Raw genomic sequence first — 48,483 nt, 5'->3', positions numbered from 1 at the left:
GGGGGTTTCCCCCTGTGAGAGTAGGACGTTGCCAGGCACTAACGAAAAGAACAGCTCAGGCTGTTCTTTTTTTGTATAAATAACGTGCAGTATTGATTCAGAAAATCTTCGCATAAAAATTGATGCGCTACATAGTAAATAGATTCGCATATTTTCAGAGAAAGTGGGAGATACTAAGAACTAGGAGGTGGAGAGGATGAAAGAAAAAAGAGAAGAGCATATTTGTATGATATGTGAACAAAGCAAGCAGAAAGGAATTTATATTTATAAAGCTTTTATATGTAAAGAATGTGAAAGAAAAGTGCTTCAGACAGCACCAGAAGAAGAAGCCTATGTTCATTTTGTTAGGAAGATGCGAAAAATTAGAATTCCTTCTGTTTTTTCTTGAGAATTCTATGATAGGCTAGTAGAAAAGTATAGAAAAGGACAGGATTGGTAGTGACTAAAGAACGTATTCCACTTATTGAAGCACTGCAGCAACATATTCATCAAAAACCGTTATCCCTTCATGTTCCTGGACATAAAAGCGGGCAAGTGTGGGTAGGACAACTTATGGAGGGATGGGGAAAATTTCTAGCTTATGATCAGACTGAAATTTCAGGGTTAGATGATTTTCATTCTCCAGAAGGCTGCATTCAAGAGGCTCAACAGTTATTAATAGATTTGTATCAAACAAGGAAAAGCTATTTTCTAGTTAACGGAAGCACAGTTGGGAATTTGGCTATGATCTTATCAGTGTGTGAAGAGGGAGACATCGTTTTTGTTCAGCGCAATTGCCATAAATCGGTTTTAAATGCATGTAAGCTTGCCAAAGTGACACCTGTGTTTTTAGAACCAGAATATGATGCTTCATTTAAAGTAGCTAGTGGAGTCAGTTTAGATACTGTTGAACAGGCATATAGACAATATGATTCCGTGAAGGCGATTATTTTAACCTATCCTAATTATTATGGGATGATTACAGATGTGAAGAAAGTGATTGAGGTTGCACAGAGAAACGGCTCTTTCGTTTTAGTTGATGAAGCGCATGGACCTCATTTTGTTTTGGGAGAGCCTTTTCCTGCTAGTTCATTATATTTAGGAGCGGATCTTGTTGTGCATTCGGCTCATAAAATGTTGCCCGCGATGACAATGGGCTCTTTTTTGCATGTGAATTCCTCTAAAGTCTCCTCAGAGAAGCTTGAATTTTATTTACAGGCACTTCAGTCTAGCAGTCCATCTTATCCTATTATGGCTTCTTTAGATGTAGCACGGGCTTTTCTGCAAGGTTTTTCGCAGGAGGATAAAGCTTTTACTTTTCAAATGAAATCTGTTTTAATGAAACAATTACAGGGGAAAGGGCTAGAGCTTTTACTTATGGACGATCCTTTGAAGTTCTTGCTGAGAAAAAAAGGGTATAAAGGATATGAGTTGCAGCATCAGCTGGAAGCGGCGGGAATTTATACCGAGCTTTCAGATGCTTCACAAGTGTTGTGCACGTTCCCTTTGCTGAAAGCGGGAAACAGTGATTATATTAAGTTAGCTGAACAGAAAGTATCAGAGCTCATTTTACACGAAAAACAAGCCGTTTCTAAAGAGATTCCTTATGTATCTCCTGCAAAAAAGACATCTCTGTTAATGATTTCTTATAAGGATCAGGAAAAGCTTGCTAAAAAGTGGGTCTCTTTAATTGAGGCAGTTGGTGAAATTGCGGCAGAGACGGTTGTTCCTTATCCGCCAGGGATTCCTCTTTTAATGATGGGAGAACGAATCACGGCAGAGCAGATCACCACTTTGGCTCAGTTGCTTGAGCAGCAAATACATATTCAAGGAGGACAGCAATTAAGTGAAAAAAAGATTGCTGTGTATCAAACATCCTGACATGAAGCGTATCTTTATTTTGGAGGTTAAAGGATGAGAAAAGGGTTATTTATCACAATCGAAGGGCCTGAAGGGGCAGGTAAGTCGAGCGTGATGCAGTTGTTAATCAATCAGCTTGAAAAAGAAGGATTTTGTGTAACAGGGACACGCGAACCAGGCGGGATCTCCATTTCTGAACAAATTCGCGAGGTTATTTTAAATAAAGACAATACAGAAATGGATGGACGCACCGAGGCGCTTTTATATGCGGCAGCAAGAAGGCAGCATCTGGTTGAGAAAGTCATACCTGCTTTAGTGAGAGGCGATATTGTTCTTTGCGATCGCTTTATCGATAGCTCGCTGGCGTATCAAGGATATGCCAGAGGACTTGGAATAGACGAGGTATTTGACATTAATCGATTTGCTGTAGATGATGTGATGCCGGATTTAACGTTATTGTTTGATGTTCGACCAGAAGTAGGATTAGCGAGAATTAATGCCCATGAAGAAAGGGAAGTGAACCGTCTAGATTTAGAATCACTTCATTTTCATAAAAAGGTGAGAGAAGCATATTTGTTGTTAAGTGAAAGGTTTCCAGAGAGAATCGTCAAAATCAATGCAGAAGCATCTGTCGAAGAAGTGTTCCATCAAGGTATGAGTTGTATTTTGGAGCGAATTAGAGCGACTGAACAATAGCTAAGATCATTTAAATTTTGTTTCTTCTCTGCGGTGGTCTCATTTTCTTGGTATAATGAGAGAATAAGAATCGGAAAGATGAGGGAGAAATGATGAAATTAATTTTAGCGGTTGTGCAAGATCAAGATAGTCATCGTTTATCACAAGCTTTAATTGATCATAATTTCAGAGCAACGAAACTCGCTTCGACCGGTGGTTTTTTAAAAGCAGGGAATACGACATTTATTATTGGAACGGATGATATTCGCCTTGATAAAGCTTTAGAGATTATTAAAGAGAACTGTCAATCAAGAGATCAAATGGTAGCGCCTGTATCACCGATGGGAGGAAATGCGGATTCTTACGTTCCCTACCCTATTGAAGTGCCTGTCGGCGGGGCCACCGTATTTGTCTTGCCGGTGGAACAATTTCATCAATTTTGATAGGGGATAGCTCATATGAAGATTGAAAAAGACATACATTTTAGTATGGACAAAGTGCGAAAAGACCAAAGGTTGCCTTCAAACGGACAATCTAAATTCTCGGCCATTGTTCAGCAACAAGGGGAACAAATGAAAGCCGATCAGATTCAGCGATTATTAACGGATATTGAAGGGGCAGGGGAACGGCTTGCTCGTTCCCGCACGTTCCAAGATTTAGCGAAATATAAAACACTGGTCCGCCGTTTTATTCGAGAAACAGTTGAATTTGGTATGAACTTGAAAAATTCTCATACGTGGAATCAATTTGGAGAAGGCCGAAAGTTAAAGATCGTTGAGACGATTGACGAGAAGTTAATTGAATTAACGGAAGATGTGATGAATAAAGAAAAGAAATCCGTTGATCTGCTTGGACAAATCGGCGAAATTAAAGGGTTAATTATTAATTTATATACGTAGGCAGGGATGTACATGTCTGAGGTATGGAAAGAATTAAAAGAATTACAGCCGGTTGTGCTCAGAATGTTAACAAATAGCCTAGAAAAAGAGCGGGTGGCTCATGCTTATATTTTTGAAGGAGATCAAGGAACAGGGAAGAAAAATGCGGCGCTGTTTTTTGCGAAAAGTTTGCTTTGTGAAGGACAAGGAACACTGGCTTGTGAGACATGCAGCAACTGTCGGCGGATTGAAAGCGGAAACCACCCAGATGTTCATTACATTGAACCAGATGGCTTATCTATTAAAAAACAGCAAATTACTTTTTTACAGCAAGAATTTAGTAAAACGGCTGTCGAGGCAAAGAGAAAGATCTATATCATTCAACATGCTGATCGAATGACAGCCAGTGCAGCTAACAGTTTGTTAAAGTTTCTCGAGGAACCAAATTCTGATACCGTTGCTTTATTATTAACAGAGCAAGTTCAACGCATGCTGCCAACGATTATTTCGCGTTGTCAGCTACTTGCGTTTAAACTGTTGCGGCCAGAGCTTCTCCAAAATAGGCTGATAGAAGAAGGGATTTCTCTGCCTTTGGCTTCATTAGTGGCCAAGCTGACAAATAACGTTCAAGAAGCACTCGAATTAAGTCGTGAAGAGTGGTTTGCACAGTCGCGTGTAATAGTGTTAAAATTATACGAAGTCCTTCAAAAAAATCCATTGGAAGCGATGGTGAAATTACAAGAGGACTTTAATGGGCATTTCAAAGATAAACAGCAAGTTAATCAAGCGCTTGATCTGTTGCTGCTTCTTTTTAAGGATTTGTTGTCGTTGCAGACAGGAAAAGAAACGGGTCTTGCTTTCCCGGATCAGCTTGCTTTACTTAAACAAAACGCTCTACAATCTTCTGCCAAAAGAGTGACAGAGCAAATGACAGCCATTTTAGAAGCGAAGCGCAAGCTTGATGCCAATATGAATCCACAATTGTTGATGGAACAGCTTGTGTTGAATTTACAGGGGGGAGCATCCTTTGTATGATGTAGTAGGAGTCCGCTTTAAGAAAGCGGGAAAAATATATTATTTTGATCCAGTCGAGCTAAAGATTGAGAAAGACGACCATGTGATCGTTGAAACAGTTAGAGGCGTCGAACATGGACAAGTGGTTGTCGGAGTGAAAAAAGTGGAGGAAGAGGATATCGTTCTTCCTTTAAAGAAAGTGATTCGTGTCGCCGATCAGAAAGATCGCCTCATAGTTGAGGAAAATAAATTAGCGGCGCAAGAAGCTTTTGAAGTATGTTGCGAAAAAATTATCGAACATAAGCTAGATATGAAGCTGGTAGATGTAGAATATACATTTGATCGCAATAAAGTGATTTTTTACTTCACAGCTGACGGACGAGTGGATTTTCGAGAGTTAGTGAAAGACTTAGCTGCTATTTTTCGGACGAGAATTGAGCTTCGCCAAATCGGTGTTCGCGACGAAGCGAAAATGCTCGGAGGAATCGGTCCGTGCGGTAGAATGCTTTGTTGCTCAACATTTTTGGGCGATTTTGAACCAGTTTCTATTAAAATGGCGAAAGATCAAAATTTATCATTAAACCCCACGAAAATTTCAGGTTTATGCGGCAGGCTCATGTGTTGCTTGAAATATGAGAATGATGAATATGAAGCGGCGAAAGAAATCCTTCCAGATGTCGGTGAAAAAGTAAATACTCCTCATGGCTTTGGAAAAGTAGTGGGGTTAAATATTTTAGAACGAGTTCTTCAAGTAGAAGTATTCGAACAAGAGCGGGTGCTTGAATTTACGATGGAAGAAATTACGACAGAAGGCGCCATTTCAGCACAAGCCACAGAGTAATGGGGTGGAATGAGTGGATAAAAAAGAGTTCTTCGACTCAGTCAGCGATATGGAACTACAAATTGGCCAATTGTATAAACAGCTCGGTGATTTGAAAAAGAGTTTGGCAGAAATACTAGAAGAGAACAACTCATTAAAGTTTGAAAATGAAAACTTGCGACGCAGGTTAGAAGAGCTGGAATTTTCTCGAAGTCAAACCGCTCAAGAAAAAAATGGAGAGAATAACAACACAAGTCCTTCAAAATTGATGGATATTGGAGAAGGTTATGATAATCTCGCTAGGCTTTACCAAGAAGGGTTTCATATTTGCAATGTTCATTTTGGCAGTCCACGTAAAGACGAAGATTGCTTGTTTTGTTTATCATTTTTAAATAAAAAATAATGTACGAGGCTGTCCAACAGGCCAGTGCCAAGACTTCCAACCGAAGATAAGGCCTGTCAGGGCAGCCTTTATTTTTTAATCAAAAATTAGCATAGTAGATTTTTTATGTAATTAGCATAATGGAGGAAAGAGAGAATGGTCACATTGAAAGGTGATGAAAGGCTTGATTATTTATTAGCAGAGGGGTTAAGAATTATTCAAAGTCCGACTGTGTTTGCCTTTTCATTAGATGCGGTACTTCTTGCTCGGTTTGCTTCAGTTCCATTAAAAAGAGGCTCCATTATTGATTTATGCTCGGGAAATGGAATCATTCCTTTGTTGATGAGTGCGAAGACGAAGGTGCCCATTACCGGAGTAGAAATACAAGAGCGGCTGTATGATATGGCTATTCGGAGTATAGAGTATAATGAATTGCAGGAACAGATTACAATGGTGCACGGTGATTTAAAAGAGGCTCCAAGCATGTTAGGCCGTGAAAAACATAGTCTTGTGACGTGTAACCCCCCTTATTTCTTATCGTCAGCCCGTGAAATTATCAATGAGAATGAGCATTTGGCCATTGCGCGTCATGAAATATGCTGTACGCTTGAGGACTGCATTCGTGCAAGCAGCCAGTTATTAAAGCAAGGAGGAAAGGCAGCCTTTGTTCATCGGCCTGGGAGACTTCTTGACTTGGTGACATTAATGCGAAAGCATCGTCTTGAACCGAAGCGGCTTCGTTTTGTGTATCCGAGACAGGGAAAAGAAGCGAATACCGTATTGATTGAAGGATTGAAAGATGGGGCACCGGATATCAAAATCTTGCCTCCTTTGTATGTATATAATCAACAGGGCGAATATACAGAAGAAGTAAGAGAGATGTTATATGGAAACGAGCAATAATCATTATTTTTATGTGCTTGAGTGTCGAGATGGTTCTTTCTATGGCGGATATACAACGAATATAGAAAAGCGTGTCACAACGCATAATGCTGGTAAAGGAGCTAAATATACACGTGGAAGAGGACCAGTGCGTCTCATTCATGTGGAAACTTATCCGACTGTTACTGAAGCGATGCGAGCAGAATATGCTTTTAAACAATTAACGAGAAAACAGAAAATGAATTACTTACAAAAAGGGGGGACATTGATATGATTCAGAAACAGAAAAGCTTTGCAAATGGTGAAGAAGGTGTGCTGTATTTAGTGCCGACTCCTATTGGCAATTTAGAGGATATGACTTTTCGCGCCATTCGAATAATGAAGGAAGCAGCTGTGATCGCAGCGGAAGATACAAGAAATACGAAAAAGTTGTGCCATTACTTCGAGATCTCCACACCGATCACGAGCTATCATGAACATAATAAAGAAACAAGCGGGAAAGCATTATTAGAGAGGATTCTCAATGGGGAGAAGGTGGCTCTTGTCAGTGATGCCGGCATGCCTTCTATTTCTGATCCTGGATTTGAGCTTGTTGCGGCGGCAATTGAAAATGGCATCGCCGTCGTGCCATTACCTGGAGCCAATGCTGCATTGACGGCATTGATTGCTTCTGGGTTAGCGCCGCAGCCTTTTTACTTTTATGGCTTTTTAAGCCGAAATAAAAAAGAAAAGAAAGCCGAGCTCACTCAATTGAATAAGAGCGGGGATACATTTATTCTTTATGAATCTCCCCATCGGTTGAAAGATACGTTGCAGGCTATGGCAGAAATACTTGGTGAACAGCGTAAAATTGTATTATGTCGAGAACTGACAAAGAAGTTTGAAGAGTTTTTGCGCGGAACGATGGCAGAAGCTATTCAATGGTCAAAAGAGGAAGAGATTTTAGGAGAGTTTTGTTTAATCATTGAAGGTAATGCAGAAGTGGAACAAGAAGAAAGTGAACAGTGGTGGATGAGTTTATCGGTTGTTGAACATGTAAATTATTACATAAAGGAACAATCTTTGCACTCGAAAGAAGCGATTAAACAAACGGCAAAAGATCGCAACTTGCCCAAAAGGGAAGTGTACCAGTCGTATCATGTCGAATAATAAAGATACCATTGGATTGATACACTTTAACAAAGCCCACATATAAAAGAAACGAGCCTTATAAGGGCTCGTTTTTATCATAAATGAATTATTTTGCAGTTTCAAATGAAGCAGCGATTTCTTGCATTAATTGCTCTGCACCTTCGCGGCTAAGAATCAATTTTCCGCCAGCAAGTTTTACGTTGTCGTCAGATACTTCACCAGTGATTTGGCAAGTCATGCTTGGTTTGTATTTCTTTAAGATGATTTTTTCGTCATCTACGTAAATTTCTAACGCATCTTTCTCCGCAATTCCTAATGTACGGCGAAGTTCAATTGGAATAACTACACGTCCTAACTCGTCAACTTTACGAACAATACCTGTTGATTTCATAATAAAATCATTTCTCCCCTCAAAATATAAGTTTTTAATAAACTAGCTATTTGGTTTTTGTCGTCATAATTCGACATATTTTTTATTTATGAATATATCATACCAACCTTTCCCATGATCGTCAACAAGAAAATGTAATTTTTCTATTAAATGTAATGTTGTTAAACCGTTGATACATAAGGACTTTTAAGTAAAGGATAAAAAAGGATGAAAATTTTTGAGGAATTTGTCGAATAAGTAGTAAAAAGGCACCTTTTGTCGACAAAAGTGAAGAGGTTCTCTTTTCATTTGTTCATTGTTTCTTTTTTGGAAGTTTAACATAATCCGAGAGAATTCCTCTTCTCTAAGGAGCGTGCGGAGATATATATGTTCAACTTGTTAAATCGACATAAGAATGTTTATTTAGATACGCTGTTGATTTTCTAACTAGATAGGATGCGATGATGTCGGAAAATCAATTTAGATTTATATAGGTGGGAGAGGTTCCTATAGAGAATCATAGATTAAATATTTACAATTACTCTTGAATAAGAGAAAATGAAGAGAGTGGGTACTTTACCAAACATGTATATTCATTTCATCAAAGAGGCAAAATGTTAGTGAAAAAATTGGTAGTTAATGCCCTTATGGCAGTGTGTGTAAATGGAAGCTCTCGACCGCTGGTGAGGGCTTTTCTATATAAAGTGAAACTTCAATCAGTGGGGGTCTTACAGCCCGTTAATGCGGGATAAATATTTATATGTCTATAGGAGGTTCAGAAAGTGAAGGATCAGTCTAATACATTTTATATTACAACACCTATTTATTATCCAAGCGGCAATCTTCATATTGGTCATGCTTATACAACAGTAGCAGGTGATGCGATGGCTCGCTACAAGCGGCTGCGCGGTTTTGATGTCATGTACTTAACAGGAACAGATGAGCACGGCCAAAAAATTCAGCGCAAAGCGGAAGAAACGAATGTCACACCGCAGCAATATGTTGATCATATTGTCGAAGGTGTTCAAGAGTTATGGAAAAAACTAGATATTTCTTATGATGATTTTATTCGCACGACGGAAGAACGTCATAAGAACATTGTCGAAAAGATTTTCAAACAGTTATTGGACCAAGGAGACATTTATTTAGACGAATATGAAGGCTGGTATTGTACGCCATGTGAATCATTTTTCACCGAACGCCAGCTTGAAAATGGCAACTGCCCTGACTGTGGCCGGTCGGTTGAGAAGGTAAAAGAAAAATCTTATTTCTTTAAAATGAGCAAATATGCGGATCGATTATTAGCATTTTATGAAGAAAATCCTGAATTCATTCAGCCGGAATCCCGCAAAAATGAAATGATCAATAACTTTATTAAACCAGGCTTAGAAGATTTGGCTGTTTCGCGGACAACATTTGACTGGGGAATTAAAGTGCCTGGCGATCCAGAGCATGTCATTTATGTATGGATTGATGCTTTATCGAACTATATTACAGCTCTTGGTTATGGAACAGAGGATGAGGAGAAATACAAAAAGTATTGGCCGGCTAATGTTCATCTTGTCGGAAAAGAAATTGTTCGTTTCCATACGATTTACTGGCCAATTATGTTAATGGCATTAGACCTGCCGTTGCCGAAAAAAGTGTTTGCGCATGGCTGGCTATTAATGAAAGATGGGAAGATGTCGAAGTCAAAAGGAAATGTTGTCGATCCGGTGACATTAATTGATCGTTATGGTTTAGATGCGCTTCGTTATTATTTATTGCGTGAAGTGCCATTCGGATCAGATGGTGTATTTACGCCAGAAGGCTTTGTAGAACGCATCAACTTTGACTTAGCTAATGATTTAGGTAACTTATTAAATAGAACGGTAGCGATGATCAATAAATATTTCGATGGCGTTATTCCAACGTATAAAGGATCTGAAGCTGAATTTGATCAGCAGTTGCTACAAGCAAATAAAGACACAGTAGAAAAATACGAAGAAGCAATGGAGAAAATGGAATTCTCTGTGGCGCTATCCGCTGTTTGGCAATTGATTAGCCGAACGAATAAATATATTGACGAAACACAGCCATGGGTGTTGGTAAAAGAAGGCGAAACAGAAAAATTAAGTCAGGTTATGGTTCATTTAGCGGAATCCTTACGGCGAGTAGCTGTTTTATTACAGCCATTCTTGACACAAACACCGAAAAAGATATTTGAACAGCTTTCCATTGCGGAAGGAGAATTAACAGCATGGGAAAGTCTATCTCAATTTGGCATCATTCCTGAAGGAACAGCTGTTGTGAAAAAAGGTCAGCCAATTTTTCCACGTCTGGATTTAGAAGAAGAAACAAACTTTATTAAAGAAAAGATGCAAGGAACGCCAGTGAAGGAAGAGAAAAAGGAAGAAGAGCCTTATATCGAGCTTGCTGATGAAATTGCGATTGATGACTTTATGAATATTGATTTGCGCGCAGCAACGGTACTCGAAGCAGAGCCGGTGAAAAAAGCAGATAAATTATTAAAGCTTCAATTGGATTTAGGATTTGAAAAACGACAAGTTGTTTCAGGAATTGCGGAGTTTTATAAACCAGAAGAGTTAGTTGGCCGAAAAGTGATCGTCGTTGCGAACTTAAAGCCCGTCAAACTTCGTGGTGAGCTTTCTCAAGGAATGATTTTAGCTGGTAAAAAAGATGGCGTCTTGTCGTTAGCCAGTGTCGATCCATTCTTGCCAAACGGCGCTCGGATTAAATAATTTTGTTTGTTGAAAAACATAGAATGTTTCACGTGGAACAAAAATTCGACGAGAACTTCTATGTTTTTCTTTTCAGAAAGGATGACAAAAATGCTTTTTGACACGCATGTACATTTAAATGCAGAGCAATACAATGAAGATATAGATGAAGTAATTCAGCGCGCCAAAGAGGCGGGAGTGACGAATATGGTGGTTGTTGGTTTTGATCGCCCGACGATTGAAAAAGCGATGGAACTTGTCGAACAACATGATTTTTTATACGCTAGTGTCGGTTGGCATCCAGTAGATGCAATTGATATGACAGCTGATGATCTGAGCTGGTTAGAGGAACTGGCGAAACATCCGAAAGTGGTCGCCCTTGGAGAAATGGGGTTAGATTATCATTGGGATAAATCACCGAAAGACGTGCAAAAAGAAGTGTTCCGCCAACAAATTCGCCTAGCTAAAAAAGTGAAGTTGCCGATTATTATTCATAATCGAGAGGCGACACAAGATATCGTTGCGATTTTAAAAGAAGAAGGTGCCGATGAAGTCGGTGGAATTATGCACTGTTTCAGCGGCAGTGTCGAAACAGCAAGGGAATGTGTCGAGATGAATTTCTATATTTCTCTTGGCGGACCGGTGACATTCAAAAATGCGAAAAAGCCAAAAGAAGTCGCCGCAGAGATTCCGCTTGATAAACTGCTGATCGAAACAGATTGCCCGTACTTAGCCCCTCATCCTTATCGCGGTAAACGAAATGAACCAGCATTCGTGAAGTTAGTGGCAGAACAAATTGCTGAATTAAAAGGACTTTCCTATGAAGAAGTAGCGAAGGCAACCAATGAAAATGCGTTAACATTGTTTCACATTGAAGCATAGGAGAAATGAAATGAAAATTAAAGAAATTATTGTCGTAGAAGGCAAGGATGATACGGTCACAATTAAACGAGCCGTTGATGCGGATACGATTGAAACGAATGGTTCAGCCGTGAACATGGCGACGATTGAAAGAATCAAACTAGCGCAGGAATCTAGAGGCGTGATTGTTTTTACGGACCCTGACTTTCCAGGGGAGAAAATTAGGAAATTTATTTCTGAACATGTGCCTAATTGCAAGCACGCTTTTTTACCAAAGCATCAAGCGTTGCATAAGCGTGGAAAAGGGGTTGGTGTCGAGCATGCATCGATCGATTCGATTCGCAAAGCGCTCAAGGACGCACAGCTGATGGAGCAAGAAGCGATCGAACAAATTACAAAAGAAGATTTAGTCGATGCTGGATTAATCGGCGGCGCACAAGCGAAAGAGAGAAGAGAAAAGCTTGGCGAAAAGCTCCGAATTGGCTATACTAACGGCAAACAGTTGCACAAGCGTCTGTTAATGTTTCAAATTACGAAAGAGCAATTTGCCCAAGCATTAACAGAGGTGCTACAGGAGGAAAATGAATGAAAGACATTGCAACTCCTACGCGGACGAAAGAAATTCTACAGAAGTATGGGTTTTCTTTCAAAAAAAGCTTAGGACAAAATTTTTTAATTGACCCAAATATTTTACATCGAATTACAGAAACAGCGGAATTGACGAAAGAAAATGGAGCGATTGAAATTGGTCCAGGGATTGGCGCCTTAACCGAGCATTTGGCGAGAAAATCAAAAAAAGTCGTGGCTTTTGAAATTGATCAGCGGCTATTGCCGATTTTGGCAGATACACTTTCTCCGTATGACAATGTGAAAATTGTTCATGAAGACGTGTTAAAAGCGGACGTAGTGAATATTTTTCAAAGTGAATTTAGCAGCATACAGGATGTTATGGTTGTTGCGAATTTGCCCTACTATGTAACAACGCCAATCATTATGAAGATGCTTGAAGAAAAGTTACCGATTAAAGGCATGGTGATTATGTTGCAAAAAGAGGTAGCTGATCGCATATCCGCTCGTCCAGGCACAAAAGCATATGGCTCTTTATCAATTGCTATTCAATATTACATGGAAGCCGAAACGGCATTTATTGTGCCTAAAACCGTATTTATGCCACAACCTAATGTTGATTCAGCCGTTATTAAGCTAATTAAAAGAGAGAAGCCTGCGGTAGATGTTGATAATGAAGCGTTCTTTTTTACAGTAACACGCGCTTCATTTGCTCAGCGCCGAAAGACTATTTTAAACAATTTAACGAATCAATTGCCACAAGGAAAAGAGCATAAAGAACAAATTATTGAAGCGTTACAACAAGCAGGTATCGACCCTACAAGGCGGGGAGAATCGTTGTCGCTTGCTGAATTTGCTAGCTTGTCCAATCAACTATACCCTATCTTTCAATAAAGTGAACCTTCAATCAGCGGGGGATTCATTTCTCATTTATTAAAAGAGGAACTAAGGCTAACGTTGCAATGCTTAGTTGTAGCGCCTTTGTCACTTTCATCGTGCAGCCGAAAAATAAAGATGATCTCAATAAGGGGTCTGACGCTTATAAGAATGTCTAAACTTTAGATGTTTCTGATTTTGGCGTCAGGCCTCTTTTATTTTTCATCAAGAGACAAAATTCCTGCTGTTGCATAGGATAGGAGGAAGAGTAAAAAAGCAACGGGGATGATGAATGTGACGATTCAAATTAACTCTATTGTCAGCCGTCCATCATATGGAAATGATATGTTGTTTAGAGTGACAGCGATTCAAGAAACAAATAAAGGAAAGCAAGCCATTTTGTTTGGTGAGGATTATCGGTTGATTGCAGATGCTCCGTTATCTGATTTAGTTGAGGTGGATTCTGACGAATGCAAGCGAATGAGAGATGATACGAGGCGACTAGAAGAGCAATCATTGCATTTATTTCGACAAGAGTTGGAGTTAATTAAAGAAAGACAGGAGTATCGGGCGACGAGCTGTTATCGTGAGGAAAATGATGTGTTTCAAATACCTGGGAGAGTGCTGCACTTAGATGGGGACCCCAACTATTTAAAAAAATGCCTCGCTGCTTACGAAACGATCGGACTCCCTGTGTATGGTATACATTGTTTAGAGAGGGAAATGCCAGACAAAGTATCTGATTTAATGGACCAATACCGGCCGGATATATTAGTGATTACAGGACATGACTCTTACTCCAAAGTAAAAGGAAGTAAAGCGGATCTTCAAGCGTATCGGCACTCCAAATATTTTGTGCAAACAGTGAGAAACGCTCGGAAGAAAGTCCCTCATCTCGATCAATTAGTGATTTTTGCTGGAGCTTGTCAATCTCATTTTGAATCAATGATTCGGGCGGGAGCTAATTTTGCTAGTTCGCCTTTTCGTGTCAACATTCATGCCTTAGATCCCGTCTATATCTCTGCAAAAATTGGATTTACCCCTTTTAATGAGCTTATTAATGTTCGAGAAGTATTACGAAATACATTAACAGGCGATAAAGGGCTTGGTGGAATTGAAACGAAAGGATTGCTGCGATTAGGCATGCCTTTTCATCAGGAAAGTGAAGAATAGTGTAGAAGTAAATTTATTTGTCATGAATCGATGAAAGTTGGGTACGCTAAATGTATGATGAAAAAAGCAGAGTTTTGTAAAACAAAAAACGTTGACAAGAAGGGGGATTCGTTGATAAAATTATCTATTTGCTTGACTTGAACTTTCACTTGTGTTATAATTTAATTAGTGAGGTGGAAGCGGATGCCAAAAACATTAGCCGACATTAAAAAATCTCTTGATTCTAATTTAGGCAAAAGACTGTTGCTAAAAGCAAATGGGGGACGACGCAAGACGATTGAGCGTTCCGGTGTATTAGCTGAAACCTATCAGGCAGTTTTTGTTGTTGAATTAGATCAGGAAGAAAATGCCTTTGAAAGAGTTTCATACAGCTACGCAGATATTCTTACAGAGACAGTAGAATTAACATTTGAAGATGCAGCAGGAAGTGCAGTTTAAGTTAGCAGTGGACACCTTGTTTACTGCTTTTTATTTTTGTTTATTTTATCTTTTCCATGCTTTCCCGCTTATTTTCTGTTAACAGCAGGAGAAACTATAAACAGGCGGTAAAAGGAGGAGAACAATGGGCAGAAGACGAGGTGTTATGTCTGACCAATTGAAAGAAGAGCTTGCGAAAGAGTTAGGGTTTTATGATACTGTTCAACGAGAAGGCTGGGGAGGAATTACTACTCGAGATGCCGGAAACATGGTAAGACGTGCGATTGAACTTGCAGAAAACCAACTGGCTAATAAACGCTAATGCTTTTCACCACTTCTAAATAAAAAACCGCCTGAGAACCGGAACGTTCCGGTTCTCTTTTTATGTGACCACTTTTCATCGTAAAAAAGAAATGTTAAAATACCATAATCTAAAAATCTATACGGACTTTATGATAAAATAAGACAAACTGTAATGTGCACAAAAGTAGGTGGCCCATAGTGAAAATAATGATGAAAGCACCAGCAAAAATTAATTTGACACTTGATGTACTACATAAGCGAGACGATGGATACCATGAAGTAGAAATGATTATGACGACGGTCGATTTAGCTGATCGCATAGAGCTAGAAGCTTTGTCTACAAATGAGATTCGCATTATTTCTCATAACCGTTTTGTTCCTGATGATAGTCGAAATCTGGCTTATCAGGCCGCTCAGCTTTTAAAGGACCGTTTTCATATTGATTCCGGTGTAGTGATTGGCATTGAAAAAGTGATTCCTGTGGCAGCCGGATTGGCCGGTGGAAGCAGCGATGCAGCTGCCACCCTCAAAGGGCTCAATCAATTATGGAATCTAGGACTTAGCTTAGACGAATTAGCTGAGATTGGCGCGGAAATTGGTTCGGACGTGTCTTTTTGCGTATATGGAGGAACAGCCTTAGCAAAAGGCAGAGGAGAGAAAATTCAGCACTTGCCGGCTCCGCCGAATTGTTGGGTCGTGCTAGCTAAACCAACTATTGGTGTATCGACAGCAGAAGTGTATAAAAATTTAAAGCTAGAAGGATTGCGGCACCCAGATACAAAAGCGATGCTACACGCCATTCATACACAGGATTATGCGAGCGTATGTAAGAATGTGGGGAATGTGTTAGAGTCGGTTACATTAAAGCTTTATCCAGAAGTTGCTCTTATTAAAGAACAGATGGAGCGATTTGGCGCAGATGCCGTATTAATGAGTGGCAGTGGACCGACTGTATTTGGGTTGATTCAGCATGATTCCAGAATGCATCGAGTGTACAATGGCTTAAGAGGATTTTGCGATCAAGTATATGCTGTGAGGCTGTTAGGCGATGGGAATCCTGTTGATTAAAGCCGTATATTAAGATATATTTAATATTAAATATTCGGTTTTACTCCTTAGGAGGGCAGAAGTAAACATGAAGTTCCGTCGAAGTGAACGTTTAATTGATATGACGCATTATTTATTAGAACATCCGCAGCAGCTTGTTCCGTTAACGTTTTTCGCTGAGAGGTATGGTTCAGCAAAGTCATCGATTAGTGAAGATTTAGCTATCGTGAAGGAAACGTTTGAACAACGAGGGATCGGTACACTACAAACGATTCCTGGAGCCGCTGGTGGGGTGAAATATTACTCTAAGATAAGTGAGGCGGAGGCCCGAGAGTTTATTGCTCGCATATGCGAACAAATAGAAAAGCCAGAGCGTCTGCTTCCTGGAGGCTATTTATACATGATGGATTTGCTTGGTCATCCTCAAGTGATTCATAAAGTAGGAAAGTTATTGGCCTCTGCTTACGCAGGGATGGAAATCGATGCGATCATGACTGTTGCAACGAAAGGAATCCCGATTGCTCATGCGATTGCTTCGCATTTAAATGTTCCAGTTGTTGTTGTAAGAAGAGACAGCAAAGTAACAGAAGGGCCTACTGTCAGTATTAACTATGTATCAGGGTCAACAAAGAGAATTCAAACGATGGTGTTAGCGAAACGCAGCTTGAAAGAAGGAGCCAAAGTGCTTCTTGTAGATGACTTCATGAAAGCTGGCGGTACCATTAATGGGATGATAAGTTTGCTTGAGGAATTTAACGCAACTGTAGCGGGGATTGCTGTATTAGTAGAAGCAGAGCACGATGAGGAGCGGCTTGTTGACGATTATATCTCGCTTGTTAAATTGCAGGATGTTAATATAAAAGAACAAGCGATTTCAGTAATTGAAGGTAATTATTTTTCAAGGAATATTGATTTTTCATAAGGGGAGATTAGGATGAGAACTGTATCGACTGAAAAAGCGCCTGCCGCCATTGGCCCATATTCACAAGGAGTATTGGTAAATAATTTATTTTTCAGCTCTGGCCAAATTCCATTAACGGCTGAAGGTCAAATGGTAGAGGGGGATGTTGCTGCTCAAACTCACCAAGTGTTCGCCAATTTAAAAGCGGTATTAGCAGAAGCGGGTGCCTCTTTAGAAACGGTCATTAAAGCGACTGTTTTTTTAGCGGATATGGAGGATTTCGCTGCTGTTAATGACGTGTATGGTCAATATTTTTCTGAGCATAAGCCAGCCCGATCTTGTGTGGAAGTCGCTCGACTGCCCAAAGATGCGAAAGTGGAAATCGAAGTTATTGCACTCGTGAAATAATCACGGGTGTATTTTTTTGGGAAATAACAAAAATTTTTCAAACTTTTCTATAAAAAAAGAAGGAATATTAAAAAAATTATTGAATTACTAGTTTAAGCTTTTTATATAGGGGAAAGGGTGGTGAAACAGAGTGGAAGTAACTGATGTGAGATTAAGACGTGTTAATACGGATGGTCGAATGAGAGCGATCGCTTCAATTACATTAGATAATGAATTTGTTATTCACGATATTCGTGTCATTGATGGCAATAATGGGCTATTTGTCGCCATGCCAAGTAAGCGCACACCAGATGGTGAATTTCGTGACATTGCTCATCCAATCAACTCCAACACACGCGGTAAAATCCAAGATGCTGTTTTAGCGGAATATCACCGATTAGGAGAGTTGGAGGAAGTAGAATTAGAAGAAGCAGGAGCATCCTAAAAAAATAGCGCAACAAGAGCCGACTTCTAAGGTACGGCTCTTTTTTTATTTGGGCCATTTTATTGGAGACAAAAAATTGTCACTTTTTCAGTACCTTGAAATGAAGGCTTTTTTAAGATATATTCAATATGGACAAAAAGGTTATAGGGGGACCCCAAATGACGAATATTTATGCTGTCATTCTTGCTGCAGGTAAAGGTACACGAATGAAGTCTAAGCTTTACAAAGTGTTGCATCCAGTTTGTGGTAAACCAATGGTAGAACATGTAATAGATCAAATTTCAAACTTACATACACAAAAGATTGTCACAATTGTAGGCCATGGAGCAGAAGAAGTGAAAGGCTATCTTGGCAACAAAAGTGAGTTTGCTTTACAAGCAGAACAGCTTGGCACTGCCCATGCTGTGAGGCAAGCAGAAGACATTCTTGCAAAAGAAGATGGCTGTACTCTTGTAGTATGTGGGGATACTCCATTGATTAAATCAGAAACAATGGAAGCGCTTGTGAAATATCATCAGGAACAAGGAGCAAAAGTAACAATCTTAACGGGCTATACTGATCATCCTGATGGCTACGGAAGAATTATTCGCAGCCAAGAAGGAACAGTAGAGCGGATCGTTGAGCATAAGGATGCATCCGCTGATGAAAGAAAAGTGAAAGAAATTAATACAGGTACGTACTGTTTCGATAATAAAGCTTTATTTGAAACATTAAAGAAAGTATCCAATGATAATGCGCAAGGTGAATATTACTTGCCAGATGTCATTGAAATTCTAAAAAATGCTGGTGAAACAGTAGCCGCTTATCAAACGGAAGACTTTGAAGAAACGCTTGGTGTTAATGATCGAGTAGCATTAAGTCAAGCGGAGAAAATTATGCGTCAGCGCATTAACGATAAGCATATGCGTAATGGAGTGACGTTGATCAGTCCTGAAAATACGTATATCGGTTCGGATGTTGTAATCGGGTCAGATACGGTGATTCATCCAGGGACGGTTCTTTCAGGTCACACAGTGATTGGCGAAGACTGTCAGATCGGTCCAAACAGCGAAATCAGCAACTGTCGCATCGGTGATCGTACAGTGATTCGTCAATCAGTTGCATCAGATAGTGAAATTGGTTGCGACGTAGCCATTGGCCCATTTGCCCATATCCGCCCGGCGTCAGAGATTCATGATGAAGTCAAGATAGGAAACTTTGTGGAAATTAAGAAATCTGTATTTGGTAAAGGCAGCAAAGCTTCTCACTTGAGCTACATTGGTGATGCCGAAGTAGGAAGCGATGTTAATATCGGATGCGGCTCAATTACAGTGAACTACGATGGGAAGAATAAGTTTTTAACAAAAATAGAAGACGGTGTATTTATCGGATGTAATTCTAACTTGGTTGCTCCAGTGACGGTAGGCAAAGGTGCTTATGTAGCTGCAGGTTCAACCATTACAGAGAATGTTCCTGGGGAATCTTTATCGATTGCCCGTGCACGTCAAGTCAATAAAGAAAACTATGTTCAAAAATTAAATCTAAACAAGTAAAGCGGAGGCCCATTATGGATAACCAGTATTTAGACCCAAATTTAAAATTATTTGCTCTTAATTCCAATCCAGCTCTAGCGAGAGAAATTGCCGATTCTATTGGCGTTGAGTTAGGAAAATGTTCTGTTAAACGTTTCAGTGACGGAGAAATTCAAATCAATATTGAAGAAAGTATTCGTGGTTGCGACGTTTATGTGATTCAATCCACAAGCGGCCCTGTAAATGATAATTTAATGGAAACATTGATTATGATCGATGCATTAAAACGGGCATCAGCTAAAACGATTAATGTTGTTCTTCCATACTATGGATATGCGCGTCAAGATCGTAAAGCGCGCGCGCGTGAACCAATTACAGCAAAGCTAGTTGCTAACTTGCTAGAAACAGCTGGAGCAACGCGTGTCATTACTTTAGATTTACATGCACCGCAAATTCAAGGATTCTTCGATATTCCAATCGATCACTTAATGGGTGTGCCAATTTTAGCGGAATACTTTAAAGGAAAAAATATTAGCAGAGAAGATATCGTGATCGTATCTCCTGACCATGGAGGCGTAACTCGTGCGAGAAAAATGGCGGATCGCTTAAAAGCGCCGATTGCGATTATTGATAAGCGTCGTCCTCGTCCAAATGTAGCGGAAGTCATGAACATCGTCGGTAACATTGAAGGGAAAATTGCCATTCTAATTGATGATATCATCGATACAGCTGGAACAATCACTCTAGCTGCTAACGCCTTAGTAGAGAATGGAGCGAAGGAAGTATATGCTTGCTGTACGCATCCTGTTCTTTCAGGTCCGGCGATTGAGCGTATTCAAAATTCTAATATTAAAGAGCTTGTAGTGACAAACTCTATTGCCCTACCAGAAGAGAAAAAGATCGATAAAGTAGTGGAATTGTCTGTTGCTTCTTTAATCGGTGAAGCGATCATCCGCGTTCATGAAGAACAATCAGTAAGTACGCTATTTGATTAATATGAACACAAAAAAGAGCCGGTCGGCTCTTTTTTTGTGTTCATATGAAAAGAAAAGTGATGATTATGTTTAAAGTTTATGGAGAAGGGAATACATAAAAGGAAGTCAGTTAGGAAAAATAGAAAATATAAACAGAAAGGTGAGTTTCTCTAATGAGTGCAGTACTTGAAGCAAAAAAACGAGCAAGTTTTCAGCGTTCTGGATTGACACAAATTCGCGAGGCCGGTAACTTTCCAGCTATTGTCTATGGTAAAGGCGTAGACAGTGAATCTGTTTATGTGAATGAAGGTGAGTTTTTTAAAATAATGAAGGAAGTCGGCCGCAATGGAGTAATCGCTCTAAAAATGGATGGTCAAAAATATAATGTGATTTTACAAGATTATCATCAAGATCCTCTAAAGAATGGCATCGTTCATGCTGATTTTTTAGCTGTGGATCTATCTTCTAATATCACAGCTAATGTGAGAATTGATATTGAAGGAGAAGCAATTGGCGTAAAAGAAGGCGGCGTTCTTCAACAGCCATTGTTTGAGCTGTCGGCAACAGCGAAAGTAAGTCAATTCCCAGAATATATTACGGTAGATGCGTCTCAATTAGGGATTGGCGATACGTTGACAATTGGAGATATCCGCAGTCAATATGATTTTGAAATCAACCACGAAGATGACGAGACCATTGTGTCGGTCTTAGCTCCTCGTTCAGGGGAAGAAGCAGAAATGGCTGATGAACAAGCAGAAGAATAAGCGAGATTTGAGGGCTGGTTTCCACGATGAGTTAACTATTCGTAGAAACCAGCCTTTTTTATTGTTCGCAAAGAATGGTGATGATTTTAACAGTATAATTTCTATCATTTGTGAGTTATACTTAAAATGACATAATGGCGATTGGTTAGTTAAGAAGGAATTTGAGGTGCAGATGATGAAATTAATAGTAGGCCTAGGGAATCCAGGTTCTAAATATGACGGGACAAGACATAATATTGGCTTCGATGTGATTGATGAATTAGCAAATCGTTTCCAAGTCTCACTAACAGAAGCGAAACATAAAGGGATTTATGCGGTTATTCGTAAAGGAACAGAGAAAGCTATTCTTCTTAAACCGCTTACATATATGAATTTATCAGGTGAGAGCATTGGAGAAGTGATGCGATACTATAATATTGATATAGAAGATTTACTAGTGATTTATGATGACTTGGATCTGCCTGTAGGAAAGATTCGTCTGCGCCAAAAAGGAAGCGCTGGCGGCCATAACGGTATTAAATCCACGATTGCTCATATGGGTACGCAAGAGTTCAATCGAATTCGTATTGGGATTGATCGTCCGAAAGGCCCGATGAAAGTGCCTGATTATGTATTAGGACGTTTTACAGCAGAAGAACAAGAAAGCATGAAGCATGTGATTGCTACTAGTGCTGATGCGGCAGAAGCATGGCTTGAACAGTCATTTCTTGAAGTGATGAATAAGTTCAATCAGTAAAAAGAGTAGCCTTTGTTAAACAATGATGTTTCACGCATTCATAAGAAATAGCTATTTTGTAAGTGTCTAGCGGAGGCTAAAAGCGGGGCAAGTATCAACATAAATCTTTAAGGTATCTAAATGAATAAATATCTTCCGCTGTGCCTATACTAAATCTAATCATTGATGCAATGGGCAGCGAGGAGGAAGAAAGATGGCTATTCATTATGTTTGCCGTCATTGTCATACTTTAGTTGGTTCGCTTGATCAATCTGTTGTTTCTACTAAACAGTTAGGATTTCACACTCTAACCGACCAGGAAAGAGCAGACATGATTCAATACGGCCAAGATGGAACGATTAAGATTCAAACAATATGTGAAGATTGTCAGGAATCGCTTGAAAGGAATCCCGATTTTCATCAATATGATTCTTTTATACAGTAAGTAGCTTTGGATGCCGATCCAAAGCATTTTTCTGTTTAAATTGTCAAAACAGTAAAACAGAGCAGGCTTCATAACAGAGAATGAAGGGGCTGGCAGTTAAAAGGGGAGGAACCGTGTGTGAATACTTTACAAAATATATTTTTACAAAACCAAGATGTTCAAGTGTTATTTAGCGGGCTATCGGAGGGCTTAAAGGAGCAGCTAGCAGCAGGTTTAACTGGCTCTTCAAGAGCGCTATTCATTGCTTCTGCTTATCAACAGACAGATAAGCCAGTTATGGTAATTACTTATAATTTGCTACAAGCTCAAAAGCTATACGATGATCTTCTGCAATTCACTCAAGAGCAGGAGGTGTATTTGTATGCCGCCAATGAGTTGATTGCGGCGGAAATTAGCATAGCTAGTCCCGAACTTCGCGCACAACGAATTGAGGTCTTAAATCATATAGTTAAAGAGAAAAAGGGCATTTATATTGTTCCTATTTCCGGACTTCGCAAGTTATTGCCACCGAAGCATGAATGGGAAGAGCTGCAAAAGCAGCTGACGATTGGGCAGGATATCGATTTAAATCAGCTGATCAATGATTTAGTCAACATGGGATATCAAAGAGCGGATATGGTATATGCACCAGGTGAATTTAGCTTGCGTGGCGGGATTATTGATATTTATCCGCTGACAGTAGAAGATCCTGTTCGTATTGAGTTATTTGATACAGAAGTGGATTCTATTCGTACGTTTTCCATTGAAAATCAGCGTTCATTAGAAAATCAGCAATCGATTATGATCAGTCCTGTAACAGAAACACCTTATCAGCCTGTTCATCTAGTTAGGCTGGCTCAACGGCTTGAGCAGGCACTAGAACAATCGTTAAAAAAGATCAAAAATGAAACGACGCAAAAGCAATTAAAAGAAAATATAAATATGGAAATAGAAAAGCTAAGACAAGGACAAAGCATTGATGGTTTATCGAAGTATATGGAAATTATGTATGAAGAGCCGATGAGCCTCGTTGATTATTTGCCAAAGGATGGTCTCGTTTTCTTTGATGAAGTGAGTCGGATTAAAGAGTTAAATGAGTCATTACAACAAGAAGAAGCAGAGTGGTATACGTCTTTACTGGAAGAAGGAAAGATTGTTCACGAGATGAAGCTCTCTTACTCCTTTACGGAAGTGATGGCAAAGATTGAGCAACCAATCATTTACCTTTCTTTATTTATGCGTAAAGTGGCAGGAACGAAACCAGAGAATGTCGTTAAATTCTCCAGCCGTTCCATGCAAAATTTCCATGGACAAATGAACGTGCTGCATACGGAAGTAGAACGGTGGAAAAAGCTTGGGATGACTGTAGTGTTTCTAGGCGAAACCGAGGAACGAATGAAAAAGATAGCAGATGTTCTAGCAGATTACGAGATTGAAGTGCTTCTTTCTCCTGAAAAAAATAAGGTAATGGAACAAGCCATTCAAATCAGTTTAGGATCATTAACTGGGGGCTTTGAATTTTCAGAACAAAAACTAGCGGTGATTACCGAACAAGAGCTATTTAATAAAAAAACGAAACGCAATAAAAGCCGCCAAAAGCTTTCTAACGCAGAGCGGATTAAAAGCTATTCTGAATTAAAGCCCGGCGATTATGTTGTTCATGTAAATCATGGAATTGGGAAGTATTTAGGTATCGAAACACTAGAAATGAAAGGCGTTCATAAAGACTACTTAAATATTAAATATCAAGGAACTGATCAGCTATATGTACCTGTTGAACAAATTGAATTGGTGCAGAAATATGTCGGCTCAGAAGGAAAAGAACCGAAAGTATATAAACTAGGTGGCAGTGAATGGAAACGGGTGAAAAGCAAAGTTCAATCCTCTGTTCAAGATATTGCCGATGATTTGCTCAAGCTGTATGCGGAACGAGAAGCGGCAAAAGGTTATGCATTTTCTCCAGATGGTGATATGCAGCGGGAATTTGAAACGGCTTTTCCATACGAAGAAACGGAAGATCAACTACGATCGATTCAGGAAATTAAACAAGATATGGAAAAGGAACGACCGATGGATCGTTTGCTGTGCGGAGACGTTGGTTATGGAAAAACGGAGGTAGCAATTCGAGCAGCTTTTAAAGCAATAGCGGATGAGAAGCAAGTAGCTTTTCTTGTGCCCACCACGATTCTTGCTCAACAACATTATGAGACGATGCTTGAACGCTTTCGTGATTTTCCAATCAATGTCGGTTTATTAAGTCGTTTCCGCTCAAAGAAGCAGCAAACAGAGACGTTAAAAGGATTAAAGAACGGAACCGTTGATATTGTCGTGGGCACTCATCGTTTGTTATCTAAAGATGTTCAATACCATGAGCTCGGTTTGCTGATTGTCGATGAAGAGCAGCGTTTTGGTGTGACTCATAAAGAGAAAATCAAGAAGTTAAAAACAAATGTCGATGTTTTAACTTTAACAGCGACGCCAATTCCGCGTACGTTGCATATGTCCATGCTAGGTGTTCGTGATTTATCGGTCATCGAAACACCACCGAAAAACCGTTTCCCTGTACAAACATTTGTGGCAGAAAATAATCCTGCGCTCATAAGAGAGGCTATTGAACGGGAACTAGCTCGAGATGGACAAGTCTTTTATTTATATAATCGCGTCGAGGACATTGAAAGAAAGGCAGAAGAAATTTCGATGCTTGTTCCCGATGCGAAAGTTGCTTATGCTCATGGACAGATGACGGAACGAGAGCTAGAAGCGGTCATTTTAAGCTTTTTAGAAGGTGAGTCCGATGTGTTAGTCACGACCACAATCATTGAAACAGGTGTGGATATCCCGAATGTGAATACATTAATTGTCCATGATGCGGATCGAATGGGGCTTTCGCAGCTGTACCAGATTAGGGGGCGTGTCGGACGCTCAAATCGCGTTGCTTATGCCTATTTTATGTATCGCAGAGATAAAGTGCTTTCAGAAACAGCTGAAAAGCGTCTAGAGGCGATTAAGGAATTTACTGAGCTAGGGTCCGGTTTCAAAATTGCTATGCGCGATCTATCCATTCGTGGAGCTGGTAATTTATTGGGATCTCAGCAACATGGATTCATCGATTCCGTTGGCTTTGACTTGTACTCTCAAATGCTGAAAGAGGCAGTAGAACAAAAGAGAGGAAACGACCAGCAAAATCATACTCCGCCATTTGAAGTGGAAATATCAATCGATGCCTATATTCCGGATAGTTATATTAAAGATAGCCAGCAAAAGATTGAAATGTACAAACGATTCCGCAGCATCGAATCATTGGAAGAGGTTGCTGAGCTAAAGGAAGAAATGATCGATCGTTTTGGTGAATATCCTCGTGAAGTAGCCGATTTATTTAAAGTAGCGGAAATGAAAGTATATGCAGGCTTTGTCCAACTTGAAAAAATTAAGCAAGAAAAAGATGTGGTGACCATTTGGATGAGTGATGTTGGGACACAGCATATTGATGGATCTAAAGTATTTGAAATTTGCCATAAACATGGCCGTGCGGTTGGGCTGGGTATGGAAAATAATCAATTGAAAATAACGATTAATATTCAGAAGTTAACGGCGGAAGCCTGGTTTGCGATAGCTTATGACATCATTCAAAATCTTGAACAAGCTAGAAAATAATCATCAAAATGTATAGAACTTCCCAGATGAAAGATAATAACATCAATGTGGCAGGAATAATCGGTAAAAAGCCGTTTATTCCTTGTCCAAAAAATCATCTGATGAAAGTGAGGCAACAAGATGAAAGCAACTGGTATTGTTCGTCGAATTGATGATTTAGGGCGGGTTGTTATTCCAAAAGAAATCCGCCGTACGTTAAGGATACGAGAAGGAGATCCATTAGAAATTTTCGTTGATCGCGACGGGGAAGTGATCTTAAAGAAATACTCCCCAATTAGTGAATTAGGTGATTTTGCTCAAGAATATGCAGAAGCGTTGCATGACAGTTTAGATAGCAGTGTACTCATTTGCGATCGTGATGCGATTATTGCCACTGCTGGGGTCACTAAGAAGGAATATATGAATAAAAATGTAGGATCATTAATCGAGACGGCCATTGATGAACGGCAGTCAACGTTAAATAACCCGAACAGTCCAGTTGAAATTATTGATGGACGTGAAGAACAGCTGCAATCGTATGCCATCGCTCCGATCATTGCCAATGGAGATGCTATTGGAGTGGTCTTGATTTTTTCAACAAATAAAACGATGAGTGAAGTGGAAAAGAAATGTTCTGAAACGGCAGCTAGCTTTTTAGCGAAACAAATGGAACAATAGCAAGGAAAGGGAGCAGTAAAAAACGCGCTGCTTCCTTTTTTTGTTGATATCATTTAAATTTGTAATAGCTTGTTTAGAAGGGTTAGGTGTCATTGGTTGGCAAGTGATGATAAAAAGTCATTTATACGCGGAGCCGTTATTTTAACGATGGCGGCTATTTTTGTGAAAATTTTGAGTGCCGTTTACCGCGTACCTTATCAAAATATAGTAGGAGACGTTGGTTTTTATATTTATCAGCAAGTATATCCGTTATACGGAATTGCGGTTGCTTTATCTACCTATGGATTTCCAGTCATTATTTCAAAATTAGTCGCAGAAAAAGAAGGGAATCATTTGCATGTAGGGGCAATCACTCGCTTGGCATTTATGATGATCAGTGGGGTAGGAGGAGTGTTATTTTCCATTACTTATTTTGGTGCACATACTCTTGCACAGTATATGGGAGATACGAAATTGACCACAATGATTCGCATTGTTGCTTTTTCTTTTCTGTTAATGCCATTTTTGGCTGTTTGGCGCGGAACATTTCAAGGCATGGGAGAAATGGTTCCAACAGCTATTTCACAAGTGGTGGAACAGTCGGTTCGAGTAGGAGCGATCTTGCTATTTTCTTATATGATCATCGAGAAAGGATATTCCCTTTATGTAGCTGGTGCGAGTGCGATTGCTAGTTCATTAGCTGGCAGTTTGGCTGGAGTATTGATACTATCTTTTTTTATCAGGAAGCACTATTCTCCCATCAAGTTTGGGACATTGAAAAAAATGAGGTCGCATCAGAGAGAAATGCGTATGTTAATCGTTCAAGGTACGGCTATTTGCCTATCCAGCATGATGCTCATATTGTTACAATTAGTGGACTCGTTAAATCTATATAATGGACTTATTCAATCTGGGCTTGGTGAATTAGAGGCAAAAGTGGCAAAAGGCATTTATGATCGCGGTCAGCCATTACTGCAACTTGGGACGGTAGCAGCTGTTTCACTATCATTGACTCTCGTTCCGCTTGTAACAGCTGCTTTTCAAAAAAATCAGCGGCAAGAAGTAAGAATGTATATGAAATTAGCTACGAAGGTTAGTGTAACGATCGGATTAGCAGCCACTGTCGGTTTAATCAATATTATGGATGCAGTCAATACGATGCTGTTTGAAAACAGTGAGGGATCTTTCGTCCTGTCTACTTTTTGCTTATCCATTTTATTTAGTTCCGTGATCTTAACTTTTTCCGGAGTATTGCAAAGTATCAATAAAGATATCATTCCAGCTTTAGCAGTAGTCATTGGGGTTTTTGTTAAGTATATTGGAAATACACTGCTTGTTCCTTTATACGAAACAGCAGGAGCAGCCTTTTCTACAGTGCTTGCTTTATGTGTAATTGCTCTCATTCTTGCCATTTTTCTTCGCCGCCAGTTGAAAGTTCCATTGATCCAGGTTGCTTTCTTGTATAAAGCCTTGTTTGCTGTTAGCGTTATGACTGTAACGTTGCAAATATGGAGAATGGGCGTCTTGCATTTGTTGCCCTCGTATGAGATAGATCGATTGCAAATGTCGGGACTTGCCTTGAGCAGTGTTGCCATAGGCGCATTTACATTTATCTATACCATTATAAAAATGAATTTATTTACTGAAGAAGAATGGTTACAAATCCCTTTCGGAGATAAGTTAAAAGGATTCAACCGCAATAAGAAATAAATATTTTTTAAGAAAGAGCGTGATGAATATGACTCATTCTATAACCATTGTTGGTCTTGGAGCAGGAGAGCTTGATCAGTTGCCGCTTGGTGTATATAAATTATTAAAACAAACGGATAAAGTGTATGCACGAACGATCGAGCATCCTGTTATTCATGAACTTCAATCAGAAGGTGTGTTATTTGAAGGGTTTGATTACATCTATGAAAAGCATGATCAATTTGAAGCTGTTTATGAAGAAATTGTAGCCGAGTTGCTCTCGATAGCAGAAAAGGAAGAGGAAGTCGTGTATGCTGTTCCTGGTCATCCAATTGTCGCAGAAAAGACCGTGCAATTATTACTGGAAAAAGGAAAATTACCTCAATGGGATATCTCGATTGCGGGAGGGCAAAGTTTTTTTGATGCTTTATTCGCTTCTATTGAGGCCGATCCGATTGATGGATTTCAATTTTTAGATGGAACGTCTTTACATAAGGAGGACGTGAATATTTTTCAACATTTGGTTATCGCTCAAGTATATGATGCTTTTGTTGCTTCTGAAGTGAAATTGACCTTGATGGAAAAGTATCCTGATGAATATGAGGTTTACATTGTGACGGCAGCAGGCAGCTCGGCACAGATGATCAAGAAAGTACCTCTGTATGAGCTAGACCATCAAGTGGAGCTTAATAACTTAACTTCACTTTATGTGCCGCCAGTGAAGAACGAGGAACAAACCTATCGCGAGTTTTCGGTGCTTCGGCAAATTATTGCTACACTTCGCGGGCCTAATGGCTGTCCATGGGATCGAGAACAGACACATGAATCGTTGAAAAAATATTTAATTGAAGAAGCCTATGAACTTCTTGATGCTATTGACCGCCAAGATGACGATCATATGGTGGAGGAGCTTGGTGATGTCCTGCTACAAGTACTCCTTCATGCTCAAATTGGAGAGGATGAAGGAATGTTTGTGATGGAAGATGTGATTGAATCTTTAGCGCAAAAAATGGTTCGCCGCCACCCTCACGTATTTGGAGAGCAGGTGGTAGAAGGAGCGGAACAAGTGGTGGCTAACTGGCAGGAAATTAAACAACAGGAAAAAGGGACGAAAGAGACCCCTTTGCTTGATGAAGTAGCGAAAGGATTACCGGCCTTGCTTCGCGCTTATGACATTCAGAAGAAGGCCGCTAAGGTAGGCTTTGACTGGAAAGATGCTCAAGGGGCTCTAGAGAAAGTAGAAGAAGAGTGGAGAGAATTTCTTGATGAAGTGAGGAACGAAGACCAAGGTCGATTAGTTGAGGAATTTGGTGATCTATTATTCGCACTTGTCAATGTTGCTCGTTTTTACGCTATTCATCCAGAGGAAGCGCTTGTTCAAGTAAATGAAAAATTTTACCGCCGTTTTGCTCACGTTGAAAAACGGGTAAAAGAAGGGAAAGGCGTATTTAATAAATATCAACTAGAGGAATTAGACGCTTTTTGGAACGAAGCCAAACAATTGGGTCTATAAAGAGAAGGAGAGAACATGATGAGATTAGATAAGTTTTTAAAAGTATCACGAATTATTAAAAGAAGAACATTAGCCAAAGAAGTAGCGGATCAAGGAAGAATTATGATTAATGGCACCGAGGCAAAAGCGAGCTCCAATGTAAAGGTTGGCGATGAATTGACGATTCGTTTAGGGCAGCGTCTACTAACTGTTCAAGTGGAGCAACTGCAAGAAACGACGAAAAAAGAAGAAGCGGCTGGAATGTACAAGCTCTTGAAAGAAGAGAGATTAAACGATTAACCATGCTTCTTAATCTTTATTACATAGTTCCGCTTCCTTCTGCATACATTTAGTGGCAAAGCTTGTACTTTCCACGATGAGGGGGAGAAGGATGAATCAATTATATGATTTTCATGATAAAGGTACAGCGGAACATGATGTAGTAATGAAAGGCAGAAAGCTATTGGAAATTACCGGAGTCAAGCAAGTAGAGAGTTTTGATAGTGAAGAGTTTTTATTGACAACGGTAATGGGCGACCTATCAATTAAAGGTCAAAACTTGCAGATGAAGAATCTAGATGTAGATAAAGGACTGGTCGCTATTAAAGGCACCATTTTCAGCTTCATTTATTCTGATCATTCAGCGGGCGACAAATCAAAAGGCTTATTTAGTAAGTTATTCAAATGACTCTGTCTGTCCAATTTGAAACACTGATAGCAATGATCGTCATGGGATTGATTTTTGGTGCGCTGCTCGATACGTATCAGCGCTTCTTACAAAGGCCTACGCGCTCTCGCTGGATCAGCTTTATTAGTGATGTTATTTTCTGGTGCCTGTATGCAGGTGTATTATTTTACAGCCTATATAAAATTAACTATGGCGAAATCCGCGTGTATGTTTTTTTAGCTGTACTTTGCGGTTTTGCGGCCTATCAGGCATTATTTAAATTTATTTATTTGAAAATTTTGGAGTGGATAATTGCCTTTTTCACAAAAGTATTCTTTTTGATTAAAAAGACGATTTACTTTTTATTCATTTGGCCAGTGATTATTTTGTTCAAATGGACGATGAAATGCATAAGTCTGATAGGAAAAGCTGTGATGGCTCTTGCCAAAATGTGTCTCCGCCTATTATTATGGATAGGTAAGGTAATATTATTTCCTGTTGGCCTAATTTTGAAGCTATTGCCGTTGCGCATTCGAAATCAAATAGGTGACATCACTAAAAAAGTGGCAGGAGTTTTTCTATTGATCAAGAATCAATTAATAAATATATCAAAACGTTGGAATAAATAAGCCGGGGGGAAGAAGAATGAGCGGGTTAAATAAACAAAAGGTGATCGCCTTGAAAAACGCTTTTGTTTCCAACTGGACGAGAAGAGAACTATTTGTAGCAAGGCATAAGAAAAAACTGTATAGAAGGCTTGCTGCTTTTTCTGTTTTAGCACTCATCATTATTGGGGGACTGGGGTCTACGCTGATGTCTCAATTCACTCATTTGGAAGAAAAACAGAAACAAAAGGAAGAGGCGCAAGCAACACTTGCTGAATTAAAAAAGCAACAAAAACAGTATGAAGAAGAACTTGAAAGATTAAATGACGATGAATACATTGCGGAGCTTGCCAGAAAGAACTATTTTTTATCAGATGAGGGAGAAATCATTTTTAATATTCCTGAAACTGAGGAAAAAGGCGAAAAGGCAAGAGAATAAGAAGGGGTTATATTGACACCTTTTTTTTACGTAATATAATATAATGTAAAGTTCGATCATTTCTAAGGAGGAAAAATTTTTTTATGTCAATCGAAGTAGGCAGCAAGTTACAAGGTAAAGTGACAGGCATCACTAAATTCGGAGCGTTTGTTGAACTGCCAGAAGGCTCAACTGGATTAGTACACATTAGTGAAGTAGCGGACAATTATGTGAAAGATATTAACGATCACTTAAAAGTTGGCGATGAAGTAGAAGTAAAAGTTATTAATGTGGAGAGTGATGGAAAGATCGGTTTGTCCATCCGCAAAGCGAAAGACCAGCCGCAGCAACAGCAGTCTTATCGTTCCCGTCCAAAAAATAATGATTTTCGTTCTAGAGGACCAAGAGGAAATCACACTCCTCCAAAAGAAAATTTTGAACAGAAAATGGCTCGTTTCTTAAAGGATAGTGAAGAACGTCTGTCATCTTTAAAGCGCCAAACAGAATCACGGCGTGGAGGAAGAGGCGCGAAACGCGGTTAATTGCTGCCTATTCAAATGATATTTCATATTTTTAATTCATAAAAAACTGCTACACAAGCTCGGACGTTCAAGCTTTTGTAGCAGTTTTTTACATTTTGTTAGTATTTGTTAAAATAATTATAAAAAATGTTATTTTTAAAGTGTGTGGATGGTGAAAATAAATAAAAAACCAGATGCATTTGAACCACTTGGATTCAAAAACATCTGGTTTTTTGTGCCGATGACCCGTACGGGATTCGAACCCGTGTTACCGCCGTGAAAGGGCGGTGTCTTAACCGCTTGACCAACGGGCCTTTATACAATTTGCTATTTTGGTAGCGGCGGAGGGGATCGAACCCCCGACCTCACGGGTATGAACCGTACGCTCTAGCCAGCTGAGCTACGCCGCTATACGAAATGACTCTTAGAGCACAATGAATATAATACTTTATGACATAATCAATTGTCAATGATTTTTCATGTGTATATTGTCGAACACTTTTTTAGGATAGGTCTCTCATTTTGACAAAGTTTTGTCTTATATTTTTTTATAATATTCAACAAAGAAAAACGAATAGAGGTGCTAACTATGGAGAGAGTGGAAAGAGACATAGTAGAGCCAGTCGGTCAAGTAGATTTAGAGGAAAGGAAATTAGCACTGTTCCAAGGGTTAACAAAAATGATTTTTCAACTACAAGAATGGATGCTTGAGAAAGGATTTGTCTTTTTGCTGATTGGATTTTTGTTAGGTCGGGCACTTATTCTGTCACACTTGACGCCTTTTGCTTTGCCCTTCTTTGCGGCGGCTTTCATGTTAAGGAGAGAGGCTGCTCCTTTAGCCTTTCTTGGTATACTTGCCGGATCTCTTACTCTATCTATCGAGCAAGTTAGTTACTCCTTTGCTACAATCATATTTTTTTTAGTAGCGCATCGCTTATTTAAGAATTTTACGAAACAAGATACCATTTCCCTTCCATTTCTTGTTCTTTTTACTGTGTTAGCTGTCGACTTAGGCGTAGCGTATATGCAAAGTAATTATGTGCTGAGTGGGTACGATGTATTGATGGGCGTCATCGAGGCTTCCCTTGCTTTTGTTTTGACACTTATTTTTATGCAAAGCATTCCGTTTTTAGCACTTAGTAAACGAGTAAAATCTTTGAAAATGGAAGAGGTAGTTAGTTTGATTATTACGCTTGCTTCCATTACATCAGGAACGATTGGCTGGTCCCTGTACGGCTTATCTATTGAACATATTTTTTCAAGATATTTAGTACTCGTTTTCTCTTTCATTTCTGGAGCTGCGGTTGGATCAACGGTCGGGGTAGTAACAGGCTTGATTTTCAGTTTAGCTAGTGTAGCTAGCTTCTTTCAAATGAGTTTACTTGCCTTTGCGGGGTTGTTAGGAGGATTGCTGAAAGAGTGGCGCAAGTTAGGAGTATCGGTAGGGCTACTGACCGCCACGCTTCTTGCTGGTATGTACAGTGAAAATGGAATTCCTCTCGCTCCATCGATGTATGAATCATTAGTAGCGATTATGTTTTTGTTTTTAACACCCAAAATAGTCACTAATCAATTGGCCAAGCTCATTCCTGGTACGGCAGAGCATTCGAAAGAACAGCAGCAGTACTTAATGAAAATGCGAGATGTGACCGCTAGTCGAGTCGAGCAGTTTTCTGAAGTATTTCAAGCGTTATCGAAAAGTTTTTCTCATTTTAATGTAAACAGCTTAGATGAAAGTGAAGAGCGGGAGGTAGATATGTTTTTAAGCCATGTGACCGAAAAAACATGTCAAACTTGCTTTAAGAAAGAGCAATGCTGGGCAACTAACTTTCAACAAACATATCAATTAATGACTGATGTATTACATGAACTCGATGATGGAAATGAAAAGCTTTCCCAAAGGCTTGCTAAAGACTTAGAAAAGCATTGTTTTCGACCGAAAAGGGTAGAGGAAGCGATCAGTCAGCAATTGACTTATTATCAAGCAAACCAAAAGCTGAAAAAACAAGTATATGACAGTAGGAAACTTGTGGCTGAACAATTGCGGGGAGTATCAGAAGTGATGAGCGATTTTGCAGAAGAAATTCAGCGTGAAAGGGAAAATCATCATCAGCAAGAAGAACAAATTATGGAGGCGATTGAATCATTCGGTATAGAAATTGAACACATTGATATATATAGCTTACAAAAAAGCAATGTTGATATTGATATGACGGTTCCTTATTCAAGCAATCAGCATGGGGAATGTCAAAAATTATTAGCTCCAATGTTGTCGGATATTTTAGGAGATAACGTTGTCGTTCATAAAGAAGAATGTGAAGGTGGGCTAGGAGGAGTTTGTGAAATTACATTCCGTTCCGCTAAGGCATTTGCGATAGAAACAGGTGCTGCTCATGCTGCAAAAGGAGGAGGATTTGTTTCGGGAGACAGTTATTCCACTATTGAATTAGGAGCAGGAAAGTATGCGGTAGCGATTAGTGATGGGATGGGAAATGGCGAAAGAGCCCACTATGAAAGCAATGAGACGCTGCGCCTTTTGCAGCAAATATTAAAATCAGGTATTGAAGAAAAGCTGGCGATCAAATCGGTGAACTCCATTTTGCAATTGCGAACAACAGATGAAATTTTCTCTACACTGGATTTAGTGATTATTGATCTGCAAGATGCTGCGGCTAATTTTTTGAAAGTTGGATCTACTCCTAGTTTTATTAAGCGAGGCAGTAAAATTATCAAAGTGGAGGCGAGTAATTTACCGATTGGAATTCTTCAGGAGTTTGAAGTGGATGTTGTGAGTGAACAGTTAAAATCTGGTGATTTAATCATTATGATGAGCGATGGAGTGTTTGAAGGGCCAAGAAATGTAGAGAATCACGATATGTGGATGAAAAGAAAAATTGCTGAGTTAGAGACGGATGATCCGCAACTAGTAGCGGACTTGTTAATGGAGGAAGTGATTCGAACAAGGGCGGGAGATATTGAGGATGATATGACAGTAGTGGTGACAAAAGTAGCTCATAATTTACCAAAGTGGGCATCTATCCCAATGAATATAAGCTTTTCGAAAAATAAAAAGAAAATCTCTTAAGCAGAGATGAAAGGTATAGATGTATATTTCCTCTTTTTTCCGGCGAGTATACTAATAACTCGTATCAGGTAGGAGGGGACTTTCATGAAAACAGGTACAATTAAGCAAATATTATTGTTGACAGATGGTTGTTCGAATCATGGTGAAGACCCAGTAGCCATGGCTGCATTAGCAGCTGAACAAGGAATCACAGTCAATGTTATTGGCATTGTAGGACGTGAAACAGAAAATCCAAGAGGAATGACAGAAATTGATCATATTGCTCTATCTGGCGGTGGGATGAGCCAAATTGTGTATAAAACGCAGCTGTCTCATACGGTACAAATGGTCACTCGGCAAGCAATGACGCAAACGTTGCAAGGAGTTGTTAATCAGCAATTAAAGAAAATATTAAGCAGTGATGTTGAAATAGAGTCTTTGCCCCCTGAAAAACGGGGTGAAGTGATGGAAGTAGTGGAGGAGTTAGGGGAAACGGCTAATTTAGAAGTGTTAATTTTAGTAGATATGAGTGCGAGTATGCAAGATAAACTGCCAACAGTGAAAGAAGCGTTATTAGACCTTTCATTAAGTATGAATGCAAGAATGGGAAACAATTTATTTTCGTTGTATGTATTTCCCGGGAAAAGAAAAGAAGTTGAACAGCTTTTAGATTGGACACCGCAATTAGACTCATTAACTTCATTGTTTTCTAAGCTGTCTACTGGAGGATTGACACCAACAGGTCCGGCTATTCGTGAAGCGATCTCACAGTTTAAGCAAAAAAGGAATCAAAAAGGCTGGTTCTCTCATGATGATGAATACTTCGAAGAATCAATTTAGTTTATCGAGAGGGACGGTGATTCGCGGGAAGTGGCATAAGCAAACGTATATTGTGGAGCGTGAGTTAGGACGAGGAGCGACTGGTACCGTCTTTTTAGTGAAAGGGAAGGATGGATCACTAGCTTTAAAATTAAGTAGTCAACTGTCAATTACATCCGAAATCAACGTACTGAAGGCATTTAATAAGGTCCAGGGGTCTTCCCTCGGGCCTTATTTGGTCGATGAAGATGATTGGGAAGCCGGGGGGCAAACATACCCTTTTTATGTAATGGAGTATATTCAGGGGCCGACTTTATCTTCTTTCATTGAGAAAAAGGGAGCCTCATGGATTGGCGTACTGCTTTTGCAGCTGCTTGAAAATTTACAAGCTTTGCATCAAGAAGGATGGATATTTGGTGACATTAAGCCAGATAATTTACTTGTTGCTGGACCGCCTTTTCGTCTTCGCTGTATTGATGTGGGTGGGACGACAAAGCAAGGAAGAGCAGTGAAAGAGTATACCGAGTTTTTTGACAGGGGATATTGGGGTGCAGGTTCGCGAACAGCTGACCCCGCTTATGATGTGTTTGCAGCTGCTATGGTAGCAGTGAATCTTATCTATCCGAATCGCTTTAACAAAGATGAACATGGAGTGAAAGGAGTCATTTCCCGTATCAAGCAGAAGAAGGAATTTGAGCCGTATGCGCCTGTATTGATTCGAGCTCTAGAAGGTCGTTATGTATCGGCATGGCAAATGAGAGAAGATTTGATGGCATCATTAAGTCCAGGAAATGTTCGCCCAAATTCACCCCCACTTAGAAGAAATGTAAGTGCAGGGCGTATAGCAGGACGTAGCACGATAAAAAAGCAGCAGCGGATAAGACAGCGCTTTAAAGCAGCAGCTGCTATTATCACCATTACATTCTTGTATGCCTTGTATGTTTTTCTTGAACTACTCTAATGAAAACAAGCTTCTGAAACTGTTTTTTCCTTTATAAAAATGATAGTATAGTCATAAATATAAAAGGATCGAGAAGAGGAAACTATGCTGGTATTTGAGGAGCAAATGAAACGATTTATAAAACAGCATCAATTAATTGAAAAAGGCGATAAAATAGCTGTCGGTGTGTCTGGCGGACCAGATTCTTTAGCGCTTCTGCATTACTTATCCAGTTATCGTGATGTGTTTGGTATCGAAGTGTATGCTCTTCATTTAGACCATATGTTCAGAGGGGAAGAATCCTTTTCTGAATTACAGTTTGTTGAACAGTTCTGTTATAAGCATGCTATCCCTTGCTATACTAAACAAGTGAATGTTGCAACCGTCATGGACATACAGTCAACAGGGCTACAGGAAACAGCCCGACAAATCCGTTATCAATTTTTTCAGGAGGGGATGCGGAAATTCTCTACCAACAAACTGGCTTTAGCTCATCATGGAGATGATCAAATCGAGACCGTTGTCATGCAGTTAGTGAAAGGAGCCAGTGTGCGAACAGGAATTCCTGTTCGGCGTCGCTTTGCGGAGAGAGAAATTATTCGGCCTATGCTTGGTTTAACGAAAGAAATGATTGAACAGTACTGTCTAGCTAAAGCACTTGATCCACGAAAAGATCCGAGCAATGATCAGCTATATTACACAAGGAATCGCTTTCGGCACCATCTTCTGCCTTTTTTCAAACAGGAGAACCCGAAAGTCCATGAGCATTTTCAGCGATTCAGTGAAGAAATGAAGGAAGATGATCAGTTTTTAAATGAATTAACAGAAGCTATAATGCATAAGGTGTTTAAAAAAAATGGGACTAGTGCAAAAGTGCAAATCAATGCGTTTGTAGAGATGCCTTTGCCTTTACAAAGAAGGGCGATTCATCTAATATTAAACTATCTTTACAAAGGTAAAATAGCATTTTCCTTCATACATATTCAACAAATTCTTCGATTGCTAAAAGGCGGATTGTCGTCTGGAAGTTTAGACCTTCCTAACGGGTTAAAAGTTCGTCGTGAATATGACCAATGTGTGTTTAGTTTTGAACAGGAAAGCAAACAAGAATATGCGCTTGCATTACAAGCTGGAGAACATGTCACTTGGCCTTTTGGTGGTCAATTTAAGTTGCTGGCTGATGAGGCGCCTACATCCGTTCATAGTGATTACTGCTTTCTTGTTGATCCTGATTCGGTTAAGCTACCGCTGTATGTACGAACGAGAAAGCAAGGAGACAAAATTTCACCAAAAGGGATGAATGGTTCAAAAAAGCTGAATCGTTTGTTCATTGATGCGAAAGTGCCTCAAATCAAACGAGATCAATGGCCAATTATCACTGATCGTGACGGTGAAGTGCTATGGGTACCTAGGTTAAAGAAGTCCAAGTATGAGGCTGAAGTTACTAGCCCTCATGTCACTTTAATTTATACAAGCAATCATCTGCTAGGAGGATAACACATTGTTAAATCAAGATATTGAGCAAGTACTAATTTCTGAAGAAGAAATCCAAGAAAAAATTAAAGAGTTAGGCAGCCAGCTTACGGAGGAATATAAAGATAAATTTCCTCTTGTTATCGGGGTATTAAAAGGTGCTATGCCGTTTATGTCTGACTTGTTAAAAAGAGTGGATACTTATTTGGAAATGGATTTCATGGATGTTTCCAGTTACGGAAGCTCAACTGTTTCATCAGGAGAAGTAAAGATTGTGAAAGATCTGGATACTTCAGTTGAAGGAAGAGATGTTCTCATTATTGAGGATATTATCGACAGCGGCTTAACATTGAGCTATCTTGTGGAGCTGTTCCGCTACCGTAAAGCGAAATCTATTAAAATTGTGACGCTTTTAGACAAGCCAACAGGACGTAAAGCGAAGATTAAAGCCGATATCGTAGGTTTCCAAGTACCGGATGCCTTTGTTGTAGGTTACGGTCTTGATTACGCTGAGAAATATCGCAATCTTCCATACATCGGAGTGTTAAAGCCAGAAGTGTATACAAAGACGGAAGAGCAATAAGCGGGTTGATTAGATCAGATGAAATCATCAATCTGTATGTCAAATAGTTGTAATGCCAAGTTTTTCTATGATAGTATTGAATACAGTATTTTTTACCGTGGGAGGAGGTAAGGGATGAACCGAATATTTCGTTATACCATATTTTATTTACTAGTATTTCTCGTTATTATTGGGGTTGTTAGTTACTTCAATAACAGTAATGAGCCGAATAAAAATATAACTTATAATCAATTTGTTTCCAGTCTTGAAAAAGGTGAAGTTGCGTCGTTTACAATGCAGCCTGAGAGAGGCGTTTATGCCGTTCGTGGTCAGCTTAAAGGAGCAAAAGAAGGAGAGTATTTCCTTACTTATGTGATGAATAGCGATTCGATGCTAAATCGAGTGGATCAAGCGGCTAAAGATTCAAAAGTAGAAGTGCTGCCAGCTAAAGAAACGAGCGGTTGGGTCTCTTTCTTCACGACGATTATTCCGTTTTTAATTATTTTCTTGCTCTTCTTCTTCTTATTGAACCAAGCACAAGGCGGCGGTAGCCGAGTAATGAACTTCGGTAAAAGCAAGGCGCGCTTGTACAATGATGAGAAGAAAAAAGTCCGTTTTAAAGATGTGGCTGGAGCAGATGAAGAGAAGCAAGAACTTGTAGAAGTTGTTGAGTTCTTGAAAGATCCTCGTAAATTTTCTGAATTAGGTGCTAGAATTCCAAAGGGGATCTTGTTAGTGGGACCTCCAGGAACTGGTAAAACCCTTCTTGCGCGGGCAGCTGCAGGAGAAGCAGGTGTACCGTTCTTTACAATCAGTGGTTCAGACTTCGTTGAAATGTTTGTCGGTGTTGGTGCTTCTCGTGTCCGTGATTTATTTGAAAATGCAAAGAAGAATGCTCCATGTATGATTTTCATTGATGAAATTGATGCTGTGGGCCGTCAGCGTGGCGCGGGTCTTGGCGGTGGCCATGACGAGCGTGAACAGACGTTGAACCAATTGCTTGTAGAGATGGATGGATTCAGTGCCAATGAAGGAATTATTATCATTGCGGCAACAAACCGTCCAGATATTCTAGACCCTGCGTTATTACGTCCGGGCCGCTTTGACCGTCAAATTACAGTTGATCGTCCAGATGTCACAGGTCGTGAAGCCGTTCTCCGTGTTCATGCGCGCAACAAACCGCTTGATGAATCAGTTGATTTAAAAGCGATTGCTATGAGAACACCAGGCTTCTCTGGTGCCGATCTAGAAAACTTATTGAATGAGGCTGCACTAGTAGCGGCTCGTCAAAATAAGAAAAAGATTGATATGCGTGACATTGATGAAGCGACAGACCGGGTAATTGCTGGTCCAGCTAAGAAAAGTCGTGTCATTTCGAAAAAAGAAAGAAAAATTGTTGCCTTCCATGAAGCGGGGCATACAGTTATTGGCTTAGTGCTAGACGAAGCAGAAATGGTTCATAAAGTAACGATCGTTCCTCGCGGTCAAGCTGGCGGATATGCTGTCATGCTTCCGAAAGAAGATCGCTATTTCATGACGAAGCCAGAATTGCTTGATAAGATTACGGGCTTGCTTGGCGGACGTGTAGCGGAAGATATTGTTTTTGGGGAAGTATCGACTGGTGCACATAATGACTTCCAGCGCGCTACGGGTATTGCCCGTCGCATGGTAACGGAATTTGGTATGAGCGACAAGCTTGGTCCTTTACAATTTGGTCAAACATCTGGTGGACAAGTATTTTTAGGTCGTGACTTTAATAATGAACAGAATTATTCAGATAAGATTGCTTACGAAATCGATATTGAAATTCAACACATTATTAAAAATTGTTATGAGCGTGCAAAAGAAATCTTAACAGAAAATCGTGAAAAGCTAGATATCATCGCGAATACACTTCTTGAAGTGGAAACGTTAGATGCCGCTCAAATTAAACATCTCGTTGATCATGGAACATTACCTGAAAGAAAGTACTCCAACCCAGAACTTCCTGATACAAAAGGGAATGGCCAAGATCAAGTGAAAGTAAATGTGCAGAAAAAAGAAGAGTCAATTCAAACAGAAGAGGCAGTAGAGTCTGAAGACAAGCCGGTGACTCCGATAAATAAAGATGATGAGCTGAAGAGCTAAATGAAAAGGACGTCGACGCTATAAGTCGACGTCCTTTTCTCAATCTATGTTCAATAAAGTCTGAAAAAAAGAGCTTGGGCGGTGTGGGTGTACCATAATGCTGATGAAGCTTATATGTGGTATGATGAATGGCAGTAAACAAAAAGTCTATATGGTGTGGTGAGAAAAGTTGATATTTGTTTTGGATGTAGGGAATACAAATACTGTGTTGGGTGTTTATGAAAATGATGTATTAAAATACCACTGGCGCATTGAAACAAATCGCAATAAAACAGAAGATGAATACGGTATGATCATCAAAAATCTATTTGAGCATGAAGGCCTTGCTTTTTCGCAAATCGATGGAATGATTATTTCTTCAGTTGTTCCGCCAATTATGTTTTCTCTTGAGAAAATGTGTCAAAAATATTTTAATATAAAGCCGCTAATTGTTGGTCCTGGCATCAAAACAGGATTGAATATTAAATATGAGAACCCTCGCGAAGTTGGAGCCGATCGCATTGTAAATGCTGTAGCTGGTATTCATGAGTACGGCAGTCCGCTCATTATTGTTGATTTTGGTACAGCAACAACATACTGTTACATTGATGAAGGCGGACATTATATGGGAGGAGCCATTGCGCCAGGGATTAATATTTCGACAGAAGCGTTATATTCAAGGGCAGCTAAACTTCCGCGGATTGAAATCGTAAGACCCGATCATATTGTTGGGAAAAATACCGTAGCGGCAATGCAGGCGGGTATTTTATTTGGATATGTTGGTCAGGTTGACGGAATTGTCAATCGAATGAAGGCGCAAAGTAAGAAGACGCCAACTGTAATTGCAACTGGTGGATTAGCCCCTTTAATTGCCGAAGAAGCGACTACTATTGATGTAGTTGATCCGTTTTTAACATTAAAGGGTCTGTGCCTCATTTATAAGCGAAACATTGGATAAAGAAGGAAGTGTTTAAATGAAGGATTATTTAGTAAAGGCTTTAGCCTATGGTGGGCAAGTGCGTGCATATGCAGCTAATACAACTGAAACGGTTGGTGAAGCGCAAAGAAAGCATTACACTTGGCCGACAGCATCGGCGGCACTTGGACGAACAATGACGGCTGGTGTGATGATGGGAGCGATGCTCAAGGGTGAAGAAAAGCTGACCATTAAAGTGCAAGGCGGCGGACCTATTGGTGCTATACTAGTCGATGCTAATGCAAAAGGGGAAGTTCGAGGGTATGTAACGAATCCCCAAACGCACTTTGAACTAAATCAACATGGTAAATTAGATGTTCGCCGTGCAGTTGGAACGGATGGAATGCTTTCAATTGTGAAAGATATCGGGCTTCGCGACCATTTCACAGGTCAAACGCCGATCGTTTCTGGAGAAATAGGAGAGGATTTCACTTACTATTTTGCGGTATCTGAACAAGTGCCATCTTCTGTTGGTGTAGGTGTGCTTGTTAATCCTGATAACTCTATTTTAGCTGCTGGTGGCTTTGTGATTCAAATTATGCCTGGTGCAGATGACGAGACGATTACTCGTATTGAAGAGAAAATTACGAATATGACCCCTATCTCTAAGCTGATTGAACAAGGCTTAACTCCAGAGGAAATTCTTTTTTACATTTTGGGCGAAGAGAATGTAAGGGTTTTGGAGAAGGTGTCATTAAGCTTTGAGTGCACTTGTTCAAAAAAACGTTTCGGCAATGCAATTATTAGTCTTGGAAAAGCAGAGATTCAAGAGATGATTGAGGAAGAAGGGCAGGCTGAAGCCCAATGTCATTTTTGCAATGAAACATATTTGTTTACAAAAAGCGAACTAGAACAGATGAAGGAAGCAGCTCATTGATCTTTTGCTGCATGTAGAAAGGAAAAACCTGACAAGACCATTTTTGTTTTGCAGGTTTTTTTGCAATAATTGAGAATTTTAAAGGAGAAAAAGATTGACTTTTCTCAAAAAAACTGTTAAATTCTATATAACCAATAAAAATACTCGGCATTGAGGTGGAGAAAATGGTACGTATAGCAAATTCAGTAGCTGAATTAGTTGGCCAAACGCCAATTGTGAAATTAAATCATGTAGTTGATGAAAATAGCGCAGAAGTTTATTTGAAGCTTGAATATATGAACCCGGGAAGCAGTGTGAAAGACCGCATTGCTTTAGCGATGATCGAAGCGGCAGAAGAAAAAGGCGGTTTGCAAAAAGGTGGCACAATTATTGAGCCGACAAGTGGTAATACAGGTATTGGACTCGCGATGATTGCGGCAGCAAAAGGATATCGCGCCATTCTCGTTATGCCAGAAACAATGAGTATGGAGCGCCGTAACTTACTTCGCGCCTATGGAGCAGAACTTGTGTTGACACCAGGTGCAGAAGGAATGGGCGGAGCAATTCGAAAAGCGAAAGAACTAGCTGACGAGCATGGCTATTTCATGCCTCAACAATTTGAGAATGAAGCTAATCCGGAAATTCACCGCCGTACGACTGGGAAAGAAATTGTTAAACAGATGGATCAGCTAGATGCTTTTGTTTCTGGGATTGGAACAGGTGGAACTATTACTGGAGCAGGCCAAGTGTTAAAAGAAACATTTAAAGATATTAAAATTTATGCGGTAGAACCAGCGGATTCCCCTGTTTTATCTGGAGGCAAACCAGGTCCGCATAAAATTCAAGGAATTGGTGCTGGATTTGTGCCGAAAGTATTAGATACGAACGTATACGACGAGATCATTAAAGTAGAAAATGAAGATGCATTTGAAACAGCTCGTAAAGTAGCGCGTGAAGAAGGAATTTTAGGTGGTATTTCTTCAGGAGCAGCTATCTTTGCCGCATTACAAGTGGCAGCTAAGCTTGGAAAAGGTAAAAAGGTGTTAGCCATTATTCCAAGTAATGGAGAACGTTATTTAAGTACACCGCTTTATCAGTTTGATGAAGAATAATGATAACAGAAAACAGGCTGAGATCTCAGTCTGTTTTTTCTTTTGCTCCATTTCTTTGGTAAAATAGAAAAAAGATTAACAAGCGAAAGGGGCTTTTTGGCATCATGAAAGTGAAAGCGGGAACGCATCTTTTAGATTTTACAAAAAAGACGTATATTATGGGGATTTTAAATGCGACCCCTGATTCTTTTTCAGACGGAGGTCTGTTCAATCGTCTGGATCATGCGGTTCAACACGCGAAAGAGATGGTTGCTTCAGGAGCTGATTTGATTGATATCGGCGGAGAATCTACTCGTCCTGGTCATGTACCTGTTCCTCTCGAACAAGAGCTTGAACGAGTGTTACCAGTTATTAGTTCTGTAGCTTCGGAAGTGCCTGTTCCTTTATCGATTGATACGTATAAAGCAGAAACAGCCCGTCAATCTATTGAAGCTGGTGCTCATATAATTAATGATGTATGGGGAGCGAAGAAAGATCCGGAAATTGCTGCAGTAGCAGCCGAGAAAAAAGTGCCCATTATTTTAATGCACAATCGGAAGCAAATGGACTATGACGTGTTCATCCGAGATGTACTAGCCGATCTGTATGAAAGCATTAATATTGCAGTTAAAGCAGGTGTCTCCAACAATCAAATTATCCTTGACCCTGGCATCGGCTTTGCGAAAAGTATGGATCAAAACTTGGAGATGCTCCGTGAGTTAGATAAGATTGCAGCTTTAGGATTCCCTGTACTGCTTGGTACTTCACGAAAAAGAATCATTGGCCATGTTCTCGATCTTCCAGTAGAAGAGAGGATGGAGGGAACGGGAGCAACATGCTGTTTTGGTATTCAAAAGGGCTGTAGCATATTAAGGATCCATGATGTGAAGCCTATTAGCCGCATGGCAAAAATGATGGATGCCTTAGTAGGAAAGGGGTAAAAAGCATGGACAAAATTTATGTAACAGGGATGGAGTTTTACGGATACCATGGAGTGTTTCCTGAAGAGAATAAGCTTGGGCAGCGCTTTCGGGTAGATGCCACCTTAGAAGTGCCGCTAAAGCAAGCAGGAGAAACGGATCAGTTGGCATACACAGTGAATTACGCCGATGTGTATCGAATTTGTAAAGATATTACAGAAGGATCTCCGCAGAAGTTAGTGGAAAGTATTACGGAAAAAATTGCTACAGCTATATTGGAAAATTTCCCTTCTGTTCAAGCTTGTACTATTAAAGTGATTAAGCCTGATCCGCCTATTCCTGGACACTACCAACATGTAGCGGTGGAAATCACGAGACAAAGACAAAAGGATGAATCATGAAAAATAAAGCATACTTATCACTTGGGACGAATGTAGGCGACCGCATGGCTAATTTGCAAGCAGCATTGACCATGCTGCACGAAGAGAAGGAAATTGAGATTGAAAGACTCTCCTCGATTTATGAGACAGATCCTGTGGGATACACAGAACAAATGAGTTTTTTAAATATGGCTGTACAAATTGCCACGTCTTTAAGTGCAGAAGAATTATTAGATAAGTGCCTTTCTATCGAATCCCAGCTTGGGAGAGTAAGGGAAATCAGATGGGGGCCGAGAACAATAGACCTTGACATTTTATTGTATAATCAAGACAATATTAAATCAGAGAAACTAATTGTTCCGCATCCTAGAATGCACGAACGAGCTTTTGTGCTTATACCGTTATTCGAAATAGATTCAACGATATGCTTTCCAGGCACACAGATGACGCTTGAAGAACTGATCAATAGTATTCAAGGGAGAGAAGGTGTTCAGCTATGGAAACAGATCAATGGGGACGACGAATCCGAGCCTTTAGGAAACTGAAAGGCTTTACCCAGGAAGAGCTTGCTCATGAAATAGGTATACCTGTATCCGCGTTAGGGGACGTAGAAAGAGGGTATCGCCCGATCACTGAAAAGCTACTTTTGCAAATAGCTGAAGTGCTTCAAATTCGAGTAGATGAGCTAAGCCCGCCGGATAAATAACTAGAAAGGTGATTAAAATATGCTGAAAATCGGAAATATCGAAATGAAAAATCCGGTTGTTCTTGCTCCGATGGCAGGTGTATGTAACTCTGCTTTTCGCTTGACAGTGAAAGAGTTTGGCGCAGGGTTAGTTTGTGCGGAAATGGTCAGTGATAAAGGCATTGTCTTTCAAAATGAAAAAACATTAGAGATGCTTTACATTGATGAAAGAGAAAAACCGCTCAGTCTGCAAATTTTCGGTGGAGAAAGAGAATCTCTCGTTCAAGCAGCGAGCTTTGTCGATAAGAACACCAATGCAGACATTATTGATATCAATATGGGCTGTCCCGTACCTAAAATTACAAAGTGTGATGCAGGTGCTAAATGGTTGCTTGACCCAAATAAAATTTACGAGATGGTTGCGGCTGTCACGGACGCTGTGAGTAAACCAGTTACAGTCAAGATGCGTATGGGCTGGGATGAGGATCACATTTATGCAGTAGAAAATGCCAGAGCAGTAGAAAGAGCAGGTGGACAAGCAGTTGCCCTTCATGGACGTACTCGTGTGCAAATGTATGAGGGGCAGGCTAACTGGGATATTATCAAAGAAGTGAAACAGGCGGTGAATATCCCTGTTATCGGAAATGGTGATGTTCAAACCCCTCAAGATGCAAAACGTATGTTGGATGAAACGGGCGTTGATGGTGTTATGATTGGTCGCGCAGCGCTTGGGAACCCGTGGATGATTTACCGTACGATTCATTATTTAGAAACAGGAGAACTGATGGGTGAGCCAACTGCTCGAGAAAAAATTGATGTGTGCTTGTTGCATTTAGATCGATTGATCGAGCTGAAAAATGAATTTATTGCTGTGCGCGAGATGAGAAAACATGCAGCCTGGTATTTAAAAGGTATTCGCGGCAACGCTCATGTACGTAAAGAAATTAACTTATGTGATACAAGAGAAGAGCTTGTGAACCTGCTGTCCGGTTTTGTTCAAGAAGTGGAAGAGAAAGAAGCATCTATTCAAGTTGGATAGGCGATCATAGATAGAGGAGTGAACCAAATGAGTCACGAAGATTTAAATGACCAATTGTTAGTCAGAAGAGAGAAAATGCAAGCTTTAAGAGAGAAAGGAATGGACCCGTTCGGTAAACGATTTGAGCGCACGCATTCAGCGGCAGAAATTATTGTCGAGTTTGATGGGTTTTCCAAAGAAGAGCTTGAAGAGAAAGAAGCCACGGTGAAAATCGCTGGTCGTGTAATGACAAAGCGTGGAAAAGGAAAAGCTGGATTTGCACATGTGAAAGATCTTTCTGGTCAAATTCAAATCTATGTCCGTAAAGATGCTATCGGAGAAGAAGCATACGAAGTTTTTAATATGACGGATTTAGGAGACATTGTAGGGGTAACTGGAACAGTCTTCAAAACAAAAGTTGGGGAGCTTTCCATTAAAGTAACTCAATATGAATACTTAACTAAGGCTTTGCGTCCTCTTCCGGATAAATTCCATGGTTTGAAAGACGTAGAACAACGTTATCGTCAACGTTATTTAGACTTAATCACAAGCCCAGAAAGCCAACAAACATTCGTGGCTCGCAGCCGCATTATTCAATCTATGAGACGATACTTAGATGAACAAGGGTATTTAGAAGTGGAAACGCCAATGATGCACTCAATTGCGGGTGGTGCTTCTGCTCGTCCATTTATTACTCATCATAATGCTCTTGATATGGAGCTTTATATGCGCATTGCTATTGAACTTCATCTGAAACGTTTAATCGTTGGCGGCATGGAGAAAGTATATGAAATTGGCCGTGTGTTCCGTAATGAAGGGATTTCTACTCGTCATAACCCCGAATTCACAATGATTGAGCTGTATGAGGCTTATGCGGATTATAAAGATATCATGCGTTTAACAGAGAATTTAATCGCCCATATTGCCCAAGAAGTATTAGGTACTACAACAGTGCAATATGGAGAATATGAAGTAGATTTGCAACCTCAATGGCGCCGTTATCACATGGTCGATGCTGTCAAAGAGTATACAGGTGTAGATTTTTGGAAGGAAATGACCGATGAAGAAGCGCGTCAGTTAGCTAAAGAGCATGGCATTGAGTACAAAGAAACAATGCAATATGGTCATATTGTTAATGAGTTTTTCGAACAAAGAGTAGAAGAAAAGCTCATTCAGCCTACTTTTATTTACGGACATCCAGTAGAAATCTCGCCTTTAGCGAAGAAAAACGATGAGGACCCTCGTTTTACTGATCGTTTTGAGCTATTTATTGTAGGACGTGAGCATGCTAATGCGTTTACAGAATTAAACGATCCGATTGATCAAAGAGAACGTTTTGAAGCTCAACTAAAAGAGCGGGAGCAAGGTAACGATGAAGCGCACGAAATGGATGAAGATTTCATCGAAGCACTCGAATATGGTCTTCCTCCTACAGGTGGACTAGGAATCGGCGTGGATCGACTAGTTATGTTATTAACCAACTCTCCGTCCATCCGTGACGTTTTACTATTCCCGTTAATGAGACATAAAGAATAGTTTGTGAAAAAGACTGCTTTTAGGCGGTCTTTTTTGTTTCAAATATTAGCGAAAAAATTTATCTATTATTCTATAAAAAATGCTTGCATCTATTATTCATAGGTGGTATATTTATATTCGTTGCTAACAACAAAACAAACTTTCAATAAAAAAGTTAAAAAAGTTGTTGACAACTATAAGGTAAGTTGATATGATAATAAAGTCGCTAAAAACGACAACAACTTAAAAATTGATCTTTGAAAACTGAACAAAATAAACGTCAACGTTAATTCAAATTTTATTTTATGAGCAAGTCAAAC

The 48,483-nt window shown here is 39.8% G+C and carries 52 protein-coding genes and 2 tRNA genes; 51 read left to right on the top strand and 3 right to left on the bottom strand.

Annotated elements, in window-relative coordinates; genetic code table 11:
• The first annotated feature begins 196 nt into the window (after positions 1 to 196).
• The 11 genes from IRB43_RS15805 (at position 197) to rsmI (ending at position 7,639) form a co-directional block, all read left to right on the top strand.
• Positions 197 to 388 carry a sigma factor G inhibitor Gin gene (locus IRB43_RS15805; protein ID WP_203364446.1) on the top strand — a complete coding sequence of 64 codons (192 nt, stop codon included), beginning with the start codon at positions 197 to 199 and terminating at the stop codon, positions 386 to 388.
• Positions 389 to 438: 50 nt separating this feature from the next.
• A complete protein-coding gene (locus IRB43_RS15800) occupies positions 439 to 1,860 on the top strand; it encodes an aminotransferase class I/II-fold pyridoxal phosphate-dependent enzyme (protein WP_343070895.1) in 1,422 nt (473 codons plus the stop codon).
• Between the two features lie 33 nt (positions 1,861 to 1,893).
• Positions 1,894 to 2,535 carry a dTMP kinase gene (tmk, locus tag IRB43_RS15795; protein ID WP_203364445.1) on the top strand — a complete coding sequence of 214 codons (642 nt, stop codon included), beginning with the start codon at positions 1,894 to 1,896 and terminating at the stop codon, positions 2,533 to 2,535.
• A 92-nt stretch (positions 2,536 to 2,627) separates the two neighbouring features.
• Entirely contained in the window at positions 2,628 to 2,957 is a 330-nt protein-coding gene (locus IRB43_RS15790) for a cyclic-di-AMP receptor (protein WP_094835030.1), read from the top strand.
• A 15-nt stretch (positions 2,958 to 2,972) separates the two neighbouring features.
• Positions 2,973 to 3,413 carry a YaaR family protein gene (locus tag IRB43_RS15785; RefSeq protein WP_203364444.1) on the top strand — a complete coding sequence of 147 codons (441 nt, stop codon included), beginning with the start codon at positions 2,973 to 2,975 and terminating at the stop codon, positions 3,411 to 3,413.
• A gap of 12 nt (positions 3,414 to 3,425) precedes the next feature.
• Positions 3,426 to 4,427, top strand: coding sequence for a DNA polymerase III subunit delta' (gene holB / locus IRB43_RS15780; protein WP_203364443.1), 1,002 nt, complete (start codon positions 3,426 to 3,428; stop codon positions 4,425 to 4,427).
• Positions 4,420 to 5,247 carry a PSP1 domain-containing protein gene (locus IRB43_RS15775; protein ID WP_203364442.1) on the top strand — a complete coding sequence of 276 codons (828 nt, stop codon included), beginning with the start codon at positions 4,420 to 4,422 and terminating at the stop codon, positions 5,245 to 5,247. The genes holB and IRB43_RS15775 overlap by 8 nt, the downstream gene beginning before the upstream one ends.
• Positions 5,248 to 5,260: 13 nt before the next feature.
• The gene (gene yabA, locus IRB43_RS15770) at positions 5,261 to 5,629 is read left to right on the top strand and encodes a DNA replication initiation control protein YabA (protein ID WP_203364441.1); all 369 of its coding nucleotides are present in this window, start codon (positions 5,261 to 5,263) and stop codon (positions 5,627 to 5,629) included.
• A 135-nt stretch (positions 5,630 to 5,764) separates the two neighbouring features.
• Entirely contained in the window at positions 5,765 to 6,511 is a 747-nt protein-coding gene (locus tag IRB43_RS15765) for a tRNA1(Val) (adenine(37)-N6)-methyltransferase (protein ID WP_203364440.1), read from the top strand.
• Positions 6,495 to 6,764, top strand: a complete 270-nt coding sequence (locus tag IRB43_RS15760) for a GIY-YIG nuclease family protein (protein WP_203364439.1) — start codon at positions 6,495 to 6,497, stop codon at positions 6,762 to 6,764. Before IRB43_RS15765 ends, IRB43_RS15760 begins: the two co-directional genes overlap by 17 nt.
• A complete protein-coding gene (gene rsmI, locus IRB43_RS15755) occupies positions 6,764 to 7,639 on the top strand; it encodes a 16S rRNA (cytidine(1402)-2'-O)-methyltransferase (RefSeq protein ID WP_343070896.1) in 876 nt (291 codons plus the stop codon). Before IRB43_RS15760 ends, rsmI begins: the two co-directional genes overlap by 1 nt.
• A gap of 88 nt (positions 7,640 to 7,727) precedes the next feature.
• Here the strand turns inward: rsmI and IRB43_RS15750 are convergent, their stop codons facing one another.
• On the bottom strand, positions 7,728 to 8,012 hold the full coding sequence (locus IRB43_RS15750; protein ID WP_203364437.1) for an AbrB/MazE/SpoVT family DNA-binding domain-containing protein: 285 nt from the start codon (positions 8,010 to 8,012) through the stop codon (positions 7,728 to 7,730).
• Positions 8,013 to 8,773: 761 nt separating this feature from the next.
• Between IRB43_RS15750 and metG the strand changes: the two genes are divergently transcribed.
• The 25 genes from metG to IRB43_RS15625 all read left to right on the top strand — a co-directional run bounded on the left by metG (position 8,774) and on the right by IRB43_RS15625 (position 31,779).
• Positions 8,774 to 10,732, top strand: coding sequence for a methionine--tRNA ligase (gene metG, locus IRB43_RS15745; RefSeq protein ID WP_203364436.1), 1,959 nt, complete (start codon positions 8,774 to 8,776; stop codon positions 10,730 to 10,732).
• A gap of 90 nt (positions 10,733 to 10,822) precedes the next feature.
• Entirely contained in the window at positions 10,823 to 11,593 is a 771-nt protein-coding gene (locus IRB43_RS15740; protein ID WP_203364435.1) for a TatD family hydrolase, read from the top strand.
• A gap of 10 nt (positions 11,594 to 11,603) precedes the next feature.
• A complete protein-coding gene (gene rnmV, locus IRB43_RS15735) occupies positions 11,604 to 12,161 on the top strand; it encodes a ribonuclease M5 (RefSeq protein WP_203364434.1) in 558 nt (185 codons plus the stop codon).
• Complete coding sequence (gene rsmA / locus IRB43_RS15730; protein WP_203364433.1) at positions 12,158 to 13,033, top strand: 16S rRNA (adenine(1518)-N(6)/adenine(1519)-N(6))-dimethyltransferase RsmA; 876 nt, start codon at positions 12,158 to 12,160, stop codon at positions 13,031 to 13,033. Before rnmV ends, rsmA begins: the two co-directional genes overlap by 4 nt.
• A 276-nt stretch (positions 13,034 to 13,309) precedes the next feature.
• Entirely contained in the window at positions 13,310 to 14,188 is an 879-nt protein-coding gene (gene yabG / locus IRB43_RS15725; protein ID WP_203364432.1) for a sporulation peptidase YabG, read from the top strand.
• A 183-nt stretch (positions 14,189 to 14,371) separates the two neighbouring features.
• Positions 14,372 to 14,626 (top strand): biofilm formation stimulator Veg, encoded by a 255-nt coding sequence (gene veg, locus IRB43_RS15720; protein WP_203364431.1) that lies wholly within the window; start codon positions 14,372 to 14,374, stop codon positions 14,624 to 14,626.
• Between the two features lie 124 nt (positions 14,627 to 14,750).
• A complete protein-coding gene (locus IRB43_RS15715) occupies positions 14,751 to 14,927 on the top strand; it encodes a small, acid-soluble spore protein, alpha/beta type (protein ID WP_203364430.1) in 177 nt (58 codons plus the stop codon).
• Positions 14,928 to 15,106: 179 nt separating this feature from the next.
• Entirely contained in the window at positions 15,107 to 15,976 is an 870-nt protein-coding gene (ispE, locus tag IRB43_RS15710; RefSeq protein WP_203364429.1) for a 4-(cytidine 5'-diphospho)-2-C-methyl-D-erythritol kinase, read from the top strand.
• A gap of 67 nt (positions 15,977 to 16,043) precedes the next feature.
• On the top strand, positions 16,044 to 16,877 hold the full coding sequence (gene purR, locus IRB43_RS15705) for a pur operon repressor (RefSeq protein ID WP_203364428.1): 834 nt from the start codon (positions 16,044 to 16,046) through the stop codon (positions 16,875 to 16,877).
• A 12-nt stretch (positions 16,878 to 16,889) separates the two neighbouring features.
• Complete coding sequence (locus IRB43_RS15700; RefSeq protein ID WP_203364427.1) at positions 16,890 to 17,264, top strand: RidA family protein; 375 nt, start codon at positions 16,890 to 16,892, stop codon at positions 17,262 to 17,264.
• Positions 17,265 to 17,394: 130 nt separating this feature from the next.
• On the top strand, positions 17,395 to 17,688 hold the full coding sequence (spoVG, locus tag IRB43_RS15695; protein ID WP_041101893.1) for a septation regulator SpoVG: 294 nt from the start codon (positions 17,395 to 17,397) through the stop codon (positions 17,686 to 17,688).
• Positions 17,689 to 17,846: 158 nt separating this feature from the next.
• Positions 17,847 to 19,220 (top strand): bifunctional UDP-N-acetylglucosamine diphosphorylase/glucosamine-1-phosphate N-acetyltransferase GlmU, encoded by a 1,374-nt coding sequence (gene glmU / locus IRB43_RS15690; RefSeq protein WP_203364426.1) that lies wholly within the window; start codon positions 17,847 to 17,849, stop codon positions 19,218 to 19,220.
• 14 nt (positions 19,221 to 19,234) lie between these two features.
• The gene (locus tag IRB43_RS15685; protein ID WP_203364425.1) at positions 19,235 to 20,194 is read left to right on the top strand and encodes a ribose-phosphate diphosphokinase; all 960 of its coding nucleotides are present in this window, start codon (positions 19,235 to 19,237) and stop codon (positions 20,192 to 20,194) included.
• Between the two features lie 152 nt (positions 20,195 to 20,346).
• Entirely contained in the window at positions 20,347 to 20,937 is a 591-nt protein-coding gene (locus IRB43_RS15680) for a 50S ribosomal protein L25/general stress protein Ctc (RefSeq protein WP_203364424.1), read from the top strand.
• Positions 20,938 to 21,112: 175 nt separating this feature from the next.
• Positions 21,113 to 21,673: an aminoacyl-tRNA hydrolase gene (gene pth, locus IRB43_RS15675; RefSeq protein WP_203364449.1), complete on the top strand. Its 561-nt coding sequence runs from the start codon at positions 21,113 to 21,115 to the stop codon at positions 21,671 to 21,673.
• Between the two features lie 193 nt (positions 21,674 to 21,866).
• Positions 21,867 to 22,097 (top strand): anti-sigma-F factor Fin, encoded by a 231-nt coding sequence (gene fin, locus IRB43_RS15670; protein ID WP_203364423.1) that lies wholly within the window; start codon positions 21,867 to 21,869, stop codon positions 22,095 to 22,097.
• Between the two features lie 117 nt (positions 22,098 to 22,214).
• Positions 22,215 to 25,730 (top strand): transcription-repair coupling factor, encoded by a 3,516-nt coding sequence (gene mfd / locus IRB43_RS15665; protein WP_203364422.1) that lies wholly within the window; start codon positions 22,215 to 22,217, stop codon positions 25,728 to 25,730.
• Between the two features lie 120 nt (positions 25,731 to 25,850).
• Positions 25,851 to 26,387 carry a stage V sporulation protein T gene (gene spoVT / locus IRB43_RS15660; RefSeq protein ID WP_203364421.1) on the top strand — a complete coding sequence of 179 codons (537 nt, stop codon included), beginning with the start codon at positions 25,851 to 25,853 and terminating at the stop codon, positions 26,385 to 26,387.
• Positions 26,388 to 26,483: 96 nt separating this feature from the next.
• Positions 26,484 to 28,076, top strand: a complete 1,593-nt coding sequence (locus IRB43_RS15655; protein ID WP_238942053.1) for a putative polysaccharide biosynthesis protein — start codon at positions 26,484 to 26,486, stop codon at positions 28,074 to 28,076.
• Between the two features lie 28 nt (positions 28,077 to 28,104).
• The gene (gene yabN, locus IRB43_RS15650) at positions 28,105 to 29,568 is read left to right on the top strand and encodes a bifunctional methyltransferase/pyrophosphohydrolase YabN (protein WP_203364420.1); all 1,464 of its coding nucleotides are present in this window, start codon (positions 28,105 to 28,107) and stop codon (positions 29,566 to 29,568) included.
• 18 nt (positions 29,569 to 29,586) lie between these two features.
• On the top strand, positions 29,587 to 29,847 hold the full coding sequence (locus IRB43_RS15645) for an RNA-binding S4 domain-containing protein (RefSeq protein WP_203364447.1): 261 nt from the start codon (positions 29,587 to 29,589) through the stop codon (positions 29,845 to 29,847).
• 91 nt (positions 29,848 to 29,938) lie between these two features.
• Positions 29,939 to 30,235: a sporulation protein YabP gene (gene yabP / locus IRB43_RS15640; RefSeq protein WP_203364419.1), complete on the top strand. Its 297-nt coding sequence runs from the start codon at positions 29,939 to 29,941 to the stop codon at positions 30,233 to 30,235.
• Positions 30,232 to 30,843, top strand: a complete 612-nt coding sequence (yabQ, locus tag IRB43_RS15635; RefSeq protein WP_203364418.1) for a spore cortex biosynthesis protein YabQ — start codon at positions 30,232 to 30,234, stop codon at positions 30,841 to 30,843. Before yabP ends, yabQ begins: the two co-directional genes overlap by 4 nt.
• Before the next feature lie 16 nt (positions 30,844 to 30,859).
• On the top strand, positions 30,860 to 31,258 hold the full coding sequence (locus tag IRB43_RS15630) for an FtsB family cell division protein (protein ID WP_203364417.1): 399 nt from the start codon (positions 30,860 to 30,862) through the stop codon (positions 31,256 to 31,258).
• An 83-nt stretch (positions 31,259 to 31,341) separates the two neighbouring features.
• Positions 31,342 to 31,779: a S1 domain-containing RNA-binding protein gene (locus IRB43_RS15625; RefSeq protein ID WP_203364416.1), complete on the top strand. Its 438-nt coding sequence runs from the start codon at positions 31,342 to 31,344 to the stop codon at positions 31,777 to 31,779.
• Positions 31,780 to 32,000: 221 nt separating this feature from the next.
• On the opposite strand, the gene IRB43_RS15620 is transcribed toward IRB43_RS15625, so the two are convergent.
• Positions 32,001 to 32,072 (bottom strand) — tRNA-Glu (locus IRB43_RS15620).
• A gap of 19 nt (positions 32,073 to 32,091) precedes the next feature.
• Positions 32,092 to 32,168, bottom strand: a tRNA-Met gene (locus tag IRB43_RS15615).
• Between the two features lie 179 nt (positions 32,169 to 32,347).
• On the opposite strand from IRB43_RS15615, the gene spoIIE reads away from it, so the two are divergent.
• The 15 genes from spoIIE to lysS all read left to right on the top strand — a co-directional run bounded on the left by spoIIE (position 32,348) and on the right by lysS (position 48,184).
• Positions 32,348 to 34,843, top strand: a complete 2,496-nt coding sequence (gene spoIIE, locus IRB43_RS15610; RefSeq protein WP_203364415.1) for a stage II sporulation protein E — start codon at positions 32,348 to 32,350, stop codon at positions 34,841 to 34,843.
• Between the two features lie 84 nt (positions 34,844 to 34,927).
• Positions 34,928 to 35,662: a vWA domain-containing protein gene (locus IRB43_RS15605; protein WP_203364414.1), complete on the top strand. Its 735-nt coding sequence runs from the start codon at positions 34,928 to 34,930 to the stop codon at positions 35,660 to 35,662.
• Positions 35,631 to 36,602 carry a protein kinase domain-containing protein gene (locus IRB43_RS15600; protein ID WP_203364413.1) on the top strand — a complete coding sequence of 324 codons (972 nt, stop codon included), beginning with the start codon at positions 35,631 to 35,633 and terminating at the stop codon, positions 36,600 to 36,602. Before IRB43_RS15605 ends, IRB43_RS15600 begins: the two co-directional genes overlap by 32 nt.
• Before the next feature lie 84 nt (positions 36,603 to 36,686).
• A complete protein-coding gene (tilS, locus tag IRB43_RS15595; RefSeq protein WP_203364412.1) occupies positions 36,687 to 38,078 on the top strand; it encodes a tRNA lysidine(34) synthetase TilS in 1,392 nt (463 codons plus the stop codon).
• Between the two features lie 4 nt (positions 38,079 to 38,082).
• Entirely contained in the window at positions 38,083 to 38,637 is a 555-nt protein-coding gene (gene hpt, locus IRB43_RS15590) for a hypoxanthine phosphoribosyltransferase (protein ID WP_203364411.1), read from the top strand.
• A 114-nt stretch (positions 38,638 to 38,751) separates the two neighbouring features.
• Positions 38,752 to 40,743 carry an ATP-dependent zinc metalloprotease FtsH gene (ftsH, locus tag IRB43_RS15585; RefSeq protein ID WP_203364410.1) on the top strand — a complete coding sequence of 664 codons (1,992 nt, stop codon included), beginning with the start codon at positions 38,752 to 38,754 and terminating at the stop codon, positions 40,741 to 40,743.
• Between the two features lie 169 nt (positions 40,744 to 40,912).
• A complete protein-coding gene (locus IRB43_RS15580) occupies positions 40,913 to 41,680 on the top strand; it encodes a type III pantothenate kinase (protein WP_203364409.1) in 768 nt (255 codons plus the stop codon).
• 16 nt (positions 41,681 to 41,696) lie between these two features.
• Positions 41,697 to 42,575, top strand: a complete 879-nt coding sequence (hslO, locus tag IRB43_RS15575; protein ID WP_203364408.1) for an Hsp33 family molecular chaperone HslO — start codon at positions 41,697 to 41,699, stop codon at positions 42,573 to 42,575.
• Between the two features lie 164 nt (positions 42,576 to 42,739).
• Positions 42,740 to 43,666 (top strand): cysteine synthase A, encoded by a 927-nt coding sequence (cysK, locus tag IRB43_RS15570; protein WP_203364407.1) that lies wholly within the window; start codon positions 42,740 to 42,742, stop codon positions 43,664 to 43,666.
• 104 nt (positions 43,667 to 43,770) lie between these two features.
• Positions 43,771 to 44,586: a dihydropteroate synthase gene (folP, locus tag IRB43_RS15565; protein WP_203364406.1), complete on the top strand. Its 816-nt coding sequence runs from the start codon at positions 43,771 to 43,773 to the stop codon at positions 44,584 to 44,586.
• Between the two features lie 5 nt (positions 44,587 to 44,591).
• Positions 44,592 to 44,966, top strand: coding sequence for a dihydroneopterin aldolase (gene folB, locus IRB43_RS15560; RefSeq protein WP_203364405.1), 375 nt, complete (start codon positions 44,592 to 44,594; stop codon positions 44,964 to 44,966).
• Positions 44,963 to 45,490, top strand: coding sequence for a 2-amino-4-hydroxy-6-hydroxymethyldihydropteridine diphosphokinase (folK, locus tag IRB43_RS15555; protein WP_203364404.1), 528 nt, complete (start codon positions 44,963 to 44,965; stop codon positions 45,488 to 45,490). Before folB ends, folK begins: the two co-directional genes overlap by 4 nt.
• Entirely contained in the window at positions 45,442 to 45,651 is a 210-nt protein-coding gene (locus IRB43_RS15550; RefSeq protein ID WP_203364403.1) for a helix-turn-helix domain-containing protein, read from the top strand. Before folK ends, IRB43_RS15550 begins: the two co-directional genes overlap by 49 nt.
• A gap of 19 nt (positions 45,652 to 45,670) precedes the next feature.
• The gene (dusB, locus tag IRB43_RS15545) at positions 45,671 to 46,669 is read left to right on the top strand and encodes a tRNA dihydrouridine synthase DusB (protein ID WP_203364402.1); all 999 of its coding nucleotides are present in this window, start codon (positions 45,671 to 45,673) and stop codon (positions 46,667 to 46,669) included.
• Positions 46,670 to 46,696: 27 nt separating this feature from the next.
• Positions 46,697 to 48,184: a lysine--tRNA ligase gene (lysS, locus tag IRB43_RS15540; RefSeq protein ID WP_203364401.1), complete on the top strand. Its 1,488-nt coding sequence runs from the start codon at positions 46,697 to 46,699 to the stop codon at positions 48,182 to 48,184.
• The last annotated feature ends 299 nt before the right edge of the window (positions 48,185 to 48,483 follow it).

The organism is Bacillus sp. REN10 (genome assembly GCF_016820555.1).
Taxonomy (GTDB): domain Bacteria; phylum Bacillota; class Bacilli; order Bacillales; family Domibacillaceae; genus Bacillus_CE.
This window is presented reverse-complemented; position numbering and strand designations above follow the sequence as displayed.

Bases quoted from the DNA above. Each gene is read 5' to 3' on its own strand.
- folK (WP_203364404.1), top strand. From the start codon at position 44,963: ATGAAAAATAAAGCATACTTATCACTTGGGACGAATGTAGGCGACCGC.
- IRB43_RS15680 (WP_203364424.1), top strand. From the start codon at position 20,347: ATGAGTGCAGTACTTGAAGCAAAAAAACGAGCAAGTTTTCAGCGTTCT.
- IRB43_RS15700 (WP_203364427.1), top strand. From the start codon at position 16,890: ATGAGAACTGTATCGACTGAAAAAGCGCCTGCCGCCATTGGCCCATAT.
- IRB43_RS15760 (WP_203364439.1), top strand. From the start codon at position 6,495: ATGGAAACGAGCAATAATCATTATTTTTATGTGCTTGAGTGTCGAGAT.
- IRB43_RS15740 (WP_203364435.1), top strand. From the start codon at position 10,823: ATGCTTTTTGACACGCATGTACATTTAAATGCAGAGCAATACAATGAA.
- veg (WP_203364431.1), top strand. From the start codon at position 14,372: ATGCCAAAAACATTAGCCGACATTAAAAAATCTCTTGATTCTAATTTA.
- fin (WP_203364423.1), top strand. From the start codon at position 21,867: ATGGCTATTCATTATGTTTGCCGTCATTGTCATACTTTAGTTGGTTCG.
- IRB43_RS15805 (WP_203364446.1), top strand. From the start codon at position 197: ATGAAAGAAAAAAGAGAAGAGCATATTTGTATGATATGTGAACAAAGC.
- spoVT (WP_203364421.1), top strand. From the start codon at position 25,851: ATGAAAGCAACTGGTATTGTTCGTCGAATTGATGATTTAGGGCGGGTT.
- yabP (WP_203364419.1), top strand. From the start codon at position 29,939: ATGAATCAATTATATGATTTTCATGATAAAGGTACAGCGGAACATGAT.
- folP (WP_203364406.1), top strand. From the start codon at position 43,771: ATGAAAGTGAAAGCGGGAACGCATCTTTTAGATTTTACAAAAAAGACG.
- pth (WP_203364449.1), top strand. From the start codon at position 21,113: ATGAAATTAATAGTAGGCCTAGGGAATCCAGGTTCTAAATATGACGGG.
- ftsH (WP_203364410.1), top strand. From the start codon at position 38,752: ATGAACCGAATATTTCGTTATACCATATTTTATTTACTAGTATTTCTC.
- IRB43_RS15630 (WP_203364417.1), top strand. From the start codon at position 30,860: ATGAGCGGGTTAAATAAACAAAAGGTGATCGCCTTGAAAAACGCTTTT.
- tilS (WP_203364412.1), top strand. From the start codon at position 36,687: ATGCTGGTATTTGAGGAGCAAATGAAACGATTTATAAAACAGCATCAA.
- IRB43_RS15790 (WP_094835030.1), top strand. From the start codon at position 2,628: ATGAAATTAATTTTAGCGGTTGTGCAAGATCAAGATAGTCATCGTTTA.
- IRB43_RS15600 (WP_203364413.1), top strand. From the start codon at position 35,631: ATGATGATGAATACTTCGAAGAATCAATTTAGTTTATCGAGAGGGACG.
- rnmV (WP_203364434.1), top strand. From the start codon at position 11,604: ATGAAAATTAAAGAAATTATTGTCGTAGAAGGCAAGGATGATACGGTC.
- folB (WP_203364405.1), top strand. From the start codon at position 44,592: ATGGACAAAATTTATGTAACAGGGATGGAGTTTTACGGATACCATGGA.
- IRB43_RS15605 (WP_203364414.1), top strand. From the start codon at position 34,928: ATGAAAACAGGTACAATTAAGCAAATATTATTGTTGACAGATGGTTGT.
- IRB43_RS15785 (WP_203364444.1), top strand. From the start codon at position 2,973: ATGAAGATTGAAAAAGACATACATTTTAGTATGGACAAAGTGCGAAAA.
- lysS (WP_203364401.1), top strand. From the start codon at position 46,697: ATGAGTCACGAAGATTTAAATGACCAATTGTTAGTCAGAAGAGAGAAA.
- purR (WP_203364428.1), top strand. From the start codon at position 16,044: ATGAAGTTCCGTCGAAGTGAACGTTTAATTGATATGACGCATTATTTA.
- IRB43_RS15750 (WP_203364437.1), bottom strand. From the start codon at position 8,012: ATGAAATCAACAGGTATTGTTCGTAAAGTTGACGAGTTAGGACGTGTA.
- IRB43_RS15625 (WP_203364416.1), top strand. From the start codon at position 31,342: ATGTCAATCGAAGTAGGCAGCAAGTTACAAGGTAAAGTGACAGGCATC.
- yabQ (WP_203364418.1), top strand. From the start codon at position 30,232: ATGACTCTGTCTGTCCAATTTGAAACACTGATAGCAATGATCGTCATG.
- dusB (WP_203364402.1), top strand. From the start codon at position 45,671: ATGCTGAAAATCGGAAATATCGAAATGAAAAATCCGGTTGTTCTTGCT.
- spoIIE (WP_203364415.1), top strand. From the start codon at position 32,348: ATGGAGAGAGTGGAAAGAGACATAGTAGAGCCAGTCGGTCAAGTAGAT.
- IRB43_RS15550 (WP_203364403.1), top strand. From the start codon at position 45,442: ATGGAAACAGATCAATGGGGACGACGAATCCGAGCCTTTAGGAAACTG.
- cysK (WP_203364407.1), top strand. From the start codon at position 42,740: ATGGTACGTATAGCAAATTCAGTAGCTGAATTAGTTGGCCAAACGCCA.
- IRB43_RS15715 (WP_203364430.1), top strand. From the start codon at position 14,751: ATGGGCAGAAGACGAGGTGTTATGTCTGACCAATTGAAAGAAGAGCTT.
- rsmA (WP_203364433.1), top strand. From the start codon at position 12,158: ATGAAAGACATTGCAACTCCTACGCGGACGAAAGAAATTCTACAGAAG.
- yabN (WP_203364420.1), top strand. From the start codon at position 28,105: ATGACTCATTCTATAACCATTGTTGGTCTTGGAGCAGGAGAGCTTGAT.
- IRB43_RS15645 (WP_203364447.1), top strand. From the start codon at position 29,587: ATGAGATTAGATAAGTTTTTAAAAGTATCACGAATTATTAAAAGAAGA.
- IRB43_RS15765 (WP_203364440.1), top strand. From the start codon at position 5,765: ATGGTCACATTGAAAGGTGATGAAAGGCTTGATTATTTATTAGCAGAG.
- IRB43_RS15685 (WP_203364425.1), top strand. From the start codon at position 19,235: ATGGATAACCAGTATTTAGACCCAAATTTAAAATTATTTGCTCTTAAT.
- holB (WP_203364443.1), top strand. From the start codon at position 3,426: ATGTCTGAGGTATGGAAAGAATTAAAAGAATTACAGCCGGTTGTGCTC.
- hslO (WP_203364408.1), top strand. From the start codon at position 41,697: ATGAAGGATTATTTAGTAAAGGCTTTAGCCTATGGTGGGCAAGTGCGT.
- glmU (WP_203364426.1), top strand. From the start codon at position 17,847: ATGACGAATATTTATGCTGTCATTCTTGCTGCAGGTAAAGGTACACGA.
- tmk (WP_203364445.1), top strand. From the start codon at position 1,894: ATGAGAAAAGGGTTATTTATCACAATCGAAGGGCCTGAAGGGGCAGGT.